The sequence below is a fragment of the Sorangium sp. So ce327 genome (assembly GCF_051530205.1).
GTDB lineage: Bacteria > Myxococcota_A > Polyangia > Polyangiales > Polyangiaceae > Sorangium > Sorangium cellulosum_B.
The window spans coordinates 2,651,203-2,708,873 of the sequence record NZ_CP150330.1 but is presented as its reverse complement, the minus strand read 5'-3'; the positions used below and the strand labels follow the sequence as shown (position 1 = coordinate 2,708,873).

Genomic DNA, 57,671 nt, shown 5'->3' with positions numbered 1-57,671 from the left:
CCCAGAACCCGGCCATCTGCAGGGTCGCGATCGTGCCGCGGGTCGAGGAGGGCGTGCTCCGGTTCTCGGACTCGGCCGCCGCTGCCGCCGGCTCGTCCTGCGATGATGCCCTCAACGCCGTCGACGCGGCCCACCGCGGCGCCGCGCCTGAAAGCCGTGCGGCATGGCAATCGGCGCGCGACGTGTACCGGCGCGTCTGCAGCGGCCGCGGTCGTTATACCTGGCAAGGCCGTGCCCTCCGGCGCGCCCCCTGAGAGGCGCATTCAGCGCACTCAAGGGACCATGAACAGCGATTCCTTGAGGAACCGTAGCAGGAACGTCAGCGCGAACGGTCCGGGCAGGGCTATGTAGCCGCCGAAAATCGCAAATTGATGCCGTGTATCGGGATGGCTTCGCAGGTCCTCCCGCTCCTTGAGGACGTGATCCCAGAGCGGGTTGCCCCTGGGCGCATACCCCTCGTTGCTCTCGGGGATCGCTGTCACGTGCGTGAGCGGCCCCGTCACCCCGTTCGTAGTTTGAATCGTTCGGTAGATGGCTTGGTGCTTCGCGACGTTGTACGCGCCACCCACCATCCGGAGCCGCGCTTCGGGACGACTATTGTACCATTGCACGATCGTTCCGGCGCTCGTGTCCGTGCCGACACAATCGAAGGCGTACACCTCATCGACCCGACCAATGTTAGAGGCCAGCGCGGGCCACAGGCTACCGCCACCCCGGCTGAAGCCGGAGATACCGAGACGGCCGAGTCGAACATTGGCTGTCCCCCGGAAGATGTGCTGATCGGCCCAGAGCAGGCGAAGCGCGCCAGAGCAGAGAGCTGGCAGCTCGCTGCCCGCTGCGCCGCCGAAAGCCGTGCCGCTCGGCCAGGGGTGAAGCATCACCACAGCGCGCTGGCTCCGTGCGAGCGCATCCTCGAACCCGCAGCGGATGAGGTTGTATCCGTCGCCGGCGATGTAGTCGCGTTCCCACGACTGGGCCGTTGCATCGTCCGCCTCCTTGGGTTTAAGGAGATACCGGGCCAGTGCGGCCATCTGGTGTGGCTGGTTCACCTGGGTATAGATATAGTTTTCCGGGCGGAAGAATATGAGGCACGAGGCGAAGCCGTTGGTGCAATGAAGGCAGGCGTCCGGGATGCTCGCGAACCAGATGATCGGTGTCGCGCCCGTCGCGCCGAGCACCAGGAGCGTGGTACCCGGCTTATGCTCGGCCTCGTAATAGCTCCAGACCGCCGCGTAGACTTTCCAGAACGGCGTGATGTCGACGAACTCCGTGCGAAGCTTGATGGAGACAGCGGCATGAAGATTGGCCGCTCCGACCATGTGAACGAGCGGATGCGGGCCTGCGTACGCCGGTTGATCCACCGGTCGTAGCCGCGTTCCGCCGTCGACTACATCGAACTCCTGCTCGGCTCGGAGCACGACATGGGTCATCGCTCCGACGTCGATCAGCACATCCGGGTTCTTGGCCGTACCCTTGACCGGACCGAACGCAACCGAAAAACTCGCCTTCAGCGAGAGCTTCGCCGCACCGTCCGGGATCTCGTACTCCCGCCGCCCCGGCGCAGCCTGCTTTGGCGTGAGCGGTGTGCCTCCGGCTTCCAGTCTCACGTCAGCGAGGTTGTCCGGGAGAAGCGGGCTGTTTGCGTTTGGCCAGGTGACCGCGATGCGCAGGGTCATCCCTCCTCCGACGCCGAGTAGGGCGAATCGACCTGCCCCTCGAAGGCCAGGTGGGTCAAGTGAGCTCGAAAAATGAGCTCTTCGAGGATGGGCGCTGGTGCCTGCGCTGGGGGCGGCGAGGGCTCGATGGGCAGGCTCTCCAGGAGGGAGATGACCGTGTCGAAGTCCTTGTCAAACAGCGCTTCATGAATCCAGTCCACGGCGACGCTGAGCCATTCCGGCGCCGTCAGGTCGCCGGCGGGCTGTGGGGGCGCATCGATTGAGGCAGCGCGCAACCAGGGGGGAAGGGCATCATCAGGCATGACGAAGCGGTCGCCCGGATAGATGAGGTCGGGGGTTCGACCCTCGTACGATGCTCGATTCCGTGCCCAGATTTCACCCCAGCGATCCACGGCGCCAAGATGGCGCGCGGCGATGAGACTCAGTGTATCTCCCGGCTGGACGATATAGATATTTGGTGATTCCCAGCGCTCCGCTTCGCCTGGTAGAGGATCGTTCTTCGGGGGCAGGAACTCGGGTAGGGAGAACGGTTGGCCAAGGACTTGAACCTTTCGCTCCGCCGAATCGGCATGCAGGCGCAGCACCGTCTCGGTGCCCCCATGGAAGGTCCAGGGGCCTGCCGCATCGGCAAGTGATAGCCTTTCCCAACCTGCGACAAGCGCAAACACGTCGGTTCGTGTCACCAGCATGAGGTGCTGTCGCTCGCCGCTGGGCACCGTGATCGGATCAAGCGCTCGCGCGAGCGTGCGAATGTGCCACGCGTCCCCGTCGGGTGGTGGAGCCGTGCGGCGTGGCTTGCGCTCGCGCTCCTTCAAGCTCTCCCGCAGCTCGGCCAAGTCGACCACGGACGCGTTACCGATGCCAGGCGGTAGGTCATCGACGCGGGCGACGCCGCCAGCATCGGTCGTCCTCGTGAACGTGCCGGCCGGCGTGCGCATGGAGAAGCGCACGCCCGCAATGGGAGCATCGAGTTCATCGAGCAGGATGATCTCGTAGAACGAAAGCGTGGCCGGCGCCTCCAGAGGCGGCTGTGGCGGCTCCGGTGTTTTCGCACCCACGCCTCGCGGCACGAACGGTGCCGGCGTGCGAGCCTCGCGAAAGGCGACGAGCTCTCCCCTCTGCAGGGCTTGCCGCAGGCGAACGCCGATCAGCTCGCGGGCCACTCGCTGGTCATAGGCGTGCAAGCTCGACAAGCTGCTGAGTGTGAGTTCGCAGAACATGTCCTGCAGGACGCGAACATTGTCGTCCCGCCAGTCATCGACGGCTAACGAAGCGAACATGGCAGGAACAGGCTCGAGATGGGCCCCAGCCGGCTCGGCCGGTGCATCACGTGCTCGCAGCACATAGGTCCTCTCACCGCCGAAGCCGTGGAGCCTCCACGCTCTAAATAACCAGTAATCCCTCACCTCGAGGAGGTGACTACCACCAGGGTGTAGGAAGCGCAAGCGCGCAGGCAAATCAAGCCGGATCCATATCCACCGCGACAGTCCCGTCCGCAAAGGCGCGCTTGAGCGAGAGCCGCAGCAGGCAGTCCTGCTGCGGCTCGACGCGCTCCTTTGCGATCGTGGGTCGCAGCACGTAACGCAGCAGCGCCTCGCTCGCCGCGGCATGGTGCGCACCGGCGCGCGTCGCTGCGTGTCGACCCGCCGCGATGACCCCTGGTCGAGCTTCCGTGACGAGGCGGTCGCCCCCTCTCGGCGCGCCTGTCACGCACCGACGGTCCTCCACCACCTTCGGACAAGCCCGCCCGGCTTCCACGGCGGTGCTCGACCCCCTCCGGGGTCGCCACGCTCACGCTCGGACCGGACCCACGCGGGCGTAGACGTCGCCCGAGCCCGAGCCGGGGGTCAGCGACGCAAGGAAGCGGCGGATGCCGCCCGCGTCGAGCCACGCCGCTTCGCCGAGGACGAGGCTCTCTCCGCGGGACCAGTTATAGCGGTACTCTCCGAGCGAGGAGAGCCGCTCGACGCACTCGAGCGCGATCTCCCGCGCGGCGGGCAGGTACTCGAAGGAGAGCGCGGGCAGCGGCCTCGAGAGGCCCGAGAGGACCTCGGCCTCGAAGCCTTCGACGTCGATCTTCACGAAGGCGGGGACGCCGAACTCGTCGATCAGCGCGTCGAGCGTGCGTACCTCGACCTCTGCGCCCTCGGCCCATCTCACGCCCCGGAACGACGGATCTCTCCGTACCTTATCGATCCAGGAGCGCGACAGCGTCGTGACCGTCGGTGCTCGCTCGCTGACGAAGAGGCGCGCTCGTCCCGGTGCCCGACCGAGCGCGGCGTGCAGGACGACGACGTCCCGGTCACGCCCATAGAAGCCGTGGAGCAGGCGAACGAACGCGGTTTGAGGCTCGACGGCGACGACGCACGCCCCGAGACGGCGAAACGTGCGGATGCGATTCCCCGCGTGGGCGCCGACGTCGAAGCAGAGCGAGCCCGGCGTCACGAACTGCCCGTAAAGGCGAGCCATCCGGCCGGCGCGGAGCGGCACGCCGTAATACATCGCGAGCGAACGCGCGATGCCGAACCAGCTCTCCACGCGCGTCATCGCGCTCCTCGCTGCCTCGCGGGTCGAACCCGGAGCATGGCAACCCCCTCCCAGCGCCCCCGTGTGCCTCGTGCCGTCATTCCACGGCCCGCGGCGCGGCTCCGATCGCGAGCCGCCGCGAGCGACGGTAGCACGGCGCGCGCTCACCCGCCGCGAGCCCGCCGTTCCATGGCGAGCTTCTACGTCCCACGCCGCCGAGCGGTCTTTACGCTAAGGAATCCCCTGATTCAGCAGACCCTTTTCAGCGAAAATTGAACGAGAGGCGAAAGCCAGGGAGCAATTGAAAATTTCGTAAGCGTTCATGACCTGGATTGCGTCCCCCGTCTCCCGTGCGCGTGCGCGCTCCATCTCGATCTCTTGCTCGTGCGCACTGGAGCCGCCCCTTTTCACGCGACTGCGCCCCCTTCCGCGACTATCGGAGCACACGACGCTACCACGAACCCGCGTGGCGGCTCCGAACGGCGGAATCATCGACGTGGGCCTGGTCGCGCCCGTGAGCTTCTGATAACCAGACAGGCATCGTCCTGGGTCTTCCCATCCCCCCGACACCGTCCGGAGAAACGCGCATGAATCGATTCGTGGGCTGCCGCAGCCTGACCGTTCGAGACCCGATGAACGACCTCTCGTTCCCGGTCCTCGTGATGTACCCGACGCACGTCCCTGCCGAGGTCGTATCGATGGGGCCTTACTCGCTGGAGGTCGCCAGGAACGCGCCCGTGCACGGCGGCCCTCTCCCCTTCGTGCTCATCTCGCATGGCGGCGGCGGGACGCCCCTCGCGTATCGGACGCTCGCGTCCCACCTCGCACAGAGCGGCTATGTCGTCGCGATGCCCGAGCACCCCGGGGACAATCGCAACGATCGGTCCCTGACCGAGGCGGTCGAGAACCTGGAGCGCCGGCCCCGGCACGCCCGGCTGGCCGTGGACGCTGTCTGCTCCGACGCGGAGCTCGGGCCTCGCCTGCAGGGCGACGACATCGCCGTCATCGGGCACTCGATGGGTGGCTACACCGCGCTCGCCCTCGCGGGCGGGCAGCCCTGGACGGGGCCGGGGCAGAGGGTCGCTGTCACGAAGGACCCGCGCGTCAAGGCGCTCGTCTTGATGGCCCCCGCGGCGTGCTGGTTCGTGCCCAACGACGCCTTGAAGGACGTCGAGGCGCCCATCCTCCTGCTCGTGGCGGAGCACGACCGCATCGCGCCGAGATGGCAGGGGCAGCTCGTCCTCGACCTCGTCCCCGACCCGGCCCAGGTCACGTTCAAGGTCGTCGAGAACGCGAACCATCACGCGTTCCTGAGCCCGTTTCCTCCCCAGATGCGGCGCCCGGACTTCCTGCCCGCGATCGATCGCGCCGGGTTCGATCGCGAGGCGTTCCACCGTCGGCTCGAGCACGACGTGCGCGAGTTCCTCGACACAGCGCTGCGGCGGAGCCCTTCGTCGCCGCCGGGTCGACAGCCCGTCCCGGAGAGAGCAGGCGACGCGCCGGCGGCCGTGGAATCACCTCAGCCCGGATCGAGCCGGTAGACGCGCCCCGTGTTGAACATCACCACGTAGACCTCCCCGGCCGCGTCCTCGCCGAACGAGGACGGGAGTCCGTTCGGGTTCAACGCCGAGGTCAGCTCGACGGGATCGGTCGCTGCCTTGCCGTCCCACACGAACGAGAAGAAGCGGCCCGTCACGTAGTCGGCGTACAGGTAACGGCCGCGCAGGCACGGGATCTTCGCCCCGCGGTAGACATAGCCGCCGACGATGGAGCCCGCCTCGCTCCGCGGGTGCTCGACCGCGGGCGGGAGGCCGCGCGGCTTGCACGTCGTGCCGGGAGGGTAGCAATGGGCGCCCTCCATCGCTTCCCAGCCGTAATCGTTCCTGCCCTGGCCAGGGCGCTCCACCAGGATCTCCTCCCAGCTCTTCTGGCCGACGTCGCCGATGTACATGTCCCCGGTGAGCCGGTCGAAGCTGAACCGCCACGGGTTCCGGAGCCCGTAGTCCCAGATCATCGGGTCGCCGCTCGTCATGTTGCCCGCCGGCGCCTTGCCCGGCTGATCGACGTCGATGCGGAGGATCTTGCCGAGCTTCGAGGTGAGATCGGCCGCGGGGCTCGGCGATCGCGCGGAGTCGCCGATCGCGGCGTAGAGATGGCCGTCCTTGCCGAAGGCGAGCATCCCGCCGACGTGGTTCCAGGCGCCGTGCTTCACGTCGACCAGCGACCTGACCGGCTCGGGATGGGCGGCGTCGCCGCCCTGCGCCGCGCGCTTCCACTCCTCGATCACCACGTTGCCGCGCGGGGCCGACGAGTAGTGGAGCCAGAAGCGCCCGTTGTTCGCGTAGTCCGGGTGGAACGCGAGCCCGAGCAGGCCGCCCTCCGCGTTCGGCGCCGGGAAGAACACTCGCGATCGCACGTCGAGGAACGGCGCCTGCTGGACGGCGCCGCCCTTGATGAGCCGGACGACCCCCGTCTTTTCGAGCACGAGGAGGCGCGACGGATCGCCGGGCGGCCCGGCGACATACGTCGGCTGCTCGAGCCCGCTCGCCACCAGGGTGAGCTTCAGCTGCGGGACGCCCCCGCACTTCGCCGGGCGAGCGAGATCCGAGGCGCTCGCGGGCGCCGCCTGCGCCGCGGGGGCGCCTTGCGCGGCGGGCGCCCCCTGCGTGGCCGGCGTGTCTTGCGCGGCGAGCGCCGCGCCAGGCGCCCCCGTGCCCCCCTGAGCCGCCTGGACCGGGCTCCCCGCCGCGGCCTGGCCGGGAGGGCCGCCCTCGCGAGGCTCCTCGGGCGGCCCCGCGACCTGCACGCGCCTGTCGCAGGCGGCTACACTGCCAGCCAGCAGGAGGCACCAGGCGGTCCGATGGCACGCTCTCGTCACATAGGCAGCGCGCCCCACGACGCGCCGGTGGCTCGGTCTCTCGGGCAAGCGGGCACCTCCCTCTCCACCTTCACCACGAGAGGCCGCGCCTGGCAAGCCGTGGCCGCGTCGCTGCTGCTGGCCGGCTGCGGCGGCTGCGGCGCGCAGGAGGCGCCCCGGCCCGAACCTCTCCCCACCCCACCGGACCAGGCCGGCCCGGCGGCCGCGACCACCACGCGCGCACCCGGCACAGGCGATCGCCCCGGCCAGGGCGCGGCCCAGGCGCCCGGAGGCCTGCCGCCTTGCAAGGACGGCGACACCGATCCTCACGATCTCCGCTGCACCGGGCTTTACAGCGACCCCGGCGCGCGCACGATCGCGGCGGGTGTCCGCGAGTTCAAGCCGGCCTTCGAGCTCTGGAGCGACGGCGCCGAGAAGACGCGGTGGATCTACCTCCCTCTGGGCGCGACCATCGATGTCTCCCGGATGAACGACTGGACCTTTCCTGTCGGCACAAAGCTGTGGAAGGAGTTCCGTCTGCCCGTCACCGGCGCGAGCCGCCGTATCGAGACGAGGTTCCTGTGGAAGACCGCGGAGGATCGCTGGACGCGCGCCACCTACGCCTGGTCGGAGGACGGAGCGAGCGCGATGCAGGTGAAGGCCGGCGTCCCCCACGTCCCCGGCGCCCCCGACTATGCGATCCCGGCGCAGGTCGACTGCATCCGTTGCCACGCTGGCAAGACCGACAACCCGCTTGGATTCGAGGCGATCCAGCTCGCCGCGCGGGGCGCCGGCGGCCTGACGTATGCCGAGCTCGTCGAGCGCGGCCTCCTGTCGACGACCTCCGGCGGCCCGCTCCCCGACGCGGCCGCGCTCGAGGTGCCCGGGACCGCGACGGAGCGGCGCGCCCTCGGCCTGCTGCACGTCAACTGCGGCGTCTCGTGCCACCACCCGCGCGGCGTCGCGACGCACTTCGAGATGCGCCTCGACATCGACGCCGCCGGCCGGGTGGGCGACGTGCGCGGCACGCGCGTCTACCAGACGGCGATCAACCAGCCCGCGAAGGTCCGCCCGCCCGGAGCGCCGCCGGGAGCCCGCTATGACCGGCTGAGGCCCCTCGATCCGGATCGCAGCGCCGTGCTCCGCAGCATGTCCCGGCGCGACGTGCCCGGCGCGCCGCCCGAGCAGATGCCGCCGCTCGCGACCCGGCGCGTCGACGAGGAGGCCGTCGCCGCGATCCGCGCCTGGATCGAGGCGATGACCCCCGCCGCCGGCTACCCGCGCCCCTCCCCTTGATCGTGATCGCCCGCCGGGGTTGCCCGGCGCGTCGCGAACATGCCCTCTCGTGGCAGCACCTCATGCCGCCGTCCGAGGCGCCGGGAGGAAGGGAGCGCCGGAAACGCGCGAAGGGCGCCCGCGGGAAACGCCACCGCGCGCGCGCCGGGCCCGTGGTGATCGCGGCCCTCGAGCTTCATGCTCCCGGCGGGTCGCAGCGCCGCGCGGCCTCGACCGACCTCGCGCTCGCCGTGCCCACGGCGCCGGCAGATCCCGCCCTCGCCCGGCGAGCGCCCACGACCACGGGGGGAACACGTCACGTGAAGCAGCCGAAAGAGATCAAGACCGCGGAGGGCAAGCTCGGGGTCCTGCTGCCGGGGCTGGGCGCCGTCTCCACGACGACCATCGCGGGCGCCCTGCTCGCGCGGCGCGGGCTCGCGGCGCCCATCGGGTCGCTCACCCAGATGGGCACGATCCGGCTCGGCCGGCGCACCGACGAACGCGCGCCGAGGATCAAGGATTTCCTGCCGATCGCGGCGCTCGATCAGCTGGTGTTCGGCGCGTGGGACATCTTCCCCGACAACGCCTACGAGTCGGCGCGGCACGCGGACGTGCTCGAGCACCGCCACCTCGACGCCGTCCGCGAGGAGCTCGAGCGGATCCGCCCGATGCCCGCGGTGTTCTACCCGCAGTACGTCCGGCGGCTCCACGGCAACCACGTGAAGAAGGGCGCGAGCAAGGCCGCGATGGTCGAGCAGGTCCGGGAGGATATCCGCGCCTTCCTGCGCGACAGCGGCGCTGCGCGCGCCGTCGCCGTCTGGTGCGGATCGACCGAGGTCTATATCGCGCCCGCGGAGGTCCACTCCTCCGTCGCGCGCTTCGAGGCGGGCCTCGCCGAGGACCACCCGGCGATCTCGAGCTCCCAGATCTACGCGTGGGCCTGCCTGAAGGAGCGCGTCCCGTTCGCGAACGGCGCCCCGAACCTGACGGTCGATTTCCCGGCCGCGTGGGAGCTCGCGAGCAAGCAGGAGGTCCCCATCGCCGGCAAGGACTTCAAGACCGGCCAGACCCTGATGAAGACGGTGATCGCCCCGGGGCTCAAGGCGAGGATGCTCGGCGTCGCGGGGTGGTTCTCGACGAACATCCTCGGCAACCGCGACGGCGAGGTGCTCGACGACCCGGACTCGTTCCGATCGAAGGAGGTCTCGAAGCTCGGGGTGCTCGAGCACATCCTCCAGCCGCACGTCCACGGCGAGCTCTATGGCAAGCTCTTCCACAAGGTGCGAATCGAGTACTACCCCCCTCGGGGCGACGCCAAGGAGGGGTGGGACAACATCGATCTCGTCGGCTGGCTCGGCTACCCGATGCAGGTGAAGTTAAACTTCCTCTGCCGCGACTCGATCCTCGCCGCGCCCCTCGTGCTCGACCTGGCGCTCCTCCTCGATCTCGCGCAGCGCGCCGGGCTGCGCGGCACGCAGGAGTGGCTCAGCTTCTACTTCAAGAGCCCCATGACCGCGCCGGCCCTGTACCCGGAGCACGATCTCTTCATCCAGTCGATGAAGCTCAAGAACACGATGCGCTGGCTCATGGGGGAGGACCTCATCACCCACCTGGGCAACGAGTACTACGACTGATCGCCCGCAGCTCCGCGCCGCCCCGCGGCGGCGTCACTGCCAGCGCAGGTGCACGTCGACGACCGCGCCCGTCCGCGTCGAGGCGCCCTCCGAGAACGTGAACGAGGCCCGCTCGATCTCGCAGTTGCCGCGCGCGTCACAGCGCCGCTCGCGCCCGTACGAGAGCTCGATCGCGACGAGCCCGCGCGACGCGATCGGCTCGAGCTCGCCGGCGCTCGACGCGCGGTTCGCGTCGCGGTCGCTCCAGAGCACGAGCCGCGACCACGCCTCGTCCCGCGCCGTGATCCGGCCGTCTCCGTCGGTGTCGAGCTCGCGGAGCGCGGTGAACCCGTTGTCCGCGCGGGCGCCGCTCGAGAGCACCGTCGCCGAGCCGAACAGCTCCTCGCCGCCGTCGATCGCCCCGTTGCCGTCCCGATCGAGCGCGAGCCACGGCGTCGCCGCGGTCGGCCAGTCGGTGGCGATCGTGGCCCCGAGCCCGCTCAGATCGAAGGCGCCGCTCATCGCGGTCACGTACTCGACCGGCCGTTGCTCGAACGAGAGCACGAGCGGCGTGCTGGCGGCGCCGCCGCCCGCCTGGCACCCGGTCCAGGTCGCCACCCCGTCGATGTTCTCGCACTGCTCGAAGCCCTCCGTCCCGTTGGCGGTGCAGCTCCGGGACTCGCCGATCTCACATGCCGCCTCGGCCTCCTCCCCTTCGAGCTCCTCGCCTTCGAGCGCGCCCTCGTCGGTGCCCTCACCGCTTTCCCCTTCCGTCACCTGCGCGGCGCATCCAGCGCCGATCGACGCCACGCCGAGGAGGAGCGCAAGCGAGGCAATTCCCATCGAACCGGAGCGAAGAATGGTCAGCTTGATGTTCATGGCACAGACCCAGAGCAAGCGTTGCGCCAGCCCCTCGCCGCCCGCTCATCCCGCGAAATCCCCGGGGATCTGGCACCAGGAGCCCCTGAAGCGCCCTGACGTGCCACCCTGCGCCAGGAGCACGACGCGAGTCGTGCCACTTTGGTCCAATCCGTGTCGTCTCACGCCCTGCCGGACGGGTGAGCCTTATCCGCGCGGCGGCGCGTAGAAATCGACGATCCGGATCGGCTCGGTCAGGCGCACGCGCACCCGTGATCGCTCCCCGCGGACGTCGCCGCCGATCTGGAAGCTCGTCACCGGGTCCATCTCGATCGTGACCTCGTCCACGAAGTAATCGAACACCGTCTCCAGGTCGTCGTACTCGCCGCTCCAGATGCTCGAGAAGTTCCGCACGAACGTGAACGGCGAGACGACCGACACGCGCAGCTGCATCCGGTCCTGGCGATCGTCCGCATAGGGGAACATCCGGAAGCCGAAGCCGTAATAGGGGATCGTCGACAGCGCCGCGATCTTCGCCGGCCCCTCGTAGATGACGCCGCCCTTCTTGATGGGCGCCCCCAGCATCGCCCCCTTCTCGCCGACGCGGATCGCGTCGTTGCCCTCGTTGATGATGCGGCAGTGCGGTGTTCGCCGCACGAGGTAGCTCGGGATCGTCCGCGTCGTCGCGGCGACGGCGTACGCCACCGGCCCCGGCGCGAGCCGCTTCAGCGGGCCCCGCGCGAGCGCCGACTTCACCGCGTTGTAGTCGCGGAGCATCACCGCATCGATCCCGAAGCCGCAGAACGGCGACAGGATGTCCTCGGCCTCCACGAGCCGCAGGTTCCGGCTCCCGGCCTCGGCGCGGAGCCGCTGGAGGTCGACCGCGAGCCCGGGCTTCGCGCCCGCGCCGCCGGACGCGCCGAGCACCCACGCCAGCGAGTTGCCCGTCCCCAGGCGGAGCAGCCCGAACCGCGGCAACGGCAGCCCGCGCCGCTTCGCCTCGTTCACCACGGCCGTCACCACCACCGTGAACGTCCCGTCGCCGCCGCCCGTGAGGATCGTGCCGTAACCCCGGTCGACCAGGATCCGCGCGATGCCCTCGCTCTCCTCCACCCGCCGCGAGACGAACAGATCCCCCGTGTCAAGGATCTGATCGAGCGTCTCGATCACCTCCGCAGTCACGCTCTTGGCGTTGCCGTTCACCACCACGGCAATCCGGCTGCTCGCCGCGCCTCGCGGTATCTCGCTCGCACGACGCGGCGCATCAGCGACCGCGGCCTTGGGGACGTCATCGGCGGGGCCGCGACCGGCGGGCGGAGAGGTCATGCACCGCGATCTACCACGACCCACCCCTTCGCTTGGAGCGCGGGATGACGCGGGATCGCGCGGGATGCGCTGGATGGCTGCTGGATGACCAACCGCCCGGCCGGCGGCCTGCGCGCGGCAGGCGCCGCGGGCGTGGCCTTCGCCGGATCGCAGCGCCGAGCCCGCCGGGGCCGGCGATCGTGGACCGATGTGACCGGCGCGACCCAGCGGTCCGCCCGACGACCGACTTTCCGCGAGGCCCGATAGCGTGCGATGCTCGCTGGTTTTGGCTCCCGGACCGATCTTGGGTCATGCTGCCCTTCGGGAAAGCGAAAAGCCTCCCCGAAACTTAGTGGACGGGGTGGTCGATTTTTTGGTAAGGCGACGACCTGGTGAGCCAATTGGGCTTGACAGCCGTGCGGGTCTTTACCGCCGCGCGGGCGGCGCGCGCTTGAGGCGAAGGGCCGCGACGATCTCGTACCCAGCGGGGGACGCAGCGACATGCCGAAGATCACAAAGCAGGGCAGCTCCGAGAAGGCGACGGGTATGAAGAAGAAGGCCTCTTCGAGCAGCAAGGGGGGCGCAGAAGCTCAGCTTGCCAAGCCCGTGAATCCGGTAATCAAGGAAGATTCGAAATCGGCGTCGAGCGCGTCGAAGCGTAAGCTCGGCCTCCGTGGCGCTGCGCCATGGGCTGCGCGGCACGCCGCGAAGCACGCCGCCGAGGCGCGGGCCCGGGCCGCGGAGCCGGCGCCCCCTGGCAGCGCCCGGGCGACCATCCGCGTGCCGAGCGGCGCCGAGGAGATCAAGGCGAAGATCGCCGAGCTCCACAACCAGACCCAGAAGATCCGCACGCTCCGCAAGCGGCTCGACAAGGGGTTCTTCGATATCGGGGTGGTGCTCGCCGAGATCCAGCAGCAGGAGCTGTATCAGGCGAAGGGCTACGGCTCGTTCGAGGCGTTCCTCGAGCGCGAGATCGACCTCGGCAAGCAGACGTCGTTGCGCCTCATCAAGGTCGCCCACGTCTTCCAGCGCGAGGTGGCCCTCGACTACGGCATGGACCGGCTGTTCGTCGCGCTCGCCGCCCTCGAAGGCGAGGTGCCCAAGCCCGCCCCCTCCGCGATCCCCTCCGCCCCCGGCTCCAAGCCTCCCCTTCCCCTGAAGCCCCCGATGCGCATCGTCGGCTGATCGGAGCTCACCCACCCCGTCAGGCGCCAGCGCCACGGGGTGGGGTTGAACCCGCCGGTCGCTCGACGGGCTCGGGGACGAAGCGGGGGAGCCTCACCCGGACCGTCGTGCCGTCGGCGGCGTGCGCGTCGACATCCACACGGCCCGCGTGCTGGTCGACGATCTTCCGGACGATCGCGAGCCCGAGCCCCGTGCCCGCCGCCTTCGTGGTGAAGAACGGATCGAAGATCTCGGCGAGGATCGTCGGCGCGATCCCTGGCCCCGTGTCCCCGATCGACAGCCACACCTCGTGCGCGTCCCCCGACGCGCACGCCCGCAAGACCCCGCCGTCGGGCATCACGTCGAGCGCGTTGACGACGAGGTTCAAGACCACCTGCTTGAGCTTCTCGACGTCGCCCAGCGCGAAGCAGTCGTCCGCCAGATCGCGGACGACCTCGACGTGGTGGCTCGCGAACGCCTCCTCCTCGAGGTCGAGCACGTCGCGCACGACGCGGGCCAGATCGACGGGCTCCCGGTGGGGCGCGCGCGGCCGGGCGAGCTCGAGGAACTCGCCGAGGAGCCGGCCCAGGCGGGCGATCTCCGCCTCGACGATGCCGACGCGCCGCTTCATGGGCTCGCGGATCGCCTCGTCGGAGAGGCGGTCGATGCCGCGGCTGAGCAGGTGGAGCTCCAGGACCGCGGCGTTCAGCGGGTTCCTGATCTCGTGGGCGAGCCCGAGGGCGAGCGGGGCCATGGCGTTCAGGGCCTCGGCGTCGGCGGCCCGCCGCTCGAGGGCGCGCCGCTCGGTCACGTCGATGCCGATGCCGTAGACGAGGTCGGTCCTGCCGCCGCGCCCGCCGCCGCGGACGCCGGAGAGGTGCCAGCGCACGCGGCGGACGGCGCCCACCGCGTCCCTGACGCCGACCTCGACCTCGGCGGCGGCGTCGCCCTCGACAACGCTCAGGAACGACTGGTTGAACCGGCGCTGATCGGGCTCGTCGACGAGCGCCTCGCAGAACGCCATGCCGAGCGCGGCGTCGCAGGACACGCCGGTCAGCGCGGACAGGCGCGGGTTGAAGAGCGCGACGCTGCCGCCGGCGTTCAGGCCGAGGATGAGCACGTCCGCCGCGTCGATGATCGCCCGGTACCGGCGCTCGAGCTCTTCCCGCTCCCGCTTCAGCGAGATCTTCTCGATCGCCTGGGCCACGGTGGAGATGAGCTCCTCGGGGCGGAACGACTTGAGGATGAAGGCGAAGGCGCCGGCGCGGAGCGCGGCCATGGCGGCGTCGACGGTCGCGAAGCCGGTCACGAGGACGATCTCGCCGTGGGGGGCGGCGGCGCGGAGCGGGGCGATGAGCTCGAGGCCGCTCGCGTCCGGCAGCTTGACGTCGACGACCGCGACGTCGAACCCGTCGCGCCGGGCGGCCGCGAGCCCCTGCTTGCCGTTGGGCGCGAGGGCGACCTCCACGTCGAGCTCGCGCGCGCCCTCGAGGACCTCGCGGAGGTTTCCGGCGAGGCTCGTGTTGTCGTCCACGATCAGGATTCGAGCGGGCACCTGGGGTCTCCTGGGCGAGCGGTCCGGCGGGCGGCCCGATGCGCGGGGCGCCCTTCCGCTTTGGGGTCTTTCCTAAATTGTATGCTATGAGCCGCCGTCATGCGGTTCGTCGATCGGTGCCGTCTGAAGGTGATCGCCGGGGATGGCGGCAATGGAGCGATCGCATTCCGTCGTGAGAAGTACATCCCGTTCGGGGGCCCCGCGGGTGGAGACGGCGGCCGCGGCGGGGACGTCGTTTTCGTGGGCGACGGAGGCCTGTCCACGCTACTCGACTTCACCTACGCGCGCACGATCGAGGCCGACCGGGGCGAGCACGGGATGGGGAGCGACTGCCACGGGCGCGCCGGCGCCGACCGGGTCGAGAAGCTCCCCGTGGGGACGCAGATCTTCGACGCGGAGAGCGGCGAGCTGATCGCCGACGTGACCGAGCAAGGCCAGCGGGTCATCGTCGCCCGCGGCGGCAAGGGGGGCCGCGGCAACCTGCACTTCAAGTCGCCGCACGACAGGGCCCCGCGGCGCGCCGAGCCGGGCGAGCCGGGCGAGGCCCGCGAGCTCCGCCTCGAGCTGAAGGTGCTCGCCGACATCGGCCTGCTCGGCTTCCCCAACGCCGGCAAGAGCACCTTCGTCGCGGCCGTCTCGGCGGCCCGGCCCAAGATCGGCGACTACCCGTTCACGACGCTCACCCCGATCCTGGGCATGGTCGAGATCGGGGGCGGCGTCCGGGCGGGCGGGTCGAGCTTCGTCATCGCGGACATCCCCGGGCTGGTCCCGGGCGCGAGCGAGGGGGTCGGGCTCGGCATCCAGTTCCTGAAGCACGTGGAGCGGACGCGGGCGCTCCTCCACCTCGTGACGCTCGACCCGGGCGAGGGCCGCGAGCCGCTCGCCGACTACCGGGCGCTCCGCAAGGAGCTCAAGAAGTTCAGCCCGGAGATCGCGGAGCGCCCGGAGATCGTCGTCCTGACGAAGGCCGATCTGACCGAGGTGCGCGAGGCCTACCCGAAGCTCAAGGCGCGGTTCGCGAAGGCGAAGGTGAAGCTCCACCTCATCAGCGCCGCGACGGGCGAGGGGGTGCCGGAGCTCGTCCGCGAGCTCGCGGCGCTCGCGCGCAGGCGGGAAGAGCCGGCAGAGCAGGAAGGCTGAGCGCCTCGGCCCGGACGGCGGGCGCGGCGCGCACCGACGGCGCGGCGTGAGCGCCGCCGCCGTCGGCGCATCGTGAGACGGCTGGGCCCGCTGGCTCGAACGGACACCGGCTCACGGAACGCGTGAAGAACGCTGACGGCGGCGCAGAGCCGGCGCCGTGCGCCCCCTCGTCATCACATCACCCGTCATCCGGCGCACTGGAAAAAGGGGTTCACCCGCCCTCGTGCGCACAGGCACGAAGTGCTCTCACGTGGGCTGGTCCTCCACATCCGTCGTTCTCGGGTTCGAGCGGGCGCGCCGCACCTGGACAGGAGAGCGAAACTCGAGTCCAATTTACGATCCCGACTCACGTGTCCTGTCGGAAGGAGAAGCCCTATGCGCTGGTCGACCCCCAACAAACCGTCTTCTCTCGCGTGGCGTGTCGCCCTCTTCGTGGCGCTCGTCACGGGCGGGACGGCGCGCGCGGATGTGGTGCAGCCGAACGGCACAGTCGTCCCCGCGGTCACGAGCCGATTGAGCGATCTGCTGAACGGCTCGACGAAGAACGACATGCTCGACGAGATGATCGACGTCGTGGCCGACGCCGCGGTGGAGCCCCAGGTGTTCTCGCCGCTCTGCGAGTTCAGCGGCAAGTACATCGAGAAGGGGGGCGGCGCCAACTTCGCGGTCGGCTGGTACAACGTCGACGATGGCCGCGACAGCGGTGACCCGCCGCGGTACGTCCCCGTCGACACCGGAGCCAACCTCAGCACGCCGGCGCCGGAGAGCGATATCCAGATCCTCTTTCCGTTCTCTGGCTCCCTGCCGCCCGCCGCGCAGCGCGAGCTGACGGCCGTCTCGATCCGGGAGAACCCCGCCTACGCGGGCGGCCTCATCGGCTTCGTGCTGATCCCCAACCCGAACGGCACCGGCAACGGCAACGCCACGCAGTACCATTACACCGAGCACCGGTTCAACGTGGAGTGTACGGTGTGCGAGACCCCGGGGCCCTGGTACTCCGATCTCATCTACAGGTCGAACCAGCTCGCCAACACGTTCTACCTGGGGTTCGAGGATCTCGATTTCCAGAACGCCGCCGGCAGCGCCGGCGTCAACGGCAATGATCTCGATTACGAGGACTTCCTGTTCCGCTTCTCCGGCATCACGTGCTCCGCGGCCGGCCAGCCGTGCGAGATCGAGGAGAACGTGGGCGCGTGCCGCGCGGGCATCTCCGACTGCGACGCGCAGGGACAGGCGATCTGCACGCCGATCGTCGAGCCTGGCAGCCAGGCCGAGCAGTGCGACGGCATCGACAACGACTGCGACGACATCGTCGACGAGGAGGCGCCCTGTCCGGAGGACCAGGTGTGCAGCCGCGGCCGCTGCGTGAACCGCTGCGGCTCGGCCGAGTTCCCGTGCGAGCCGGGGCTCGTGTGCCTGGAGGGCCTGTGCGTCGAGCAGGCGTGCGTCGACGCGAACTGCGATGTCGGCGAGGTGTGCCATGACGGCGTGTGCCGCGCCCCGTGCCACGGCGTTGTGTGCCCGCACGGCCAGACCTGTCGCGGCGACCGTTGCCTGGATCCGTGCGACGGCGTGACGTGCGGCGCGGGCGAGGTGTGCGAGAGCGGCGTCTGCGTGGTCCAGTGCGGCTGCCGGGGCTGTCCCTCGGACGACCGCTGCGCCGCGGACACCGGGCGGTGCGTCGAGGCCGCGTGCGCCGACGTCGCGTGCGGCGCGGGCACCACGTGCCGTGGCGGGGCGTGCGTCGACCTCTGCGACGGCGTCGTGTGCCCCGCGGGCGAGCGGTGCGTGACCGGCATGTGCGCCGAGGAGCCGCCGGCTCCTGCCAGCACGACGGCGGCGGGTCCGACGCTCGACGTGGCCGCCTCGGTCGGCGCGGGCGACGCCGGCTCGGGCGCGGACGCCGCTTCAGGCTCGGGTGGGGCTCCCGCCACCGGCGCGGGCGGGGACGCGAGCGGGAGCGGGGAGTCGGCGGGCTGCAGCTGCAGCCTCGGCGGCGACGCGCCGTCCGCCGGCGGCGTCGCCGCGTTGCTCCTCGCCGTGAGCCTCGGGCTCCGCCGCAGGAGGGGCGGAGACCCGGAGCGCTCGGCCCCGGGCCTCCGTATCCGTCGTTCAGGGTGATCCGGACGTCGGCCCGAAGAACTCGACGTCGTCGATCTCGATGGTGCCCGAGTCGGCCTTGTCCTTGCCGAGGAAGCCGTTCGCGCGGACGCCGTTCATCTCCGCGCTGAAGGAGAGGCCGACGATCGACCGGAGCACGTCGTTCACGTCGTCGCCCGGGTCGCGCCCCTGATCGATGGCCCAGCCCGGGAGCGCCATGTCGGCGAACCTGAGCTCGATCAGCGTCGGCTCCGCGGTGAGCCGCACGTCCCATCCGTGGCGAACGCCCGTGAGCCCTTCGCTCTGCGCCGGGCTCTCGACGTCGAAGCGCATCCCGCGCGCCGCCTCCGCCCGCGCCCAGAAGCGGACCCCCTCGAGCGCCGTCGCGTCGATCATGCCCTCGGCGAGAGGCACCCCGAAGTACACGTACTGCCCCCAGGGAGACGCCTCGTCGCGGAAGTCGAAGCGGAGGAGCATGCTCTGCGCGCCGTTCAGCGGATCTTCCTGCGAGAGGCCCTGCACGGCGCTCGACGCGTTGTTGGTGGACAGCACCGTCCCGACGTACAGCCCGAGCGTGTCCGCGGCCTCGAAGTCGTTGATCCCCGTCGCGGTGAACGAGAACGGCGCGAGGGGCGTGCCGCCGGCGAAGCGGCCCAGGCGCTCTCGCAGGATCGGCAGCTCGTTCCTGAGGCGCTCGACCGCGGGCTCCCACCCGGCGAGCCCGGGCCCGAGCGGGTCCTCCTCGACGGCGGTGCGGATCAGCGCCGCGTACTTGTCGACCTGCTCCTCGAGCCGCCCCTCGCTGAACGGGCCCTCGTGGAGCGCCTGCAGCGCGGCCTTGTAGCCCGCTGCGTCCTGGTTCAAGGCGGCGAACAGCGCATCGCAGCCCGGCGGGCGCACGTGCTCGGAGCCCATGAACACCGGGACCACGGCGCTGCAGTCCGCCGGCGTCTCCGTCCATCGCGGCACGTGGCCGAAGTAGGTGCTGGGGCCGAGGGTCTGATCGAGATCCCACGGGATGAGGTGGAACTTGCCCGAGGACGGCTCGTCGTAGAAGTAGAAGTTGTGGTTGAACGCGGCGCCCGCCTCGTTGGCGTAGTAGGTCGTGACGCCGTCCCAGTTCACGATCGTCTCGTCGACGGCCATGTAGCGCTGCAGCTGCTCGATGTCCGTCCACTCCGACAGCGCGGTGAGCCTCTGCTCGCCCTCGGCGGACGCGAGGGCGGTCGAGAACGCGATGAATCGCTCGTGCGTGGCCACGTCTTCGTTCGTCTCGATCCGCTCCGCGTAGTAGCCGGCGTCGTCCGCGACCGGCCACGCTTCCTTGTAGAGGTCGCCGTCCGGGGCCTCGGAGAAGTGGTGTTCCAGGAAGCGGCCGTCCACGTCCTCGACCATCGAGAAGAGCCCTTGGGACTCGCCGTTCACGCGCAGCGTCGCCCACGCGCTCCGCGGGGCGGCGACGCCCATCTCCCGGAACAGGCCATAGGCGATCCGCTCGTGGAGCCGGGTGGGGTCCCAGATCATGGAGTGGAAGTTCAGGCGCTTCTGCGCGTAAAAGCGCTGTCCGTCGACGACCTCGTCGAACTTCACCTTCATGCTGAGCTTCGGACAGGTGAGGTTCCCCTCCCCGTCGAAGCACATGGCGAGGGTGCCGTAACCGCCCTTGAACCGCAGGCCGACCACGCCCAGGCTCTTGCCCTCGTAGCAGGCCTCGGCCTCGACATACTGCTCGTCGCGTGCGTTCTCCTTGAGCTCCGCCCAGCGCTCTTCCGGAAGGTAGAAGTCAAAGCGCGGGACCTCCTCCGCCGCGTACAGCTCGTCCGCGTCGCGGTCGGCCAGCGCGGGGTCGGACGGCTCGCACCGCGGCGTCGGGGGCTGCCCGCCGCTCCCGCCGTCGCTCGTGCCGCCCTCTCCGCCGGCGCCTCCGCCTCCAGCGCCTCCGCCTCCAGCGCCTCCGCCTCCAGCGCCAGCCCCGCCCGAGCCGCCTGGCCCGACGCCGCTGCTCGCGCCTTCGTCATCACCGCAACCTGCGCCCACCGAGGCAGCCGCAAGTGCAAGCACCATCCAATACCCAAGCTTCATCCAACGATCCTCCAAGAGCCTCGACCCTAGTCGTGGCCATCCCGTCCGTCGATGCCTGATTTTCACGACAGGCATGGACGCCTCGCTGGACATCGTGCGTCGCCGCGCCGCGTGACCCCGCGACCCCGCTCATGACCCGGCACGAGGCGCGCGGTGATGGTACTTTTCCAGGCGTGAGCCAGCGCCCGTATCCTGAGCCCCAGGCAGCCCGCCTCTTGTCCGTCGCGGAGTGGGCAGCGCTGCCGGAAGACGAAGCCGGTGAGCTCATCGATGGCCGCCTGGTCGAGGAAGAGATGCCCGATTGCGTCCACGAGCTGGCCGTCGCCTGGCTCATCCACACCCTGCGGGCCTGGCTCATCCCGCGCGGCGGCTTCGTCTTCGGCTCCGAGGTGAAGTACGCGCTCAAGCCGCGGCGCGGGCGCAAATCCGACGTGTCTGCGTTCCTCCCGACCTCGCGGAGGCCCCCGGCCCGTGGCGCCGTCGGCATCCCGCCGGACATCATGGTCGAGATCGTCTCCCCCTCACCGCGGGACAGCCGGCGCGATCGCGTCGAGAAGCTCGAGGAGTACGCCGCGTTCGGGGTGCGCTGGTACTGGCTGCTCGATCCGCAGCTCCGCACGCTGGAGATCCACGAGCTCGCGCGCGGCGGGCTCTACCAGCTTCGCCTCACCGCGCCCGGAGGGGTACTCCGGGAGGTTCCGGGCTGCGAGGGGCTGACGCTCGATCTGGACGCGCTCTTCCGCGAGCTCGACCGGCTCGACGCGACGGATCCGCAGGAGCCGCCGCAAGGCAGCGCGGACGACGAGGCGTAGCAGCGCAGGCGGCGAACGGCGCGGCCGCGCGGCGGTTCACCCGCGATGCCAGCGCGGCTCACCCGCGGTGCCGTGGGGCGCGCTCCCTCGCGGCAGGGGCCGGCGCCTCCGCCTCGACGGCCAGGCACGCCTCGAACCCCTCGATGTAGCTCGGGTAGAGCAGCGCCATCCCGAGGGTGCGCTTGATCTTCGCGTTGTCCACGGCGCGATCGTGGCGGAGCGTCTCGTGCAGATCCTCCCGCGGCGCCCCGGCCGGCAGCGCGAGGCCGAGCCGCGCGCAGAGCCAGCGGACGACCTCGATCTGCGGCACGGGCGCGTCGTCCGCGACCAGGAAGGCCTCGCCGGGGGCGGCGCGACCGGCGCGCTCCAGCGCCGCGAGCGCGAGGCGCGCGAGGTCCTCGACGTGGATGCGCGAGACGACGTTCCTGCCCTGCCGATCGCCCTCGCCGGTCATGCGGAAGTCGCCGCGCAAGAGCCGCTGGTGCAAGCCGCGGCCCGGGCCGTAGATGCCCGCGGCGCGCAGCACCACGGCGCCCCGCGCGCGGTACACGTCCTCGGCCGCGAGGCGCGCCGCCGCGCGGGGGCCGTCGGCCGACGTGGGCGTCGCCTCGTCGATGCGCCCCGTCGCGTCGCCGTACACGGCGGTCGACGAGACGTAGGCGATCGCGCGCGCGCGGCGGAGCGAAGGCGCGATCGCGGCGTCGGTCGCGCCGTCGGGCGGGAAGGCGACGAGCACGTCCGCGCCGTCCGTCACGAGCCGGTCGACGGCCTCGGCGGTGAGCGCCGGGAGGACGCTCACCTCGATGCCCGCCTGCGCGAGCTCCGCGGCGCGCTCCGGCGAGCGCGTCGTCGCGACGACGCGGCCGCCGGACGCCCTCCGCAGGCCGGCGACCACCGCGCCGGTGAAGCCGCAGCCGAGCACGATGAGCGGGGGGGAGGTGTTGAGCATGGGTGCTGGCGACGCTTCTACCAGCAAGCGCGAGAGGACGCCTCCGCGGCGCGAGAGCGCTGCCGGCCGCGCCCGAGGTGCACGGATGGGGGTCGCGACGTCGTCGTCTTCGTGCGGGTGGGTCGCCGGGTCTGCGCACCGCCGCCTAGGATGGTCATGGTAGGGCTGGCCGCCGCGCTGCGACCGCCGGCATGGCGGCGGAGCGGCGCACCGAAGGCAGGAAGGACTGGGAAATGGGTAATAGGGAGAGAGCGAAGAAGCTGCTGCTCGTGGTCGCGACGGCGGGGCTCACCGCGTGTGAGGACGACGATATCTCGATCAATCCCCCGCCTCCACCGCTCGTCTGCGACGAGCTCACCCACGACTCCTGGACAGGGCTCTTTGCGACGGCGAGGTTCAAGAACGATCCCCAGGATCCACAGGCTCTCCTCTTCATCGAGCTGCACATCAACAATGGCGGCGATTGGACCGCCCCCCCCGTCGTGACGGCCTTGTCCGGAATGACCATCAACGCCTACAACCAGTCGTCGAGGACCATCGTCGCCCGCGTGGACGACGGCGCCACGACCGCCAGTTTCCAGCTGCGCGGCCAGCTCGCTGACAGCGCGACGACGTGCGACGTGGACCGCACGTTCACCCTGACGATCGACGAAGAGAACAAGGTTGAGATCACGAGGCACGACGCGCTCCCGTTCCTGCCGCACAGGCGCGCCTCGCTCGATCCGGGCAGGCACGCCTCGTTCGACGTGATGCGGTGCGACGGCGGCGACGCCGGGCCGCGCGCGTCGGGCGGTGAAAACGAGCGCGCCTCACGGACGAAGGCCGCTGGCACCACCGAGGCGACGGCCGACGTGGCGCGGGGCGACGCTGGCCGGAGGGGCCGGGCAACGACCAGGCGAAGAGGCTGAGCGAGCGCGGCGAGCGCAGCCCCGCGCCGGCGTCGTGGCATCTCGACCTCACGGGTCGACGGCCCGCGCCCCGGGGACCCGCGCCGGCCGCTCCCACGGCCCGGACGACGCGGATCCAACGGATGGTCGAGGGCCCGCGCCGCGTCTGGTAGCCTTGTCGGCGGGGAGCGGGCGGCCGGGACGCAGCGTGCTCGCCGCAGCGACGCTCCTCTGCGCATGGCGGTCCACGTCTTCATCTCCTACGCCCCCGCGGATCGGTCGCACCTCGAAGCGCTCGAGGCGCACCTCGCCTCCCTCAAGCGGCAGGGCCTGGTGAGCACCTGGCACCGCGGCCGGATTGGCCCAGGCGCGATGCGCGACGAGTCGATCGCGGCGGAGCTCTCCTCCGCCGAGGTGGTGCTGCTGCTGGTGAGCGAGGCGTTCCTCGCCTCGGACAGCTGCTACGAGCGGGAGCTCGGGCGAGCGCTGGAGCGGCATCGCAGCGGGGCGGCGCGCGTGGTGCCCATCCTGGTGCGCGCGTGCGACCGGGAGGGCACCGCCCTTTCGGAGCTCCAAGCGCTGCCGCGGGACGGCGTGGCGGTGACGAGCTGGGCCAACCCGGATGAAGCGTGGAGGGAGGTCGTGCAGGGCATCCGCGCGGCGGTGGAGGAAGCCGCCGCGAGCGCGCGGCCAGAGGCGGCGCTCGCCGGCACAACCGCGCTGCCCGGCGCGCTCGGCGTGAGCCTGCGAGAAGCAGACGAGACGATCCGCGCCGTCGACAGGCAGATCGCCACCGCGCAGAAGCGGCGGGTGAGGCTGAGGGCCGCCGGCGCGAGCACCGAGGAGGTGGACCGGGAGATCGTCGACCTCCGGCGCAAGCGCCGGGAAGGCGGCCAGCTCCACGTCGGCGAGGAGCTCAGCGACGGCCGGTACCTGCTGCTGGAGCGGATCGGGCGCGGCGGGTTCGCGACCGTGTGGCGCGCGCTCGACGCGGGGCGGGGCGACCTGCCCGTGGCGATCAAGGTGCTGCACCCGAACCTCGCGGGCGACGAGGGCCGGCGGGAGCGGTTCTTCCGGGGAGCGCGCGCGATGGCGGAGCTCGACCACCCCGGGGTGGTGCGCATCCTCGATCCCAAGGGCGAGGACAGCGGCTGGCACTACTTCGTGATGGAGCTCGTCCATGGCGAGGACGTTCACAGCGCGGTCGTCGGGAAGCGACTGCCGGCAGAGCGGGTGATACCGATGCTCCTCAGCGCTGGAGAGGCGATCTCGTTCGCGCACGGGAAGGGGCTCGTGCACCGGGACGTGAAGCCGGCGAACATCCTGCTCGACGCGGCGGGGCTGCCGCGGATCACGGACTTCGATCTGGTGTGGGCGCGCGACACGACGGGGGGCACGAGGAGCGGCGCGATGGGGACGTTCCTCTATGCGGCACCGGAGCTGATGCACCGGCCGCAAGAGGCGGACACGCGCGCGGACGTGTACGGGCTCGGAATGACGGCGGTGTTCTGCCTGCACGGCGCGGAACTGCCGCCCGTCATGATACGGTATCCGGGGCGGGTGATCGAGCGGCTGCCGTGCAGCGACGCGGTGCGGAAGGTGCTCGAGAGGGCGATCGAGTTCGAGGCGTCCGAGCGATTCCCAGATATGGCGGCGTTCTGTGAGGCGCTGCGGGGCGCGGCGGGGAGCGGGGGTGAGGCGCCGCAGACCGCGACCGAGCATACGGCGACGCCCGAGAGCGGCGAGCCGATGGATCCGAGAGAGAACACAGCGTCGAGCGAGCGCGTGGCGCCGCTCAACCGGACGGAGGGCGTGCTAGGGCCACATGGCGGCCTCTCGCGCGCGGTGCTGCGAGACTTCGAGCAAGGCGGCCATGCGCACGCAGCGATCCAAGATGCCATCCTGGCCCCGCGAGCAGGGCGGGTCAGAGATTCGGTCGAGCTGACCGTCGTGGGGTTCGAGTTGAACGGGGCGCAGCTGGTCGTGTCGGGAGGCTGGAGCCTGCTATGGCCAAAGCACCCGGTCCCCGGATCGGCCGAGGTGCCATTCCAGGAGCACGGGACGTTCCGCTGCACCCTCATCGGGAAACCAGGCAGGAGCGGAGCCACGAAGGTGACCTACCGGAGCGACTTCTTCGAGTCGCTCTTGCCATGGGTGGACATCCCCGGTGGCACGTTCCTCATGGGCAACCCCGATGACGGCACGGAAGCCCACAGCGCCGAGAGACCCCAGCGCGAGGTGGACGTCACTGCATTCACCCTGGCCGCGACGCCGATCACGGTAGGGCAATACGCGGCGGTGATGGGCCGCGCCGTCTCCGGGGACGAGGCGTATCGGCCGGTCACGAAGGTCTCATGGGAGAATGCCGTCGCGTTCTGCAACGCGCTCTCCCGGCTCGCGGGGAGGCAACCCTGCTACATACTGACTCACGACAGGCTGGCATGGGTGCACGATGCAGATGGCTTCCGGCTGCCTCGAGAAGCGGAGTGGGAATTCGCATGCCGTGCCGGGACGACGACTCGGTACTTCTACGGCGACGACGAGCATCGCATAGGCGAATTTGCGTGGTACCGCGAGAACAGCGAAGACCGTGCTGCTCCGGTTGGGCTGAAGAAGCCCAACCCGTGGGGTCTGTACGACATGCATGGCAATGTCTGGGAATGGACCTGGGATAGATACGACGAGCTTCGCGACGAGACGCCCCTCGACAGCCCTGACAGAAGAGAGTTCGTCTTCATATCGACACTTCGTGAGAGCACGGGGACGGCGGGGTCCACGGTGGTTCACGATCCGGCCGGCACGACCCGGGTGCTGCGTGGCGGCACGTTCAACGACGAACCCAAGTGGCTATGTTCGGCGAGTCGGGCCGGGCTCAATGCCGGTCACCGGACGGTCATCGTCGGCTTTCGCTGCGCGGGCCCCGCCCGCCGCCGAGGCTGATCCTCGACCTCCGCCGCCATCACCCCCCGGCTTGCGCGTATACCGGTGCTTCACCCCGAGCGGGAAGTACTCCGGATCCCCCGCCGCCCTCAGCGTCACCCGCGGCGCCCGCTTCCCGGCCGGCACGTAGCTCCTGAACTCGCTGTTCAGCCGGACGAGGTGCTCCTCGATCGACCGCGCCGCCGCCTCACGCCGCGCCTCGCTCTCCCCCTCCCCCGGCGCGAGCTCGACCACCACCGACAGGACCACATCCCTGTCCGCGCCCTCGCGGACCTCCAGCACGAACTTCCCCGTCACCCACTCCTTCACGCCGGGCTGCTCGATGCCCACGACCACGTTCTCCGGATAGATGTTCGCCCCGAAGTACGACACCGTGAAATCCGAGCGCCCGAACACATGGACGAACGGGAGCTCCCGGGCCCCGCGCTCCCCGTCGAGCTCCCGCCGCGGGTCGAAGCCGAAGCCGGCCAGGGCCGCCATCATGTCCGCGTGTGAAGTGACGCCCCCGCTGTCGAGGATCGCATAACGAACGAGCGGGACGCCGTTGTCGCCCGAGAAGAGGAGCATCCCGTCGCGCTGCTCGAAGAACCGCTCCGCGGGGTCGTACTGCACCAGCGTGGGGAGCCGGTCCTGCCCGAACAGGGCGCGCGCGGCGTCCGGCCTCCCCGCGAGGAACCGGCGGATCGCGATGCTGAGCGGCGTCTCGTTGCCCAGCACGCCGGCGTCCGCCGTCCCGTACAGCGAAGCAGAGTCGTAGCAGGGCGACGTCGACCCGACGCGCTCGCCGACCAGGGTCCGCCACTCCTCGCTGAACACCTCCCCGGCCATCACGAGCTTGATCCGGAGAGGCGCCCAGTCGACGCCCCGGGCCCGCCCCGTGTCGATGACGTCCTTCAGGAACGGCGGATAGCCGAGCAGGACGACCTGCTCGAACGCCGGCCCCAGATCCTGCACGACGCGGAAGATCTCGTCCTTGTTGTTGCCCGGCGTGACGACCGTGATCGGATATCCCTTCGCCGCGAGGTGACGGCAGCACGCGGCGGTGTACATCCCGCCGACCCACGAGCCGAGCGCGAAGCACACGACCGCGAGCGTGCGGCGCGTGTCGGCCCGGAAGCCGTCGTGGAACACCTGCTCGAAGCGCCGGGCGACCGGGAGCTCGTCCGTGACGGAGCGCGGCCAGAACGTCGGCTTTCCGGTCGAGCCCGAGGAGACCGCGATCATGTCGCACGGCTCGACGCGCCCGCCCCGGCAGAGATCCGCGATGGGGTGCCGGAGCACGTAGTTCTGCTTCGTGATCACCGGCAGCGCCGCGAAATCCGCGGACGTCCGGATCGCTGCCGGGTCCACGCCGTGCTCCGCGAGGAAGCGGCGGTAAGCAGGGACAGCGGCGGCGACCTCGTGGAACAGCGCGAGCGCGCGGTCGGCCGGATCGGTCTCACGGTGTCGCGACAGCGCCGCGTCGAGCGGCGTGCTCAGGAAGGCGTCGATGGCCGCCAGGACCCGCTTGGGTTGCACATCCTGCATCGCGAGATCTCCCTCCGTTCGATGTTCGCAGGAACGCAGGAGCCGGTCCAACGCCCGCCTGCCTTCCTCCCCCTCGCCTCGCGGGCGAAAGCGCCCGCGCAGCGTCAGCGCCCTCCACCCCCGGCCGCGCCGGCGAGCTCCGCCGCGAGCGCGATCTCCTCGGCGCGCTTCTCGTAGCCGTCCGGCGGCTCGGGAAGCGGATTCGCGAGCCGCGACGTGATCACCGTCTCCAGCCAGCGCCGGAGCGGCGTGTGCTGGAAGCCGAGCTCCGCCCTCGCCTTCGCCGGATCCAGCATCGACATCCAGCGGTCGCTGAACGGCGACATCGCGACCGGATCGATCCCGCGGGCCCTGATCGCCGCCGACGGGATCGGCGCGAGCCGCGCCGGCGCGCCGAGCAGCGAGGCGATGAGCTCGAGCAACTCGGTGAGCGTCGGCGTCTCGTCCATGCAGAGGTTGTACGCCTCGCCGAAGGTCGACGGCACGAGGAGCAGCTTCACGATCGCCCTGACGACGTCACCGCTGTAGACGTGCCGAACCGCGTGTCCGCCGCCGTCCGGGACGAGCAGCGGACCGCCGTCGAGCATGCGGACGATGTACCGATCGAGGCGGCGGTAGGGATCGCGCTCCCCGTTCACCATCGGGATGCGCAGGACGGTCGCGGGGAAGCGGTCCCTCTGCCAGGCGGCGGCGATCTCCTCCTCGCAGCCGCGCTTGTTGACGCCGTAAGACCACGCCTCGCGGTCCTCTTCGCCCGCCGGCTCAGGGAGGAGCGGTCCGTGGTAGTCGCGCTCGCGCGACGGCCGCGGGCACGCCTCCCGGACGAGGTACACCGAGCCCGTGCTGATCATCACGTAGTGGCCGATGCGCCCGCCGCCGAGCGCCTGGGCTGCCGCGCGGCCGTCCGCGGCCGTGTACGCGGTGAAGTCCACCGCGGCGTCGAACTCGCGACCTCCGAGCGCCTGCGCGAGATCGCCGGCCGCGCGATCGCAGCGGACCCGCGCGACGCGATCGCCGAACGCGTCGGGCGTCGCGCCGCGGTTCAGGAGCGTGACCTGGTGGCCCGCCGCGAGCAGGCGATAGACCAGGAAATGACCCATGAATCGAGTGCCGCCGAGCACGAGGACGCGCATGCGCGGCAACCTATCACCGCCGCGCGCAATGACGATGACGAGGACGAGGACGCCACCACGCGCGGGACGGCGCGCGGGACGGCACGCGGGGAAGGAAGCCGCCGCCGGGCGGGCTCGCGCGCGGCGCGGACCGGGACCAGGTCGACCCCCGGTCGTGCTAGATAGCGGGCCGTGCCGTTCTCCCACATCCTCGGCCAGGACACCGCGGTCGGCACGCTCGCGCGCGCGCTCGAGGCGGGCCGCGTGCACCACGCCTACCGCTTCGAGGGCCCGCCGGGCGTCGGCAAGGAGCTCGCGGCCGTCGCCCTCTCCCAGGCGCTCGTCTGCACCGGGGGCGACCCTCTCGGCTGCGGGCGCTGCGACGCGTGCCGGCGCGCGGCCGCGCGCTCCGATGGGCGCCCCGCGGCGCCGCTCCACCCCGACGTGCAGATCGTCGCGAAGAACTTCTACCCCGCCGCCGTCATCGGCCGGAGCCGCGACGAGCTGACCGAGATCTCGGTCGACCAGGTCCGCGCCATCGTGCTCGCCCGCGCCGCCTACCCGCCCCACGAGGGGCGCGCTCGGGTGTTCATCGTCCGCGACGCCGAGGACCTCAGCGTCGGCGCCGCGAACGCGTTCCTCAAGACGCTCGAGGAGCCGCGGCCCGGCACCCACTTCATCCTCTTGACCTCGCGCGGCGATCGCCTGCTCAACACGATCCGCTCGCGCACCCTGCCGGTGCGCTTCGCCCCGCTCTCCGAGGCCCTCATCCGCCGCATCCTCCGCGATCGCGGCGTGCCCGAGGGGCGGCACGACCTCGCCGTCGAGCTCGCCGCCGGGAGCGCGTCCACGGCGCTCGATCTCGCGGACGAGGAGCAGACCGCCTCGCGCGACGCCTTTGTAAAGGGTGTCCTCGATGCCGCGGCCGCCCGGGACCTCGGGCCCGCCGTCGCGTTCGCCGAGTCGGTGGACCGCGACAAGGGCGCCCTCAAGGACGACCTCCGCGCGCTGAGCGCCGCGCTCGCCCGCGAGGCCCGCGCCGCTGTCACGTCCGATCCGCGCCACGCAGGCCTGTCGGCCCGTCGTTACGCGGCGGTCTCCCGCGCGGTGGCGCAGCTCGAGCGCAACGCCTCGCCGAGCCTCGCGATGGCGTCGCTGATCGCGGAGCTGCGCAGCGTCGTCGGCTGACAGGCGCCGCGCGCCCACGTGGCCGCGCGGGCCGGCGTCAGCCCTCGCCGCCTCCGCCCAGCCGCTCGTACCCGCCGTCCTCGATGCGCCGCCCGGCCCACGCGTGGATCCGCCCCTCGCTGGCGAGCACCACGGCCGCGTCGCGCCCGGCGCCGTCGTAGAGGGCGATGATCCCTGCCTCGCCCACGGAGGGCGCGCCCTGCCCGCACCGCTCGATCGCCGCCGGCAGCCGCGCCCGCCGCCGCATGGTCGCGCCCGCGATCTCGAGCGTCGCCGGCGGCTCGTCCGGCGAATCGGCCGCCGCGGGCGCGAGCCACAGGATCTCGCGCCGCGGCGCGGGGAAGGCCACGACCGCCACGTGCGCGCCGCCCTCGGGCGCGAGGAACACCGCGGCGACGATCTCGCCCCGCTCGCGCGCGACGATCGCGCCCGAGAGCCAGCGCTCCTCGCTCCCGGCGAGGACCACGTCGCCGAGCGCGAGCGGCAGCTCGTGCCACGGCGCGTCCCCCGGGGGCGCCGCCGGCGCGCCTCGCGCGCGCTCGCCGCCGTTTCCTCCCGGCGCCTCCCGCTCACGGCGCGACGCCATGTAGCCCACGGTCGCGGCCACCGCGGCGGCCGCCGCGAGCAGCGTGAGGCTCATCGCGCGCCCCTGTCCACCGGCGCCGCGCGCGCGCCCGCCAGCGCGAGCGCCTGCTGGAGCGCCCGCGCCCGCGCGCTCACCTCCTCGAGGGCGCGCGGCGCGGGCGTGTCGTGATCCGGCAGCAGCGCGGCGATGATCGCGGCGGCGGAGCAGCGCGCGCCGACCTCGGCCGCCCTCTCCAGGGAGATGCCGCCGATCGCAACGACCGGGAGCCCGGGACACACCCGCTCGACCAGGGCGCACAGCGACGCGAGCCCCTCGAGGCCGACCACGGCGTCGGGGCGCTCCTTGCTCGAGGTCGCGAAGATCGGCCCGATGGCGACGTAGTCGAGGCGCTCGAGGGACTCGCCGGAATCACCGGCATCGCGGCGCTCGCTCGACGCCCGCAACGCGGCCTCGATCTGCGCGGACGTGTGGGTCGAGAGCCCGACGCGCAGCGGGACGGAAGCGCGCTGCGCCAGCCTGCGAACCGCGGCCACCGGGAGGTCGTCCTGGCCGACGTGCACGCCGTCGCAGCGGGCGAGGATCGCGAGATCCGCCCTGTCGTTCGCGAACAGCGGCACCCCCGCGCGCGCGGCCAGGGGCTGGATCGCGCGGAGGAGCGAGAGCGTCTGGGCCGCCCCGCCCCGCTTGTCGCGCAGCTGGATGGCCGCGGGGCGCGCGTCGAGGACGGCCTCGGCGAACGCCGCAGGATCGAGCCCGCGGCGCGCGAGCGAGTCGGTGTCGACGATGGCGTACAGGCCGCGCATGACCACGCTTCGAGCGGTGGGAGAGCGCCCGGGCGCTCCGGAGGAGGCCAGGCTCGCTGGCTACGCTAAGGTTGACGCCCCCGGAAAGAAAGCGGAAGCGTTCGCTCCCGAACGGATCCTCCATGCGCACACGTCTCGTCCGGATCGCCTGTCTGTTCACCTCGATCGCTCCTGTTGCAGCGGCCGTGATGGGGCTCGCGTCGAGCCCTGCGCTCGCGGAGGAGAAGTCGAGCCCCGCGCAGCAGACCGAAGGGCCGGGCTCCGCCGTGCCCGCGGAGGGGCCGAAGGCTGCCGCCGCCCCGCCGCCTGCAGGGAGCAAGGTCGCCGCGCCCAAGGCGAGCGTCGGCGCGCCCAAGACGAGCGCGAAGAAGAAGGCGCCCGAGTCCCCGCCGCTGCCGCCTTCACCGGCGCGCCTGTGGCTCATCGCGCCGTCGCCTCACGGGCCCTGGACGTTGCGGATCGACAACGAAGGCGAGCGGCCGATGCGCATCCCGGCGGACGTGCGGCTGCTGCGCCTCGAGGTCGACACGCTGAACAAGCGCACGAAGAAGACGGTCCGCTGCGCCGCGCCCGCGGGGCTCAAGCCGAGCGGCTTCCCGGAGCGGCGCGCGCTGCTGCTGGCGCCCGGCCAGTCGTACATGGAGCATTTCGACCCGCGCCTGCTCTGCTTCGGCAAGGACGAGGCGGCGCTCGTCGGCGGCTCGGTGGTGAGGACCTGGTACGGCTGGGGTCCGCCGCCCAAGTGGTCGAAGAAGCCACCGGCGGCGCCGTTCGCTGCGGAGTCGACGGACGATCCGCCGGCGTTCGCCCCTGCGCCCGGCCTCGCGGCGCCCACCGTCGTGCTGAGCTACGGCCTGCCCCCCAAGGAGGCCGCCGCGGACGATGCGGGCGGCGCCGAGCCAGCCTCTCCGGCGGACGAGACGGCTCAGCCTCCGGGCGACAAGGCCACTCAATCCTCGGGCGACAAAGCCGCTCAATCCTCGGGCGACAAGGCCGCTCAGCCCGCGGACGACAAAGCGGCCCAGACGTCCGCGGACAGGCCAGCTGGCGAGTCCCCGGAAAAGCGCGTTCCGTCGGACAAAGGCCACAGCGCCGGTCCGCCCGGCAAGCCGATCGTGGACGCCAACGCGCCTCGCCTGGAGCTCACGAGCGAACCCTGGTCCGACGCGGCGAGCCCTCGCTCGATCGTCGTCCGGGTGAGCGCCAAGAACGCCGGCAGGCGCCCCATGACCGTCGCCATCCGGTCTCGGATGCTCGAGTTCCACGTCGCCGGCCCGAACGGCGAGACGGTATGCACGGCGGCCCCGCCGACGGGGGCGATCCCGCGCGATCTCTTCAGGACGCTGAAGCCCGGCGCATCGGCCGACGTCTCGCTCCTCCTCCGGGAGGTCTGCCCCGCCGACACGTTCAACCGCGAGGGCCTCTACGAGGTCACGGCCACGCTGCACGCGAACGAGCCGGGCACCGGGCTCGGCCTGGACGCGTACACCGCCGTCGTCCCCGCCAAGAACACGACGCTCCTTCGCGTGAAGAGCGCTCCCGAGCCGTTCTACGCAGCCGCGCCGCGAGCCGTGCCGACGCCCAAGCCGAAGCCCGAGGCCAGCCAGGCGCCGGAGCACGAGGAGCACGACCCGTAGCGCGAGGAACAGGAGCGCGCGTCAGTGCGGCTGGGCCCCCCGTCCCTCGCGCGACTTACACCGGAAGGATCCCCCGCTTCTTCTCCGGCCGCTCCACCCGCTTCTTCCGTGCGAGCTCCAGCCCCCACGCGATCGCCCTCCGGGTGTCCCGCGGATCGATCACGTCGTCGATGAGGCCCCAGCCGGCGACCTTCATCACGTCGATGTTCTTCTGGATCGCGTCGACCATCCCCTGCTTCACCTCCGGCGGCGGCGGCGCGTCGCCGAACATCTTCCTCGCCGCGATCCCGAGCATCCCCTCCGGCCCCATCACGCTGATCTCCGCGGTCGGCCAGCCGACGATGAGGTCCGGCTCGTACGCGCGCCCGCACATCACGTAGTAGCCCGCGCCATACGCCTTCCGCACGACCACCGTGATCTTGGGCACGGTGGCCGCCGCCATGACGTGCAGCATCTTCGCCCCGTGGCGGATGATCCCCTCGTGCTCGACCTTCGAGCCGATCATGAACCCCGGCACGTCCTGCAGGAACACGAGCGGGATGTTGAACGCGTCGCAGATCTGCATGAAGCGCGCGGCCTTGTCCGACGCGTCCACGTCGAGGATGCCGCCCATCTGGGTCGGCTGGTTGGCCACGACGCCGACCGGCTGGCCGCCGATGCGCGCGAGGCAGGTGATGATCGACCGCGCCCACCGCGGCTTCAGGTCGAACCGCTCGCCGTGATCGACGATGGCGTCGATCAGCTTCAGCATGTCGTAGGCGCGCCGCGGGCTCTCCGGCAGGAGGTCGAGCAGCGACTCCTCCCGCCGGTCGATCGGATCCGTGACCGGCAGGCGCGGCGGCTCCTCGTCGCAGCTCGAGGGGAAGAACGACAGGTACCGCTTCACCGCGGCGACGCACGCGGCGTCGCTCGGGTACTCCGCGTCCCCGACGCCGCTCTTCGTCGCGTGCACCTTGCTGCCGCCGAGCTCCTGCTCGGAGATGTCCTCGCCCGTCATCGCGCGCACGAGCGCGGGGCCGCCGAGCGCCATCGAGCCGACGTCCTTGACCATCGGCACGAAGTCCGCGAGCCCCGGGATGTACGCCGTGCCCGCGGCGCCGGGCCCCACCATGGCCGCGACCTGCGGCACGACGCCGCTCATGTGCACCTGCTCGCGGAACAGGTGCCCAGAGCCGGCGAACAGCGAGATGCTGTCCGGGTGCATCGAGCCGGGATCGATGCGCGCCCCGCCCGAGTCGATGAACCACACGATCGGCCAGCGGCCGCGGAGCGCCATCTGCCGCAGGCGGGTCACCTTCTCCTCGCCCGTCTGCCCGATGCTGCCGCCCTTCACGGTGAAGTCGTACGCCGCCGCGCAGACCATCCGCCCGTCGACCTTGCCGAACCCGCAGACCACCGCGTCCGCCGGCGGCCGGTCGCTCCCCTCCGGCCCGGCCGCGAGCCCCATCTGCGTGCCGTGCATCCCCACCTCGAAGTGCACCCCGTCGTCGAAGAACGCCGCGAGCCGCTCCCGCGCCGTCATCTTCCCGCGCGCGTGCTGCTTCGCCACGCGCTCCTCGCCGCCCATCCGCCGCACCAGCTCCCGGCGGGCCTCGAGGTCCTTCACGAGCTCTCGCATGTTCACGGGCCACCTCTCCCTGCGCGCCCCGGCGCGCCTACCTGCCCGACCAGCGGGGCTTTCGCTTCTCCAGAAAGGCCAAAAGCCCTTCCCGCGCGTCGTCCGTCGCGAGGCAGCCGGCGAGCCGCTCGCGCAGGAGCGGCAGCGCCGACTCGAGGTCGAGATCGTCCTGCGCCGCGAACGCCTCGAGGCCGAGCCGCACCGCGATCGGGCTCTTCGAGGCGATGGCGGAGGTCACCTCGTCGACCGCGGCGTCGAGCGCGCCCGGCTCGACCACCTTGTTGAGCAGGCCGCACTGCGCGGCCTCGTCGGCGTCGAGGCGCTGCCCGAGGAGCATCATCTCCAGCAGCTTGCGCCGGCTCACGTGCCGCTGGAGCACCGCCATGATCATCATCGGGAACAGTCCGACGTTGATCTCCGGCGTCCCGAGCTTGGCGCCGCGGGCGCCGATCGCGAAGTGCGACGCCGCGACGAGCCCGAGCCCGCCGCCCAGCGCGTGCCCGTTCACCCGCGCCACGATCGGCTTGCTCGAGTTCGCGAAGGCGAGCAGGAGGTCCGCGTAATCGCCCTTCATCTCGGGCGGCGGCGCCCCCTCGGCGCCCGCGATCTGCGCGAAGTCCCCGCCCGCGCAGAACGCGTCGCCCGCGCCGGTCAGGACCACGCAGCGCACCGCCTCGTCCGCCGCGCCCGCCGCGAGGGCGCCGAGGAGCTCGCTCACCATCGCCGGCCCGATCGCGTTCTTGCGCCACGGGTTGTTCAGCGTGAGCCGGAGGACGCCCCCCGCGGAGAAGGCCTGGATGACCGTATACACGCGCTCCGTCACGAGGCCGCTCCTCCTGCCGCTCCTGCCGCGCCGCCGTCATGAAGGCCCAGGATCTGACGGGCCTCCTCGACGGTCGCCGGCCTGCGGCCGACGTCGCGCACCATGCGCACGGCCACCTCGCAGAGCTCTCCGTTGCTGCGCGCCATCTCGCCGCTCGGCAGGTAGAAGTGGTCCTCGAGCCCGCACCGCACGTTGCCGCCGAGCACGAGCGCCGCCGCCAGCATCCTCCACTGCCCGTGGCTGATCCCGATCACCTCCCACTCCGAGCCGGGCGGCATGATCCTGGTCTGGAGCTGGAGCGACTCCACGTGCGCGGGGATGCCGCCCAGCACGTTGACGATGAACGAGAACTGGAGCGGGGGTTTGAGCAGCCCCATGTCGACGAGCGGCCAGGTGCCCTGGGTGTGCCCCGTATCGAAGCACTCGAGCTCTGGCTTCGTCCCGGCCTCGTTCATCGCGTCAAGGAGCTTGCAGATCTTCGCGTACGTGTTGGGAAACACCATATCGAAATCGAAGGTCTTCCGCGCGCGCGAGTACTTCGAGTAGTTCATGGTGCCCATGTTGAGCGCCGCGATCTCGGGGCGGCTCTCCCGGAGGGTCGCGCACTGCTCGCTCACGTCGTCGAGGAGGGTCCCCGTCGAGAAGTTCAGGATCACCGGGCAGCGCTTGCGCACCTCGTCCTTGATCCGCGCGAACACGGCCGGAGAGAAGGTCGGTGATCCGTCGTCGTTGCGCGCGTGGATGTGCACCGCCGCCGCCCCTGCGTCGTAGGCCCGCTTCGCCTCCTCGGCGATCTCGACCGGCGTATAGGGGATGGCGGGGCATTGCTTGCGGCCGGCGAGCACCCCTGACAGCGCGCAGGTCACCACGCAGATATCGGGATCTCGTCCGTTCGGATCCCTCGGTTCCCCGGTGAACGTCGGCTTCTCTCTCATGCCCCCTGCCTCCCTTTCGCGTCCTCAGCGCCGTCGCTCTTCTTCTGTCCGGCTCTGTCCGACCCGCGAGACCACCTGTTTCTGCAGCTTCGTCAGGATCCGGAGCAGATCGCGCAGGTCGGTCGAGCTCAAGCTGAGCAGCGCGCTCCGGAAGATCTCCATCGGTTCGACCTGGATCTCGCGGGCGAGCCGCGCCCCCTTCTCGCTGAGCCGGATGTGGACGACGCGCCGGTCGGCCTTCGAGCGTTCGCGGCGGACGAGCCCCTCTCGCTCCATGCGATCGACGATCCCGGTCACCGTGCTGTTCTGCGCCCGGATGCGCTCCGACAGCGTGGACAGCGAGAGATCCTGGAACGACTCGAGCAGCTTGAGGATGGTGAGCTGTGGCCCGGTGAGGCCGAATCCGCTCGCCATGCCCTTCGTGAGCCTGCGCGACTCCGTGTAGAGATAGATGATCATCTCCACGATGGCGTCGATCTCCGGCCTCTCGGGCGGCGGCAGGGTCGCTGTCACGATGCTTCGTGTACGAAATATTCGCTCCCCGGGGGAAGCGCAACCTGGATCTACCGCCGTCCCAGCCGCGGCTTCCCTGTCGCCCGGTCTGCCCGGAGCTCCCGGATGCACCACCTCAGCGCCTCCTGGAGGTCCCGATGCACCTGGACGGACGAGAGATCGACGCCGAGCGACGAGGCCGTCTGCGCCACCTGCGGCTGGACTCCGGCCACCACCCCTTGCGCGCCGAGCAGCTCGATCGTCTGGAGCATGTTGATGAGGTGCTGCGCCGTCGTGGAGTCGACCTCCTCGACCCCCGTCACCTCGACGATCGCGTAGCGCGACTTCGTCTCGACGATCGTGCGCAGCAGCTTCTCCGTGATCTCTGTCGCCCGGTGGCGATCGATGCTGCCGACGAGCGGCAGCACGAGCACGCTGTCCCAGACCTGGATGATCGGCGTCGACAGCGTCTCGATCGCGGACTCCTGCCGCGAGATCACCGCGCGCATCGACTCCTGCTGCTCGACCACCTCGCGCAGCGACTCCTCGGCGCGCATGCGCTCCAGCGTGATCGCGAACATCTCGCCGATGACCTGGAGCAGCGCCCGGACGCTCTTGTCCCACGCGCGGGTCGATCGCACCGCGTCGAGCCCCACGACGCCCACGAGCCGCCCCGCGTACGCTGCAGGCATCCGGACGAGCGAGGCGATCCCGAGCTCCGTGAAGGCCCGCCGCTCGCTCGCTGCCTCATCCGGCAGATCGGCCACGCGCGGCACGTCGCACACCTCGAGGCGGAACAGCCGCTCGACGAGCCACGGATACACGTCCCTGGACACGACTCCCCGCTCCGCGCGCAGCGACGGCACCCCGTCGGCGCACCACTCGTGCGTGTTCAGGAACCGCCGCCCGTCCTCCGCGAGGAGGAACAGGCTCGTCCTGTCGGCGCGCAGCGCCTTGCCGAGCTCCGCGAGCGCCGAGTGGAAGCCGCGGTCGACGTCCGAAAGCTTCACGTTGATGAAATGGGCCGAGATCGACGCGACAAGCATCTTCGTCTCGATCCGCTGCATCAGCGCCCGCTCGAGGCGCTTCTGCTTGCCCACGTTGCGCGCCCACCCGTACACGAGCCCCTCGCTCGGTACCGAGAGCATCGACCACGACAGCCAGACGTAGAGGCCGCTCCTGCTCCTGCACCGGTTCTCCAGCCCGAGCGTGACGGGCCCCTGGCGGAGCCGATCCATCTGCTCCCGGGTCGCGACGACGTCGTCCTGGTGCACGAGATCGAGGAGGCTCCGGCCGACGAGATCCTCGGTCCCCAGGCCGAGCGTCCGCTCCCAGGCGCCGCTCACGCGAAGGAACGATCCATCGCTCCGCAGAACACACAGCGGATCGGGACAGACAGCGAAGAACCTCTCTACGTCCGCTTCGTTCGCAGGTGTGCCCATCGCCGGTCGCCTTACCCAGCCCACACCCCCACGCTTAGGTCTCCTTGACGTCCTCGAACGTCGTCCGCGCGGCCACGTGCTCCTCGTTCAGGTTGAGCAGGATGGGCAGCGTCTCGTGCTGCCAGTCATCGTCGAGGATCCGCCGCACGGTCACCCGGCCGGGCACCAGGTTGTACACGGCGTCCACGATATCCATGATGACGTAGAAGCCGTTCGAGTTGCAGAACCGCATCTTCACGAAATCCATCACCGTGGACGTGATCGGGTGCTGCGGGAGGACTCGGGCGAGCTCGTCCAGGTAGCTCGACAGGTACCGGTACGGGTTGTCGATCCGGATAGCGCCCTCGAAGGTCAAGACGAGGCGGTTGTCGTCATCGAGCCGGGCGACCGACTGAAAGACGCTCAGCCCGCCATCCGTGATTTCTCCATAGCTGAGAGCCTTCATACGCGACCTTTCGTGGAAAACATACGCAGCCTTTTCAAGGGAAAGTAGCCTGGACGACGAGGATTCCATCGACGTACTGCGTCGAGAGATGGAACTTGTTCTCGGCGGTCAACCGAATGAGCCCTAGACCGCCCCTGCGTCGATCGTTGCGCCGCTCGCGCACCGTCCTGGCAAAGAGCTCTCTCGGGTCCTCCGCGGCGAAGATCTCGTCGAATACCGCCTTGACGGTCCGGTACTCTTCCGGCGTAACGCGGTTGGATACCTTGATGAGCAATCGATCCGGATCGATGCTCAGATCGAGCCGCACCTCGCTCTCACGCTCGGTCCCGTGCTGGAGCACGTTGGTGACCAGCTCCGTGACCACCACGTTGACCTTCTGGCAGATCCGTCTGGGGTAGAACCTCACCAGCAGCGCGTCCAAAAAGTTCGCAAGCAGGCCGGCCACGTCGCCCGTGATGTGATCGATCGGAGATATATATATCGATGCACCGACCGACGTCTGCGAATGATTCTTCTCGGGCTTCATCAGGCGCACCTTCGCAGGATGATCAGTGTGATGTCGTCGGCGTCCGCCACCCGGAACCGCGTGTAGTCCTCGATGCACCGGTCGAGGATCACCTGCACGGGTTCCTCGCTGTGCTTGACGACGATTTCGTTGAGACGTTGCACGGAATATATCTCCCCGCTCGCGTCCTGCGCCTCGAACATCCCGTCTGTGTACAAGCCGAGGACGTCATCCTCCTCGAACGGCAGCTCGAACTCGTGAAATGGCTTGATGCGCAGACCGATGAAGTTGCTCACCCGGTTGAACGAGCGAGGCGTACCGCGACGGACCAGGAGCCCGTACCCTCCGCCCGAGACGTAGCGGAGGAATCGGTCAGTAAACATGACGAAGTTCACCGTCGCGTAACGGCGAACCTCCCGGAGGAACGAGTAAGCGCTCCGGTTCACCCAGTCCACGATCGCCCCCGGGCTATCCAGCCGCTTGGTAGCGTGGGCGAACTGCGCCTTCAGAAACGCCATGATGAGCGCCGACGATACTCCGTGACCTGAGATATCGTAAACACCTATCGCGTGGCGCTCGCCGGGGAGGTAGAAGAAGTCGTAGTAGTCTCCTCCGACCTGGGCGAGCTGCTTGTGGAAGATGGCCATGTCGAACGACGAGGCGATGGCCCCGCTCGCCTCCGGAAGCAGGGCGCGCTGGACCTGCCGCGCCACCGCGAGGTCGTCGTCGATGGCCCGGTTGTACCCCTCGAGCTCGTTCTCGATGCTGGTCGCGTGTTCCAGGATCGCCTCGTGCACCAGGGAGAGGTCGTCGAAGTCGAGCTTCAGCTTGTCGACGTACTCCAGCAGCGCGCTGCAGCGCTCCATGAAATCGGTGAAGTTCCCCTCCTCGCGGAGCAAGGTGTTCCACGCTTGCCGCTCCTTCACGATCGCCCTGATGGCATCCAGATTGCTCTGCTTCTGCAGGAAGCCTCTGGAGTGTATCGAGCTGATGTCCTTGGGTGCAGTCATGGCTCGACCTGGACGCGATTCGGGTTGGACGGAAGAACCCATCCGATCTCAATCACAGAGTATCATCTCGAAGTTCTGATTGAACTTCTTGAGGTTGGGCAGCGACTTCCCTTGCCACGGGATGGACTTCGACCCGCGGACGATGAGCTGGAGCTCGCCCTTCTTCCTGGTGGCGATGGCGAACTTGTAGAGGACGTTGATCCCTGAGCTGTTCAGGAAGTTCAGCGCCCTGACGTCGAGTGTGATGGTGGGAGGGTTCGTGGCGAGGACCTTGTCGAGCAGCTCCTCGATAGGGGCGTACTCGGTGGTGCCGCCAAGGCGAAGGATTCCTTCCAGGTACACCACCACCTCAGAGGGATCGTACCAAACCCGATAGTTGCCACCCTTGATTTCCATTCTCGACCTTTCATTCAAAATAGGAATCCTGGCCATCGTCTTGATGCTGAAGCTGTTCACCGAGATCGGGTCCAGCTTCCACCCAAGACTGACACCGTAATCATTCATGATGATGAGATACCCGAGCCCCGACCCGGCGTTCTCCGCGTCTTCGGCGTTCGCCTCCGCCTGTCGACGCAGGAGCTCCCCAGGGTCCTCCTGTGTGAGCTCTAGGAGCTTCTCACGAAGCGAGGGGACGGCGGCGTTCGTGATCTGGTTGCTGACGAGGCACACCAGGTCCTCACGCCCGATACCCACGGTCACGGTGATGTCACCGTGCTGATTGAACTTGACGGCGTTCTCAACCAGTTCGTTCAGAACGTACCCGATGGCGCCTGAGACCTCGTCTCGGCTGATGAGCCTGTCCTCGCCGTCTATCTCCGGAAAGAGCTCGCCGAAGTACTCGGCCATGAAATTGGCCGTCAGGTTACAAAGGCTCCATCTCACCGCGAACGAGTCGGGGTACAACGTCAGCGACATGTGTTCGCTGAACGAATCGTCTAAAGAGTAGACGCCGATGATTTCGCTCATGGTAATGCCCAGTCTCCCCCTTGCTCATACCCTCTTAATGACAAGTACAGTGATGTCATCATGGATTTTGTTGTAGCCTACGTGCGCCAAGACGTCCTCGATGATAGCGTCCTTGATCTCCCGCGAGGTTCTTTCGTGGTTTCGCGAGATCACCTGACACAGACGGTCGATTCCGTACTGTTCCTCTGAAGAGTCCTCCGCCTCGGTGATACCGTCGCTGAAGAGCGTCACGACGTCCCCGGGCTCCAGCTTCACCTCGATGCTACCGATGAAGTCGCTGATATCCAGGTCGATGCCTATCGGCAACCCGAGCCCCATGGTCTCGACACGATCGAGGGTCCCGTCCTTCCGGACGATGATCAGATCCTCGTGCTGGCCGGTGAGCTGGAGCGCGCCGTCGCTGTAGTCGAGCAGGGTCAAGGACAGGTTCTTGTCCGACCGGATGCGCTGGATGTTCTGGTAGATGACCTTGTTGACGATGCTCAGGAACTTCTTCGGATCCCGCTCGTTGGCCGCCAGCAGCGTCCGGACGGCCGTCTGGACCATGAGCATCAGCACGCCGCTCTCCAGCCCGTGGCCGGTGACGTCGCCGATCCCGATCTTGACGAGCCCGTCGCTCCGGAGCACGTCGTAGTAGTCCCCGCCGACCTCGTCGGCAGGGGCCATGTAGCCCGCGATGTCGAGGCCCGGGATCTCCTGGAGCTCGCTCGGCGCGGGGAGCACCATGAGCTGGAGCTGCCGCGCGACGTTCAGCTCGGCGCCGAGCCGGATGTTCTCCTGGGCGAGCTTCGCGTTCAGCTCGCTGATCTCCTCGTTCGCCTTCTCGAGGGCCCTCGTCCGCTCGCCGACGAGCTCTTCGAGGTTGTTCGTGTAGGCCTCGATCTCGCTCGCCATCTCGTTGAACGCGACGCCGAGCTGCCCGATCTCGTCCGCGGAGTTCACGTCGATGCGAACGCCGTAATCGCCCTCGCGCATCCGCGTCGCGCCGGTCGAGAGCGCGACCAGGGCGCCCGTCATCTTGCGGGAGATCAGGTAGACGCCCAGCATGAGCACGAGGAACGAGGCGATCGTGATGAGGACCTGGGTCCCGACGATCACCGTCCTGCTCTTCTCGATGCTCTTCTGCGCCGCGAGGAGCGAGGCGTACATCTCCTTCTTCGGGACGACGAAGCCCATCGTCCACCGCTCCTTGGCCACGCGCGCGTCCGGCCCGGCCCAGCCGTTCACCGGCGCGAGCCGCTGGAGGGCGATGATGTACGTCTCGCCCGATATCACCATCTCCCGGTAGTCGACTTTATCATCGTTCGGAAGGACGATGCCAGACACCCCCGCGTCCTCGCTGTCCTTGAAGAAGCGCTGCAGCATGCCGACGCCGGAGTTCTGGCCGGCTCCCGCGTCCGTGCGCAGCCGCAGCGTCTTTGCGCCGAGCTCGTTGACCGCGAAGACGTTCCCGTCCGCCTGCGCCAGGAAGGCGAAGCCCGCCGTGGCCAGCTTGACGTCCTTGATCGACGCGATGAGCTGCGCGAGCGTGAGATCGAGCCCGACGGAGCCCACGAACGTCTTGCGGTCCTTCGCCCAGAGCGGGTGGAACGCCGTCATCACGATGCCGCCGCCCGCCGCGTCGTCGTACGGCGCCGTGACCGTGGTCTGATCCGGGTGCGCGCCCAGCCCGGCGGGGTCCTTCGCCCACTCGTTCCAGCTCTCGGCGATGCCGGGGAAGAAGAACTTGTACCACCCCTGGTCGTTGTGCCCCGGATACAGCTTGTCGAAGGTCGACGCCATGTCCGTGTACGGCGTCAGCCGCACATACGGCTTGTCCTCCGGACCGATGTAATAGATCTGAAGCTTGTCGGCGCCGTACTTGCCGAACGAGGGCAGGATCAGATCCAGAAACGCGGTCTCGTTGACGGCCCGCTGGACCTCGGGCAGGATCGTCCCGTCCTTCCCCAGGTAGCCCCAGACGCTGACGACGCTCGGCTCGCTAGGATCGTTCTGGTACCAGTTCCCTTTCGGGTTGTACTTCATCTGATCGCGGAAATACGGGAAGTCGGCGGCCGTCTGCAGGAACGGGGCGACGTCCTCCTCGCGATCGATCACGGTCTGCAAGACGCCGGCGAGGGTCTGGAGATCCCTGTACGCCTCGCCGAGCCGGAGGTTGACGTGAGTGGCCTTGTCCTCCAGGTGATTGGTGAGGTACTCGCGGTTCGCCGAGTTGAGGCCGGCCTCGATCTCCGCGGCGGCCTCGCTGCTCAGCCGGTGGATGCCTTGCCGCCCGACGACGACGTTCCACACGGCGCCGAGCAGGACGCTCACGCCCGTCACGAAGATGATCTTGGTGCTGAACTTCCTGAACCTGAAGAGCAGGCTTTGAGGCCGCTGTTCGCCAGAGTTCCGAGGTTGAACGCTCACGGCTGGCAATCTCCTAACGGCACGGCCCTGGGCCACTCGATCGGCATCACGACGCGGCGGAGCATGACGACCCGGCCTCCCCTCACATGACCCGCATCGGCTTGCGGCCCGAGCCGGCGTAGATCGGCCACGAGGCGAGGCCGTGCGGGTGCGTGATGGCCGCCATGTGAGCGCGCAGCCCGGTGCTCAGCTCGGCATGGTAGTCCGGCGGGGCGCCGGCGGTCCGGGCCATGTTGGCGGTCACCGAGATCCAGCACTCGACGACGCGCGCGAAGTCGAAGCAGTCCGTGTTCATGTTGTTGATGTCGATCAGGTTGACGCGGATGTCCTCGAGGCCGGCCTCCCCCATGATCTGCCGCGTCTTTATCCCCGTATCGAGATCCATCCCGATCGACCTGCCGAGCTCGACGAACCGCTTGTAGGTCGCGCGGATGAGGTCCTGCTCCGGATAGCCGTACGCGCACGACAGGAGCTCGTTCGTGATGTAGATCCGGCCGCCCGGCTTGCAGATGCGATAGAGCTCCTGCATGATGCGCTCGGGCTGCGGAAAGACCTGGAGAGACAGACGGCAAGACACGAAGTCGAACGAGTTGTCCGGCAGGAGCAGCGCCGCGGCGTCGCCGTACTGATACTCGACGTTCTCCAGCCCGAGCCGCCGCACGTGGTCCTGCGCGTAGCGGAGCGCGGGCCGGGAGTGATCGACCCCGACGACGTGCTCTGGCTTGAACTCCTTCTGGAGCAAGATCGCGAAGTCGCCGAAGCCGCACGCGATGTCGGCGATCTTCATCCCCGGGTAGAGGCCGTGGTTCGTCAGCCCCGTCTTCTCGTGCTCCCAGATGATGCGCTCCTGGAGGCGGAGGACGTCGATGAACTCGGCATCTTCGAGCATTCCCTGGCTCGGGTAGAACGCGACGTCGTAGATCTCGACGGAGACGCTCGAGTAGATCTCCGCGATGACCTGAAACTTGCGGATCGCCCAGGGGATGACGCTGGAGATGATCAGCCTGATCTTGAGGTTGGGACGCGCCTCGACGGCCCAACGGACAAACCTGTTGATCTCCAGGAATGCCACGTTGTTCATGTACTTGAGCCGCTTGAAGTCCAGGCAGAGCTCGCCGCTCGCGTTCTTGGCCGCGGTCTCCAGCGTGCCGCGGATGGCCCTCATCTGATCGGCACCGAACGGCCGCAGCATGCCCGAGAGCGCAACCTCCTGGTCGGTCTGGTCGACGCGCATGCTGAAGGTCACCTGCGAGCGCCACGAAGGGAGGCCGCTCGCAGACGAGGGCGGTACGGCGGATTCGCGACCGATCGGAGCTGTCATAGTTCTTCTACCTCAGTGAACGGGAACTGAATCGCCAGAAGGAGCCAGTCCCCGCTCGTGGGTTCGGAGATACTGAGCTTCGAGCCGTAGACGACCGCGAGTTCGAGCAGCCCGAGCGCTTGAGCGTCATCATCCGGAACGTCGTGCTCGAGCTGCTCTCGATACCACGCCATCGGGTCCGGCTGATTGGCCAGCTGGACGGCGTGGTTGTAGAACTTGGCGCTCTGCTCGTTGATCGGGACCTCCGCCTCGACGAGGATATGGTTCTGCTTCTTGCGGAACCGCATCTTGATCTCGCCGGTGGAGCCGTGATTCCGGTATATCGCTTCCAGCAATTCGTTGAAGAACGTCGAGAGCAAGGTCGCGTGGCGCTCGGGGTCATCCTCATTGGCGCTCGCGTACCTCGCGAGGAAATTGGCTAGCTGATGACAGTGGTTCCACCGTTTACTGAAGCCACCGACCGAGAAGTTCGCGGAAATGACCATGCCGTCCGCCGGTAACGCGGGCGGCGGTCGCAAGGTCGGAGCTATGTCGGCCTGCTTGGAAACGGACATCAAAGCCTCGGGGGTTGGTTGACAAGTGAGGCACGAACGAGGTTACCCGGGTTCGGGGTGCCCCGTCGAGTGCATCGCGAGGTTTCCAGCGAGCGCCATCCGGGCCTTCACGCGGCAGAAACGTCAGCGACCGCCCGGCCGGTTGCACCAGGCATGCCACCGCGCCGTAAAATTTCTGTAATACAGCTCGCATTTACCGAAGACCACTGGTCTCATGACCAGGTGAACTGATGTAGGGTGCCGCCTGCTGGCCGACGGCTCCGTTCGGTCGTTTCGCGCAGTTCCGGGTGAAACGGGCTCCGCTTGCCTCAGCAGGCGATGTTCGTGGGTCACCACGACAGGCAGACATTTTGTCCACAGAGCACCCGCGCCGGCGGCGCCATTTGTAGTTCTCTACACATGCGCTCCCGCTCGCCTCGGCGGGGCGCACAGTCGTTGACCATCAGACCATTTGGAGCAGCAGAAGAGAGGTAATCGAAAGTGCGTCGCTGCTGTCAACCCCTTCCTGCGCGCGGCCGAGGTACGCTCAGACATCGTGTGGTCCCGCGAGTCGCCGCGGGAGTGCGAGGAGATCCGTGCGCCCACCTACCACGCAGCCCAGCGCGCGCCGGAGCCGAGTGCGTCTCTCCGGCGCGGATTCGGTATGCGGCCCTCCCGCGCGGGAGTCGGCGTCTCGCGGCAGCGCCGCGACGAGTCCCGCGCCGGGCGAGCGCTCGCGGCTGGCGCCGGGTATCGTCAGGCGTCCGGAGCGCTTCACAACATCGATGGTCCCGCAGCCGTCGTCCTGCTGCCGGGCGCCGCTCGACGAGCGCCCTCACCTTCGCCGCGAGCGGCGCGAGCGGCGCGAGCGGCCAAAAGACGCGCGGGGTCGGACATGGCAACGATTGAGCTTGACAATCATCCATGCAGGCCGCGTGTGTTCACCGTCGCGCTGTCCGGCGCGGCAGCGCGCAGCCTCCCGAGCGCAGCGCGCAGCGCGCGCCTGACCGCGGGCTCGCGCCGCGCAGCGCCGCTGTGGCGCACGCGACCGGCGCCTCGGCGTCACCGCGGCGGAGCGCCGCGCCGCTCGATGGCGTCGAGCTCGTCCATCACCGCCTTCACGCGCGGATCCGTGGGATCGACGGCGCGCGCCTTCTCGTACGCTGCGCGCGCGTCCTTCAGCTGGCCCGACTGCGCGAGGGCGTTGCCCAGGTTGATCCAGGCGCTCCCGAGTTTGTCGTCGAGCTTGAGCGCCTCGCGGTAGAGCGCGGTCGCCTTCTGCAGGTCGCCGCGGAGGTGGTACGCATACCCGAGGTTCGATCGGTAGGTGGCGCGCGCCGGGTCGCGCGCCACAGCCGCCTCGAGGTGCGGAACGGCGCGCGCGGGATCGTTCGCGGCGAGGAGCGCCGTCCCGAGGTCGTTCTGCAGGCGCGCGTCCGCCGGCGAGAGCCTCGCGGCGCGCTCGTATGCGCGGATCGCGTCGGCCGTCCTCCCCGCGGCCAGGAGCGCTGTCCCGAGGTTCGCCTGCCGCTCCGCGTCCCCGGGGGCGAGCTCTGCGGCACGCGTCAGCTCGCGGACAGCGTCTTGCAGGTTGCCGAGCGCGAGGTGCGCGACGCCGAGCGCGGAGTGCGCCTCGGCGTCGCTCGGGGCGAGCTCCGCGGCACGTATCAGCTCACCGAGCGCGGCGTCGGCCCGGCCGAGGACGAGGAGTGTGCGGCCGAGCTCGAGGTGCGCGAGCGCGTGGTCAGGCTCGAGCGTCACCGCGCGCTTCAGCTCCGGGAGCGCGGCGAGCAGCGTCCTGTCCCCCGGCGCCCCGTTGTAGTCGGTGGACACGCCTGCCCTGGCGATCGCCGCGCGCTGGGCGCCGACGATCGCCGCCGCGTCCTTCTTGTCGAGCTGCGCGGCCGCGCGATAGGCCCTCTCGGCAGCGGCGAAATCGCCGCTCGCATAGGCGGCGTCGCCCTCTTCGAGCTTCCTGTCCGCCGGCGTGCCGGTGCCGCGCGCGACGCGCGGAGGAGGGCTCGCCGCGGCTGCCTCGCTGGTGGACGGCGCGTCGAGCGGGACGCCCGAGCCGACCGGCGGGCCCGCCGCGCCCTGGGCAGCGCCGCTCCCCGGAGGCGGCGCGGGCGCGGCGTTCGCCGTCGGATCGAGCCGGGCAGACGGCGCAGGGGCCTCCGCCGAGGGTCGCGGCGCCGGCGAGCGCGACGCTGGCGCCGCCGGGGCGCAGCCGGCGAGCGCGATCAGGACGCCGAGCCGGCGGATCGCTCCGCAGGCGCTCACAGCTTGTACGGGGTCATCGCGTGCTCCTTGCCGTCGTACCGGAGCAGCACAGGCTTGTTATCCATCTTCGTCGCCACGCCGACCGGCCGCTTCCAGCACCGGACGAGCGCCACGAGCGTCTCGCGCGCGTAGTCGGCCCGGAGGTCGAAGCCGCCGTGCACGTGCTCGAGCAGGAGCTCTCCCCGGTTGCCGTAGTTGGCGTCGACGACACGGATGTACGGGTCGCCGAAGTTCGTCAGCTGGAAGAGGAGCTTCTCCTTCACCTCCTTGAACTCGCGGCTCTCGATCTCGAACCTGTCGTTCCGCCCCGAGAAGCCGAACGTGTACATCTTCTGCTCGATCACGAACTCCGGCGTCAGGAACTCGTCGATGAAGGTCACGTCGTTGTAGAGCGCGCGCACCTGGAAGATCTTCTCGCGGCCGAGGCCGAGCCGCATGTCCCACGTGCGCTTCGCGTCGAGGTCCGCGCACTCCTCCCACTCGCGGCCGAAGCGGCCCTTGTTCCATCGCTCCTCGATGTAGCGATAGAGCTCCACGCCGACCTTGTAGGGGTTGAAGCGCCCCGGCGCCGTCGCCATGACACCGGCGTTGTTCTCGGCGTAGTCGATGATCTCCGACGCATCGAGGACCTTCTCGGTCATCATCTTCGAGTGCCAGTACGAGGCCCACCCCTCGTTCATGATCTTCGTCTGGCGCTGCGGGACGAAGTAGTAGGTCTCCTCGCGGATGATCTCGAGCACGTCGCGCTCCCACCGATCGAGCGGCGCGTGGTCGAGCAGGAACTTGAGCACGTCGCGCTCCGGGCGCTCGGGCACCTTGCGCTCCGGCTTCTTCTGGTCCTGCCGCTTCTTCCGCTGCGCCGCGAGGATCTCCTCCGGGTTGATGAAGGAGTCCATGTACTCCTTGGCCCGGAGCTTGTAGGTGTCCATCGGCTCCTCCGTGGGCTCCTCGTCCTCCCTGGCCACAGGACGGCCGGAGAAGGGGGCCCACGGGTCGATCAGGTTCTCGAGCGAGAGGCAGTGGTCGACGAACGCCTCGACCTTGTTGATGCCGTAGCGCTCGATGTGGCGCGACACGCGCGCGCCGTGGTTCGCCATCTTGTCGATCCACTTGCGGTCCGGATCGTAGGCGTCGCTCTTCCGCACCGGGTCGAGGATCGGGCCGCGATGGTCGAGATCGGTGGACCGAAAGCAGAAGTTGTTCTTGAAGAAGTCGACGTGCGCATACACGTGCGCCATGACGAGCTTCTGGTCGGTGAGCGAGTTGCCCTCGAGGAGGTAGGCGTACGAAGGGTTGTTGTTGATGACCATCTCGTAGATCTTCGAGAGGCCATACTCGTAGCTCTTCGAGAGCTGCTCGTACTCCATGCCGAACCGCCAGTGCGGGTAGCGGCTCGGGAAGCCGCCGTACGCGGCGATCTCGTTCATCTGGTCGTACGTCAGCATCTCGAAGATGACGGGGAAGAAGTCGAGCCCGTAGTCCCGGGCGATCTTCTCGATGCGCTCCTTCTCGGTGCGCAGGTAGCGGGGAAGCGCGGTGTTCAGGGCGAACTTGCTCATACCGCTCTACTTCCCCTTCCCCAGGAAATCCTTGATGCTGCCCACGATGGCGTCCTTGTCCCTGATCTCGCTCACCACCACCCGATCGTCCTGCGAGAAGTGTTCTTTCAGATCCTTGATGAACTGGCCCGAGCCGTACGGGCTCTCGACCTGACCGTAGGCGAACATGTTGACCCGCGGCAGGATCTGGGTCTTGAGCACGTCCACGCAGGAGAGCGTGTCGTCCATCGACCAGTTGTCGCCGTCGGAGAAATGGAACGGATAGATGTTCCACTCGTCCGGCGGGTAGTCGTTGTCGATGATCTGCGAGCACAGCTTGTAGGCGCTCGAGATCATCGTGCCGCCGGACTCGCGCGTGTGGAAGAACGTGTCCCGGTCGACCTCGCGGGCGATCGCGTCGTGGATGATGAAGCGCGACTCGAGGCCCTTGTACTGGCGGGTCAGCCACGCATCGATCCAGAACGACTCGATGCGCACGATCTCCTTCTGCTCGTCGCCCATCGAACCGGAGACGTCCATCATGTAGATGATGACCGCGTTCGCGACGGGCTCGGTGATCGTCTTCCACGAGCGGTACCGCTTGTCGTCCGGGACGGGGACGACGACGGGCGCCGACGGGCGGAACGTCCCGCTCGAGATCATCCGCTTCAGCGCCTCGCGGTACGTCCGCTTGAAGTGGCGCAGCGACTCGGGGCCCACCCTGCGGATGCCGGAGTAGCGATCGTGGGCGTTCGAGATCTTGCTCTTGCCCTTGTCCTGGATGTCGGGCAGCTCGAGCTCCTCGCCGAGGATGCCGGCGAGCTCCTCGAGCGTGACGTCGACCTCGAGGAGGTGGTCCCCCTCGCCGCTGCCCGCCTGCCCCTGGCCGGGCTGCTTGTCGTCCGAGCCCCCCACGGGATCGCCGGGGTTGCCGTCGCCCTGCCCCACGCCGCCGCGTTGCTTGTCGCCGAAGCGGAAGCGCGGGATGTCGATCTGAGGGATGGGAATCGAGACGAGGTCCTTCCCCTTTCGTCCGATGAGCTCGCCCTGCGAGATGTACTTGCGCAGGTTCTCGCGGATGCGGCCGCGAACGATCTGACGGAAGCGCCCGTGATCCTGGTCGATCTTCAACGACACGCTCGCGAGTGTAGCATCGGAAGCCGCCTCGGGTCCGCACGTTCGGCGGGCCGCCGAGGTCTCCCGCCCCGGCGGCGCCGCCTCCCCGCTTCCGTTCGACATCTCCATCTCCACTTCCCCACGTCCCCGCCGTTGCCCCACCGCCACGCCCGCCCGTCATGAACTGCCCCCCGTGTTAGCCTCCGCGCCGTGCTTTTCCGAGCGCGCTGCCTCCTCGTGTTCCTCGTGCTCGTGGTCCTCGCGGCGCTGGCCCTCGGGTGCGGCTCCCGAGAGCAGCTCGTCGGGCTGCCCGATCCCGCGGGCGCAGGGGGCGCCCCCGACGCGCCGCCCCCGGACCCGCCGGTGTGCCGGGAGGACGGGCTCCCCTGCCAGGGCGCGGCGGACTGTTGCAGCGCCGCGTGCGCGCAGGGGATCTGCGGCGGCGACAGCTGCGCGCGGGACGGCGCGCCGTGCGCCGCCCCGGGCGACTGCTGCGCCGGCCTGTGCACCGGCGGGCTCTGCGGGCAGGGCTGCTCGGCCGACGGGGCGCCGTGCCAGAGCGCGGCGGCGTGCTGCGCCGGGGTCTGCATGGGCGGAGCCTGCGGGCGGGGCTGCTTCCGGGACGGGAGCGCGTGCGGGTCCGCGGGACAGTGCTGCTCGCTGAGCTGCGTGGAGGGCGCGTGCCGCGCGCCGTGCATCCCGAACGGCGCGCGCTGCAGCGCGGGCGACGCGTGCTGCAGCGGCGCCTGCGTCGCGGGCGCCTGCGCCGAGGCGTGCGCGCCCGACGGCTCCGTGTGCGGCCAGAGCGCGGACTGCTGCACCGGGCGCTGCAACGCGGGCATCTGCGGCGGGTGCAGCTCGGACGGGGTCGCGTGCGGCTCGGCCGATGCGTGCTGCTCCGGCGTCTGCGCGCAGGGCGTGTGCGGGGGCGCGGCGTGCTCGCACGCGCCCTGCGAGATCGGCGCGCCGCTCGCCGCGGACTGCGGCGGGGGCGCGGCCGAGCTCTGCCGGTTCGACCCGTTCTGCTGCACCACCAGCTGGGACGAGATCTGCGTCGGCGAGGTCCCCAGGCTCTGCGGGCTGGTCTGCGTCGAGTGCGCCGCAGACGGCAGCCGCTGCGCGTCCGGCGAGGCGTGCTGCAGCGGCGCGTGCGAGGACGGCGTCTGCCGGCCCCCGTGCGCGCGCGACGGCCAGCCGTGCGCGGACTCCGGCGAGTGCTGCAACGGCAGCTGCCAGAACGGCCTCTGCGGCGGCCCCGCTTGCCCGTCGGACGGGACGGGCTGCGGAGGATGCGTGGCCGAGCGCTGCTGCGCGCAGCTGAGCCAGTGCCTGCTCAGCCCCACCTGTGCGGACGACGTCGCGTGCTTCTTCGGCTGCCTCGACGAGGGGAGCGGCCCCGCCGTCTGCGGGTTCCAGTGCATCCACAGCCCGGAGACGTTGCAGCTGCTGCGCTGCGTGGGCAGGAGCTGCGGCGGCGGCACCTGCTTCTGACGCGCGGCGCGCGGCGCGGGGCGCGATGGGGCGCGAGGGGAGCGGGTCTCGCGCGGGCGTGGGGCTCGCCGCGCCCGCGGCTCCACCGCGCGGGTCTCGGGCGCCGATTTGCCGAGCGCCTGACGCGCAATAGGCGCTTCCGCCGGGGTTGGCTACAGCGGATCCTGATTTCGATTCCGGTGCTTCCCGCCGACTTTCCGACCGGGAAAGAGGGAAGGCTGTGGCACCATGAGTCCACGAGCGAGCTCATGTCGAGAGAGCTCGGGGGGAGGGCTCAATGCCGAGAGGCGAGACATCGAAGGATACGTCCAAGCAGAGGAAGCGGGTCCAGAGCGGCGAGCGCGAGCAAGCTGCGCCCGCGAACTCCCAGGGCGAGGCGGGTCGGAAGGCTCCGCGCAGGCGGACGAAGTCCGCTGCCGGCGCACGGATGACCGCTGTGTCGACCCGGCGGGTGACCCGGGCGAAGAAGGGAGCGAGCAAGGCAGGAGCGAGCGCCGCGGCGCGGCCGGGCACGGCGCGGAGCACCGCGGCGGCGGAGAAGAAGAAGACCAGCAGCGCGCCGAGGAAGGCGACCGCCGGACAGACGAGCCGGCAGCAGAGCGGCGCGGCCAAGAGGGCGGCCACGACGAGGAAGCGGACCGCCACCGGTAGCGCGGCGGGGCGCGGCCGGAGCGCGGCGGGCGCGACGCCGGCGGGCGGGCGCAAGACGACGCGCGCGGCGGGCACGACGCCGGCTGGCGGGCGCAAGACGACGCGCGCGGCGGGCGCGAAGCGCGCGGCGCCGCAGCGCGCAGCAGCGATGAGGAAGCCGTCGGCCAGCGCCCGCGTCGGGCGCGGAGCCGCGCGGCGAACGAAGGCGGCGCAGTCGGGCGCGCAGAGGGCGGGGCAGAAGCGCGCGACCGCCGGCAAGCGGTCGGCGGCCAGCTGAGCTGCAGCGTCGGGCGCGCCGCTCGCCGCGGAGCGCCCAACCGCACCTTTCCCGTCACATCCCATCTCAAGCATCCCAAGAGGCCGCCGGCAGATCTCGGCCGTCGCGCCTCCGCGCGAGGCCCTCACCTCCGGGCGCAGCGGCACGCCGGCCACCTTCGCGGCCAGCGTGAGGGGTTGGCGCGCGCCCGCTCCGCCGCGCTGGCGACGAACGCGCCCGGAGCGCAGCGTCGTGCGCGTCAGAGCGGCTGACGCGCACGACGCCGCGCCCGGGCGCGGCAGCGCGGCTGACGCGCACGACGCCGCGCCCGGGCGCGATCAGGGCGGTGACGGCAAGGGCTCGCCGACCATGAGGACCACCCAGGTGGCGGCCAGGAAGGGATACGGCGCCCCGCCGAGGCCTGGCATCGTCGACCGCGCGCGCCGCGCGCAGAGCGGGCAGCCCGCGTCGCCGCGCCGGCTGAACAGGTACCGGCGCGAGGACGGCGGCGGCGCAGGACAGACCTGAACTTCATCGCCCTCCATCACTCCGCGCATCCCCCCCATCTCGCCCTGCAGCGGAAGCGCCTCCGTGCGCCCGGTCTCCTGCGACGCCCCGCGCAACCGCGGAGCACGACCGCCCTCGCGAAGCCAACGCTCGATGGCCCGACATGCAGCCGCTGGCTTAGGGCGATGCTGGACCATCGTAGGAATGTCCCTTCTGCCGAGCCGAAGACCAGCGACCAGGCTCCGGATGTAACCCCGCACTGCGGGCGAGATTCATCCTAGCAGGATCCCCGGACCATGCATGGATGACATTCCGTATCTGCGTGGTGCTTCCCACCGCGACAGCCTCTTGTCTCGGCTGTCGTCATGATTGTCGTCTTCGTACGTCTTCGTACGCCTCCGTCTGCTCAATCGATATCTCCGAGGCGCACGCGGAGCGCGGCGCGGCGAAATGGCTGCGCAGCGCGGCAGCGTGTCCCGCCGCCGCGCGCAATGGAGCACAGATGCTCCGCGGCTCGTGGTCTCCAGCGCTCAGGCGAGGCGGATAGCAACAGGATATCCCGGAGAGGAACGAAGGCGACCCCCGATGGCGCGCGGCGCTCGCCGGATCGAGCGGAGAGGACGCTCTCCGCCCATCATCAAGGATCGTTTGCGGGGCAGCTCGGGATGGAGACGACGTAGTTCAGGAGAATACCGACATGGGTCCTTCAGCCCCGGCGGCGCTCCGGGGCCGGCGCACGGGCGCCGGCGGCGCGGCGGACGCCAGGGACGCGGGAGAGGCAGGTCACTGCGGGATGGGGATCGGCGGCGGCTCGTCGTCGGGCACGATGCAGGACGACAGGTCGAACAGCATGAAGAGCAGCGCCTTCTCCTGCGCGCTCAGCTCCTCCGCGGAGCACCCCTCCGGGAAGGGCGGGCCCGTGAGGTCCGCCGCAGAGACATGGATGTCCGTGAACACGAGACGCCCGCACTGCTGATCTTCTGGGGCATCGACGGGCGTGTTGAATGTGAAGTACTGGACCCCGGCCGGCTCGGGCTCGTCGTAATAGATCCACCGGGTCGAGACGTCCTCGGTCACGTCGCTCACCGTATGCTGCGCGCCGTTGATCACGATCTCGCCGGGCACGTCCGACGCGCCGACATTGACGAGCCACTCCGCGAGGGCTTGCCCCTTCGGGAGCGTGGTGTCCACGAGCGCCGTGAGAGGGCTCTCCGGGTCCGTGACGTCGTTGTCCCAGACCGCCGTGTCCGGGAACGGCGCCGGCCCCCGCTTCAGCCAGACGTTGTGCCAGTGGGACGCGAACACCCGCCCGCCGAGCGAGGTATAGTCGAACATGGCCTGGCGCGCGGGCCCGGGTTTGTCTTCCACGTGCGGGTCGCCCTCGCAGGCGAGGATCACCATGTCGTACTGGCTCAGGGCGTCCACGGTCCCCCAGAGGCTCGTGGCCGGCGTGAACTCCGCGCCTTGATTCAGGCGCTCCGCATAGCGCGTCGTCACCTCGTGATCGACGTCCCCGCGGCCGGCGAACAGGTTGATCCGCCCGGTCCCGGTCTCCGGCGTGAACTCGCTCTCATCAATCCCGAGTTTGTGCAGCAAGCACTCGAGCGGATCGGCGCCGCCCGTCGTGAGCGCGATCTTCGGGATGTGCCCCTCCGATTGGTTGCGCGGCAACCGGATGATCCCGGCGTCCGTCGCGGTGTCCTTGCATCGGTCGACCACGGGGAGCGTCATCTCGCGGCGCCATTTGCCCACCTGCACGACGAGCGGGATGTTCTCGCCGACCGGCACGTCCTCCAGGACGAACTTTCCTTCCGTATCGGTCAGCGCCGTCACGAGCGGTGAGCCGGAGAGCGTCGCGCTGCACTGATCGCAGGTCGCGCCGTCGGGGATGGGTTCAAGCGGCGCATTGGGGACGTAGACGATCACGTTGTAGAGCGGCAGTTTGCCCGAGGGGTCGTACACGGTGCCGCTCACCGTGGTCTTCGCCCCGTTCTCGCATTCGACCTGCTGGCATTCGAGGCCCTCGCAGTCGCCTTCGCCTCCGACGCCGCCCCCGCTGGCGATCGCCGGGAAGCCGCCGAAGCCACCGCCAATTCCACCGCCAATTCCACCCCCACCGCCAGGCCCCGCGCCGCCGGATGCTACAGGCGCCGTGCCCCCGGTATCTCCGCAGGAGCAGCCAGCCATGACGCCCGGTGCTACAGCGATCGCAGCCATCAAGACTCCCGCCTTGCCCGACCAAGTCACCATTTCGAGCCTCCCGGCGACGCGAGCAAAGGTGCTCTGCTGCCGCCCAGTCTCTATCGTATGCCAGACTGTAGAAATCGGGAAGTATGTCCAGCAAAGAGCAGGAATGGAGCGATGGGTTATTAGGGCGAGCCCTGATACCTCTGACTACCGCGTCCGCGAAGGACATGCGTGTCGCGCGGTCGGACGGCCTGGACAGTGACTATTCGTGCGTCCGACATGGTGCGTGACGCAATGACAAGAAGGATTGACGGATCGATGATTCGTGACGAGCGCGTTGTTCTTTCGCACCGCGCGCCGCGCGCCCCGTGCAATTGCTCCGCGAGCGAGGTCCCGCGACGAGCGCCGCTCGCGCCTCCGGCTCGCCTGAGCCCGCTTCGGGCCCGTCCGGCGGATTACTGCGGATCGACGCGGGTCAGCCCGAACCAGAGCACGGCGTGCCACCGCTCGTGCCACTTCAGCAGCATCGGCCCGATCGCGAGCCCGGCCTCCACGGTCCGCAGCTCGTCCTTGACCGCGCTCACCGGCCAGGGATTGCCGAACGCCTTCTCGCCATACGTCAGCGCGAGCGTCGGCTTGCCGTCGAGCTCCGAAGCGATCAGCTGCGCCTTGAAGCGACAGATCCGGCTCCCGAAGACCACGTTCGTGCCGGAGTTGCCGCCATGGTCGAACTCGTTCCCTTTCCAGGGCATCCAGCGCGACGCGAGCGCCGTGATCAGCGGGCGCGTCGCCAGGTGGATCCCGGCCGTCGGCTGCAGGGCGAGCAGGCGCCCTCGCGGCAGATCGCCGAGCTCCGCCGGATCCGCCGGCTTCCCTGCCTCGTAGAACTGCCTCAGCGTACCCGGGTGCGCGCCGACGAGGCTATCGAGGGAGGTCGTCCCGGTGACATGACGGTGCCCGACGGACGGGCGTGCGCTCTGCTCGCTCTGGGTGGTCATCGGAACGCCTGGCATTCCACCGCGTCCGACTAGGGTCAACGGCAACCGTCAGCGCTCGTCTTCGCGCGGTTCCCCCGGTTCCGCAGGTTCCCCCGGTTCCGCCGGTTCCCCCGCGCTCGCCGTGCTCGCCGCTCGCGCCTCGCTCGCCTCACCGAGAGACGCCGCGCCGCCCGCGACGATGGCCTCGTACGCCCGGCGCACGCGCTCGGTGATCGCGCCGTAGCGCGCGAGCAGCTCGCGCGCGGCCTCGGCCGCGGTGCGGCCCCGGATGCCCGTCCGACGCGCGAGGGTCGGGACCCCGGGCGCGTCTTCCTCGAGGAGCTGCGACGCGTCCGCGTGCACGATGCGGATCCGCTGCTCCAGCTTGCGCAGGAACGCGTGGCCGTCCCGGAACGTCTCGGCGTGCTCGGCCGAGAGGTGTCCAGCCGCGGCGAGCGCGTCGATCGCCGCGAGCGTCTCGGTGGTCCTGACGCGCGGATCGGCGCCGTGCCGGATCTGCAGGAGCTGCACCGCGAACTCGATGTCCGCGAGGCCGCCCCGCCCGAGCTTGAAGTCGCGGCGGCCGCGGCGCTCGTGCGAGAGCTCGCTCTCCATGCGCAGCCGGAGCCGGTGGATCTCCTCGGCGATCCGATCGAAGTCGTCCGCCTGGAGGTACGCGGCCTCGTGCACGATGGCGATCGCCTCCGCCCCGAGCGCGGGATCGCCGGCCGAGGCGCGCGCCCGGATGAGCGCGAGCCGCTCCCAGATCGCCGCGCGCATGTGCCGCGCGCCGGGCGACGACTCCGGCTCCGCGGGCGCCGGGGAGGCCGCGTCGGCGCGGCGGATGCCGTGGTAGCGAGCGAACGAGTCGATGGACGTGACGAGCAGCCCCTGGCTGCCCGACGGGCGCAGGCGCGTGTCGAGCTCATAGCCTGGGCCCGCCGCGTGCGACATGGAGATGAGCCGGATGATCTGCCGCGCGCGCCGCGCGTAGTACGTGCCGGGGTCGGACGCGGCCCCTTGCTCGCCGGGCGGCGCGCACGCCGGGTCGAACAGGAAGAAGACGTCCAGATCCGAGCCGTAGCCGATCTCGCGGCCGCCGAGCTTGCCCATCGCGATCACGGCGAGCCCTCGCACGGGCTCGCCCGGCGGCGTCCCCAGCGCGAAGCGCGTCGCGGCCTCGAGCGACGCGTCGGCCAGATCCGAGAGCGCGAGGGTCGCCTCGCGCGTGCCGACCTCGCCGCTCAGGTCGGCGAGGCCGACCTCGATGGTGACGCGCGCCTTGGCGCGCCGGAGCGCCCCGATGAGCGCCTCCTCCGGATCCTCGTCCGGCGACGCCTCGCTGAGGCTGGCCTCGATCGTGTGTCGGATCAGCTCGGCGCTCGGCGCGCCGCGCGCGAACAGGACGGCGTCGACGAGCTCGGGGTACCTCACCATGGCGTCGCCGATGAACGCGCTCGACCCGAGCGCCTCGACGAGCCTGCGGAGCGCGCGCGGCTCGTCGCCGAGCATGCGCGCGTAGACGGAGGAGTGCCTGATGCGGGAGAAGCACAGCCGGAGGAAGCGCGCGGCCTGCT

46 protein-coding genes (2 of these 46 only partly in view) are annotated in these 57,671 nt (G+C 70.0%); 14 read left to right on the top strand and 32 right to left on the bottom strand.

Translation table 11 applies throughout. The features are described 5' to 3' along the window. Nucleotides 1–254, top strand: partial view of a hypothetical protein gene (locus WME95_RS10245; protein WP_437908216.1) — the end only. It extends 322 nt beyond the left edge of the window; only the last 254 of its 576 coding nucleotides appear in the window; the start codon falls outside the window, past its left edge; its stop codon occupies nt 252–254. Nucleotides 255–272: 18 nt separating this feature from the next. Here the strand turns inward: WME95_RS10245 and WME95_RS10240 are convergent, their stop codons facing one another. The 3 genes from WME95_RS10240 to WME95_RS10230 all read right to left on the bottom strand — a co-directional run bounded on the left by WME95_RS10240 (nt 273) and on the right by WME95_RS10230 (nt 4,223). Further along, nucleotides 273–1,676, bottom strand: coding sequence for a hypothetical protein (locus WME95_RS10240; protein ID WP_437908215.1), 1,404 nt, complete (start codon nt 1,674–1,676; stop codon nt 273–275). Beyond that, on the bottom strand, nt 1,673–2,956 hold the full coding sequence (locus tag WME95_RS10235; RefSeq protein WP_437908214.1) for a LysM peptidoglycan-binding domain-containing protein: 1,284 nt from the start codon (nt 2,954–2,956) through the stop codon (nt 1,673–1,675). Before WME95_RS10235 ends, WME95_RS10240 begins: the two co-directional genes overlap by 4 nt. 511 nt (nt 2,957–3,467) lie before the next feature. Beyond that, entirely contained in the window at nt 3,468–4,223 is a 756-nt protein-coding gene (locus tag WME95_RS10230; RefSeq protein WP_437908213.1) for an FkbM family methyltransferase, read from the bottom strand. Nucleotides 4,224–4,789: 566 nt separating this feature from the next. On the opposite strand from WME95_RS10230, the gene WME95_RS10225 reads away from it, so the two are divergent. Then, nucleotides 4,790–5,743 (top strand): alpha/beta hydrolase family protein, encoded by a 954-nt coding sequence (locus tag WME95_RS10225; protein ID WP_437908212.1) that lies wholly within the window; start codon nt 4,790–4,792, stop codon nt 5,741–5,743. Here the strand turns inward: WME95_RS10225 and WME95_RS10220 are convergent. After that, the gene (locus WME95_RS10220) at nt 5,722–7,128 is read right to left on the bottom strand and encodes a PQQ-dependent sugar dehydrogenase (RefSeq protein ID WP_437908211.1); all 1,407 of its coding nucleotides are present in this window, start codon (nt 7,126–7,128) and stop codon (nt 5,722–5,724) included. The two genes, WME95_RS10225 and WME95_RS10220, sit on opposite strands and share 22 nt — an antisense overlap. On the opposite strand from WME95_RS10220, the gene WME95_RS10215 reads away from it, so the two are divergent. Both WME95_RS10215 and WME95_RS10210 read left to right on the top strand, forming a co-directional pair. Continuing rightward, nucleotides 7,108–8,355 carry a hypothetical protein gene (locus tag WME95_RS10215; protein ID WP_437908210.1) on the top strand — a complete coding sequence of 416 codons (1,248 nt, stop codon included), beginning with the start codon at nt 7,108–7,110 and terminating at the stop codon, nt 8,353–8,355. The two genes, WME95_RS10220 and WME95_RS10215, sit on opposite strands and share 21 nt — an antisense overlap. A gap of 299 nt (nt 8,356–8,654) precedes the next feature. Continuing rightward, complete coding sequence (locus WME95_RS10210) at nt 8,655–9,968, top strand: inositol-3-phosphate synthase (protein ID WP_437910969.1); 1,314 nt, start codon at nt 8,655–8,657, stop codon at nt 9,966–9,968. A 33-nt stretch (nt 9,969–10,001) separates the two neighbouring features. Here WME95_RS10210 and WME95_RS10205 read toward each other — a convergent pair whose 3' ends face one another. Both WME95_RS10205 and WME95_RS10200 read right to left on the bottom strand, forming a co-directional pair. After that, the gene (locus WME95_RS10205) at nt 10,002–10,826 is read right to left on the bottom strand and encodes a calcium-binding protein (RefSeq protein WP_437908209.1); all 825 of its coding nucleotides are present in this window, start codon (nt 10,824–10,826) and stop codon (nt 10,002–10,004) included. 186 nt (nt 10,827–11,012) lie between these two features. Next, nucleotides 11,013–12,131, bottom strand: a complete 1,119-nt coding sequence (locus WME95_RS10200; protein ID WP_437551343.1) for a diacylglycerol/lipid kinase family protein — start codon at nt 12,129–12,131, stop codon at nt 11,013–11,015. 480 nt (nt 12,132–12,611) lie between these two features. On the opposite strand from WME95_RS10200, the gene WME95_RS10195 reads away from it, so the two are divergent. After that, the gene (locus WME95_RS10195) at nt 12,612–13,295 is read left to right on the top strand and encodes a hypothetical protein (protein ID WP_012234436.1); all 684 of its coding nucleotides are present in this window, start codon (nt 12,612–12,614) and stop codon (nt 13,293–13,295) included. A 19-nt stretch (nt 13,296–13,314) separates the two neighbouring features. On the opposite strand, the gene WME95_RS10190 is transcribed toward WME95_RS10195, so the two are convergent. Next, a complete protein-coding gene (locus tag WME95_RS10190; protein WP_437908208.1) occupies nt 13,315–14,829 on the bottom strand; it encodes an ATP-binding protein in 1,515 nt (504 codons plus the stop codon). A gap of 99 nt (nt 14,830–14,928) precedes the next feature. Between WME95_RS10190 and obgE the strand changes: the two genes are divergently transcribed. Together obgE and WME95_RS10180 are read left to right on the top strand one after the other, a co-directional pair. Further along, on the top strand, nt 14,929–15,969 hold the full coding sequence (obgE, locus tag WME95_RS10185; protein WP_437908207.1) for a GTPase ObgE: 1,041 nt from the start codon (nt 14,929–14,931) through the stop codon (nt 15,967–15,969). A 375-nt stretch (nt 15,970–16,344) separates the two neighbouring features. Continuing rightward, the gene (locus WME95_RS10180; RefSeq protein WP_437908206.1) at nt 16,345–18,090 is read left to right on the top strand and encodes a hypothetical protein; all 1,746 of its coding nucleotides are present in this window, start codon (nt 16,345–16,347) and stop codon (nt 18,088–18,090) included. Here the strand turns inward: WME95_RS10180 and WME95_RS10175 are convergent. Then, the gene (locus tag WME95_RS10175; RefSeq protein ID WP_437908205.1) at nt 18,082–20,151 is read right to left on the bottom strand and encodes a CotH kinase family protein; all 2,070 of its coding nucleotides are present in this window, start codon (nt 20,149–20,151) and stop codon (nt 18,082–18,084) included. The two genes, WME95_RS10180 and WME95_RS10175, sit on opposite strands and share 9 nt — an antisense overlap. A 173-nt stretch (nt 20,152–20,324) precedes the next feature. Here WME95_RS10175 and WME95_RS10170 point away from each other — a divergent pair, with 173 nt between their 5' ends. Then, complete coding sequence (locus WME95_RS10170; RefSeq protein ID WP_437908204.1) at nt 20,325–20,963, top strand: Uma2 family endonuclease; 639 nt, start codon at nt 20,325–20,327, stop codon at nt 20,961–20,963. Nucleotides 20,964–21,021: 58 nt separating this feature from the next. On the opposite strand, the gene WME95_RS10165 is transcribed toward WME95_RS10170, so the two are convergent. Beyond that, on the bottom strand, nt 21,022–21,912 hold the full coding sequence (locus WME95_RS10165; protein ID WP_437908203.1) for an NAD-dependent epimerase/dehydratase family protein: 891 nt from the start codon (nt 21,910–21,912) through the stop codon (nt 21,022–21,024). Between the two features lie 191 nt (nt 21,913–22,103). Between WME95_RS10165 and WME95_RS10160 the strand changes: the two genes are divergently transcribed. Together WME95_RS10160 and WME95_RS10155 are read left to right on the top strand one after the other, a co-directional pair. Further along, nucleotides 22,104–22,820: a hypothetical protein gene (locus WME95_RS10160; protein ID WP_437908202.1), complete on the top strand. Its 717-nt coding sequence runs from the start codon at nt 22,104–22,106 to the stop codon at nt 22,818–22,820. A gap of 216 nt (nt 22,821–23,036) precedes the next feature. Continuing rightward, on the top strand, nt 23,037–25,739 hold the full coding sequence (locus WME95_RS10155; protein WP_437908201.1) for an SUMF1/EgtB/PvdO family nonheme iron enzyme: 2,703 nt from the start codon (nt 23,037–23,039) through the stop codon (nt 25,737–25,739). Here the strand turns inward: WME95_RS10155 and WME95_RS10150 are convergent. Further along, nucleotides 25,647–27,266 (bottom strand): phenylacetate--CoA ligase family protein, encoded by a 1,620-nt coding sequence (locus WME95_RS10150; RefSeq protein WP_437908200.1) that lies wholly within the window; start codon nt 27,264–27,266, stop codon nt 25,647–25,649. The two genes, WME95_RS10155 and WME95_RS10150, sit on opposite strands and share 93 nt — an antisense overlap. A gap of 104 nt (nt 27,267–27,370) precedes the next feature. Next, entirely contained in the window at nt 27,371–28,399 is a 1,029-nt protein-coding gene (locus WME95_RS10145; RefSeq protein WP_437908199.1) for an NAD-dependent epimerase/dehydratase family protein, read from the bottom strand. A gap of 171 nt (nt 28,400–28,570) precedes the next feature. Here WME95_RS10145 and WME95_RS10140 point away from each other — a divergent pair, with 171 nt between their 5' ends. Beyond that, nucleotides 28,571–29,566 (top strand): ATP-binding protein, encoded by a 996-nt coding sequence (locus WME95_RS10140; RefSeq protein ID WP_437908198.1) that lies wholly within the window; start codon nt 28,571–28,573, stop codon nt 29,564–29,566. A gap of 37 nt (nt 29,567–29,603) precedes the next feature. Here WME95_RS10140 and WME95_RS10135 read toward each other — a convergent pair whose 3' ends face one another. Together WME95_RS10135 and WME95_RS10130 are read right to left on the bottom strand one after the other, a co-directional pair. Next, nucleotides 29,604–30,206, bottom strand: a complete 603-nt coding sequence (locus tag WME95_RS10135) for a hypothetical protein (protein ID WP_437908197.1) — start codon at nt 30,204–30,206, stop codon at nt 29,604–29,606. Further along, nucleotides 30,203–30,955 (bottom strand): thiamine phosphate synthase, encoded by a 753-nt coding sequence (locus tag WME95_RS10130; protein WP_437908196.1) that lies wholly within the window; start codon nt 30,953–30,955, stop codon nt 30,203–30,205. The genes WME95_RS10135 and WME95_RS10130 overlap by 4 nt, the downstream gene beginning before the upstream one ends. A 122-nt stretch (nt 30,956–31,077) precedes the next feature. On the opposite strand from WME95_RS10130, the gene WME95_RS10125 reads away from it, so the two are divergent. Continuing rightward, nucleotides 31,078–32,592 carry a hypothetical protein gene (locus WME95_RS10125; protein ID WP_437908195.1) on the top strand — a complete coding sequence of 505 codons (1,515 nt, stop codon included), beginning with the start codon at nt 31,078–31,080 and terminating at the stop codon, nt 32,590–32,592. Between the two features lie 55 nt (nt 32,593–32,647). Here the strand turns inward: WME95_RS10125 and WME95_RS10120 are convergent, their stop codons facing one another. The 15 genes from WME95_RS10120 to WME95_RS10050 form a co-directional block, all read right to left on the bottom strand. Further along, nucleotides 32,648–34,210 (bottom strand): acyl-CoA carboxylase subunit beta, encoded by a 1,563-nt coding sequence (locus tag WME95_RS10120; RefSeq protein WP_437910968.1) that lies wholly within the window; start codon nt 34,208–34,210, stop codon nt 32,648–32,650. 37 nt (nt 34,211–34,247) lie between these two features. Continuing rightward, nucleotides 34,248–35,033, bottom strand: coding sequence for an enoyl-CoA hydratase/isomerase family protein (locus WME95_RS10115; protein ID WP_437908194.1), 786 nt, complete (start codon nt 35,031–35,033; stop codon nt 34,248–34,250). Beyond that, entirely contained in the window at nt 35,030–35,968 is a 939-nt protein-coding gene (locus WME95_RS10110) for a 3-keto-5-aminohexanoate cleavage protein (protein WP_437908193.1), read from the bottom strand. Before WME95_RS10110 ends, WME95_RS10115 begins: the two co-directional genes overlap by 4 nt. A 24-nt stretch (nt 35,969–35,992) precedes the next feature. Continuing rightward, nucleotides 35,993–36,481: a MarR family winged helix-turn-helix transcriptional regulator gene (locus WME95_RS10105; RefSeq protein ID WP_437551312.1), complete on the bottom strand. Its 489-nt coding sequence runs from the start codon at nt 36,479–36,481 to the stop codon at nt 35,993–35,995. A 50-nt stretch (nt 36,482–36,531) separates the two neighbouring features. After that, nucleotides 36,532–37,902 (bottom strand): STAS domain-containing protein, encoded by a 1,371-nt coding sequence (locus tag WME95_RS10100; RefSeq protein WP_437908192.1) that lies wholly within the window; start codon nt 37,900–37,902, stop codon nt 36,532–36,534. A gap of 34 nt (nt 37,903–37,936) precedes the next feature. Next, the gene (locus tag WME95_RS10095) at nt 37,937–38,347 is read right to left on the bottom strand and encodes a hypothetical protein (protein ID WP_012234416.1); all 411 of its coding nucleotides are present in this window, start codon (nt 38,345–38,347) and stop codon (nt 37,937–37,939) included. Nucleotides 38,348–38,381: 34 nt separating this feature from the next. Next, a complete protein-coding gene (locus WME95_RS10090) occupies nt 38,382–38,873 on the bottom strand; it encodes an ATP-binding protein (RefSeq protein ID WP_231864758.1) in 492 nt (163 codons plus the stop codon). Then, the gene (locus tag WME95_RS10085; RefSeq protein WP_437908191.1) at nt 38,873–39,862 is read right to left on the bottom strand and encodes a PP2C family protein-serine/threonine phosphatase; all 990 of its coding nucleotides are present in this window, start codon (nt 39,860–39,862) and stop codon (nt 38,873–38,875) included. The genes WME95_RS10090 and WME95_RS10085 overlap by 1 nt, the downstream gene beginning before the upstream one ends. A gap of 48 nt (nt 39,863–39,910) precedes the next feature. After that, complete coding sequence (locus WME95_RS10080; RefSeq protein WP_012234413.1) at nt 39,911–40,828, bottom strand: slr1658 superfamily regulator; 918 nt, start codon at nt 40,826–40,828, stop codon at nt 39,911–39,913. A 24-nt stretch (nt 40,829–40,852) separates the two neighbouring features. After that, on the bottom strand, nt 40,853–43,237 hold the full coding sequence (locus tag WME95_RS10075; RefSeq protein ID WP_437908190.1) for a PP2C family protein-serine/threonine phosphatase: 2,385 nt from the start codon (nt 43,235–43,237) through the stop codon (nt 40,853–40,855). 82 nt (nt 43,238–43,319) lie between these two features. After that, nucleotides 43,320–44,483, bottom strand: a complete 1,164-nt coding sequence (locus WME95_RS10070) for a methyltransferase domain-containing protein (RefSeq protein WP_437298817.1) — start codon at nt 44,481–44,483, stop codon at nt 43,320–43,322. 71 nt (nt 44,484–44,554) lie between these two features. Continuing rightward, nucleotides 44,555–45,112 (bottom strand): hypothetical protein, encoded by a 558-nt coding sequence (locus WME95_RS10065; protein WP_437534412.1) that lies wholly within the window; start codon nt 45,110–45,112, stop codon nt 44,555–44,557. 1,041 nt (nt 45,113–46,153) lie between these two features. Next, a complete protein-coding gene (locus WME95_RS10060) occupies nt 46,154–47,371 on the bottom strand; it encodes a tetratricopeptide repeat protein (RefSeq protein ID WP_437908189.1) in 1,218 nt (405 codons plus the stop codon). Next, complete coding sequence (locus WME95_RS10055) at nt 47,368–48,930, bottom strand: SpoVR family protein (RefSeq protein WP_437908188.1); 1,563 nt, start codon at nt 48,928–48,930, stop codon at nt 47,368–47,370. Before WME95_RS10055 ends, WME95_RS10060 begins: the two co-directional genes overlap by 4 nt. A 6-nt stretch (nt 48,931–48,936) precedes the next feature. Continuing rightward, on the bottom strand, nt 48,937–50,046 hold the full coding sequence (locus WME95_RS10050) for a DUF444 family protein (protein WP_044964401.1): 1,110 nt from the start codon (nt 50,044–50,046) through the stop codon (nt 48,937–48,939). Between the two features lie 189 nt (nt 50,047–50,235). Between WME95_RS10050 and WME95_RS10045 the strand changes: the two genes are divergently transcribed. After that, the gene (locus WME95_RS10045; protein WP_437908187.1) at nt 50,236–51,516 is read left to right on the top strand and encodes a hypothetical protein; all 1,281 of its coding nucleotides are present in this window, start codon (nt 50,236–50,238) and stop codon (nt 51,514–51,516) included. A 246-nt stretch (nt 51,517–51,762) separates the two neighbouring features. Here WME95_RS10045 and WME95_RS10040 read toward each other — a convergent pair whose 3' ends face one another. Then, nucleotides 51,763–52,509 carry a hypothetical protein gene (locus WME95_RS10040; RefSeq protein WP_437908186.1) on the bottom strand — a complete coding sequence of 249 codons (747 nt, stop codon included), beginning with the start codon at nt 52,507–52,509 and terminating at the stop codon, nt 51,763–51,765. Between the two features lie 166 nt (nt 52,510–52,675). Here WME95_RS10040 and WME95_RS10035 point away from each other — a divergent pair, with 166 nt between their 5' ends. After that, nucleotides 52,676–52,951, top strand: a complete 276-nt coding sequence (locus WME95_RS10035; RefSeq protein ID WP_437908185.1) for a hypothetical protein — start codon at nt 52,676–52,678, stop codon at nt 52,949–52,951. Nucleotides 52,952–53,713: 762 nt separating this feature from the next. Here WME95_RS10035 and WME95_RS10030 read toward each other — a convergent pair. The 3 genes from WME95_RS10030 to glnE form a co-directional block, all read right to left on the bottom strand. Beyond that, a complete protein-coding gene (locus WME95_RS10030; protein WP_437908184.1) occupies nt 53,714–55,117 on the bottom strand; it encodes a carboxypeptidase-like regulatory domain-containing protein in 1,404 nt (467 codons plus the stop codon). A gap of 455 nt (nt 55,118–55,572) precedes the next feature. Beyond that, nucleotides 55,573–56,115, bottom strand: a complete 543-nt coding sequence (locus tag WME95_RS10025) for a hypothetical protein (protein WP_437908183.1) — start codon at nt 56,113–56,115, stop codon at nt 55,573–55,575. A 48-nt stretch (nt 56,116–56,163) separates the two neighbouring features. Continuing rightward, nucleotides 56,164–57,671: the 3' end of a bifunctional [glutamate--ammonia ligase]-adenylyl-L-tyrosine phosphorylase/[glutamate--ammonia-ligase] adenylyltransferase gene (glnE, locus tag WME95_RS10020; protein ID WP_437908182.1), read on the bottom strand. It continues 1,681 nt past the right edge of the window; 1,508 of the gene's 3,189 nt are visible here — the last part of the coding sequence; its start codon lies beyond the right edge, outside the window — the gene reads right to left on this strand; its stop codon occupies nt 56,164–56,166.

What these genes read in the sequence shown, in the direction of transcription:
- WME95_RS10240 (WP_437908215.1), bottom strand. Translation starts at nt 1,676, where the DNA reads ATGACCCTGCGCATCGCGGTCACCTGGCCAAACGCAAACAGCCCGCTT.
- WME95_RS10235 (WP_437908214.1), bottom strand. Translation starts at nt 2,956, where the DNA reads ATGTTCGCTTCGTTAGCCGTCGATGACTGGCGGGACGACAATGTTCGC.
- WME95_RS10230 (WP_437908213.1), bottom strand. Translation starts at nt 4,223, where the DNA reads ATGACGCGCGTGGAGAGCTGGTTCGGCATCGCGCGTTCGCTCGCGATG.
- WME95_RS10225 (WP_437908212.1), top strand. Translation starts at nt 4,790, where the DNA reads ATGAATCGATTCGTGGGCTGCCGCAGCCTGACCGTTCGAGACCCGATG.
- WME95_RS10205 (WP_437908209.1), bottom strand. Translation starts at nt 10,826, where the DNA reads ATGAACATCAAGCTGACCATTCTTCGCTCCGGTTCGATGGGAATTGCC.
- WME95_RS10200 (WP_437551343.1), bottom strand. Translation starts at nt 12,131, where the DNA reads ATGACCTCTCCGCCCGCCGGTCGCGGCCCCGCCGATGACGTCCCCAAG.
- WME95_RS10195 (WP_012234436.1), top strand. Translation starts at nt 12,612, where the DNA reads ATGCCGAAGATCACAAAGCAGGGCAGCTCCGAGAAGGCGACGGGTATG.
- obgE (WP_437908207.1), top strand. Translation starts at nt 14,929, where the DNA reads ATGCGGTTCGTCGATCGGTGCCGTCTGAAGGTGATCGCCGGGGATGGC.
- WME95_RS10180 (WP_437908206.1), top strand. Translation starts at nt 16,345, where the DNA reads ATGCGCTGGTCGACCCCCAACAAACCGTCTTCTCTCGCGTGGCGTGTC.
- WME95_RS10175 (WP_437908205.1), bottom strand. Translation starts at nt 20,151, where the DNA reads ATGAAGCTTGGGTATTGGATGGTGCTTGCACTTGCGGCTGCCTCGGTG.
- WME95_RS10165 (WP_437908203.1), bottom strand. Translation starts at nt 21,912, where the DNA reads ATGCTCAACACCTCCCCCCCGCTCATCGTGCTCGGCTGCGGCTTCACC.
- WME95_RS10160 (WP_437908202.1), top strand. Translation starts at nt 22,104, where the DNA reads ATGGCGGCGGAGCGGCGCACCGAAGGCAGGAAGGACTGGGAAATGGGT.
- WME95_RS10155 (WP_437908201.1), top strand. Translation starts at nt 23,037, where the DNA reads ATGGCGGTCCACGTCTTCATCTCCTACGCCCCCGCGGATCGGTCGCAC.
- WME95_RS10150 (WP_437908200.1), bottom strand. Translation starts at nt 27,266, where the DNA reads ATGCAGGATGTGCAACCCAAGCGGGTCCTGGCGGCCATCGACGCCTTC.
- WME95_RS10145 (WP_437908199.1), bottom strand. Translation starts at nt 28,399, where the DNA reads ATGCGCGTCCTCGTGCTCGGCGGCACTCGATTCATGGGTCATTTCCTG.
- WME95_RS10135 (WP_437908197.1), bottom strand. Translation starts at nt 30,206, where the DNA reads ATGAGCCTCACGCTGCTCGCGGCGGCCGCCGCGGTGGCCGCGACCGTG.
- WME95_RS10130 (WP_437908196.1), bottom strand. Translation starts at nt 30,955, where the DNA reads ATGCGCGGCCTGTACGCCATCGTCGACACCGACTCGCTCGCGCGCCGC.
- WME95_RS10125 (WP_437908195.1), top strand. Translation starts at nt 31,078, where the DNA reads ATGCGCACACGTCTCGTCCGGATCGCCTGTCTGTTCACCTCGATCGCT.
- WME95_RS10120 (WP_437910968.1), bottom strand. Translation starts at nt 34,210, where the DNA reads ATGCGAGAGCTCGTGAAGGACCTCGAGGCCCGCCGGGAGCTGGTGCGG.
- WME95_RS10110 (WP_437908193.1), bottom strand. Translation starts at nt 35,968, where the DNA reads ATGAGAGAGAAGCCGACGTTCACCGGGGAACCGAGGGATCCGAACGGA.
- WME95_RS10100 (WP_437908192.1), bottom strand. Translation starts at nt 37,902, where the DNA reads ATGGGCACACCTGCGAACGAAGCGGACGTAGAGAGGTTCTTCGCTGTC.
- WME95_RS10095 (WP_012234416.1), bottom strand. Translation starts at nt 38,347, where the DNA reads ATGAAGGCTCTCAGCTATGGAGAAATCACGGATGGCGGGCTGAGCGTC.
- WME95_RS10090 (WP_231864758.1), bottom strand. Translation starts at nt 38,873, where the DNA reads ATGAAGCCCGAGAAGAATCATTCGCAGACGTCGGTCGGTGCATCGATA.
- WME95_RS10085 (WP_437908191.1), bottom strand. Translation starts at nt 39,862, where the DNA reads ATGACTGCACCCAAGGACATCAGCTCGATACACTCCAGAGGCTTCCTG.
- WME95_RS10080 (WP_012234413.1), bottom strand. Translation starts at nt 40,828, where the DNA reads ATGAGCGAAATCATCGGCGTCTACTCTTTAGACGATTCGTTCAGCGAA.
- WME95_RS10065 (WP_437534412.1), bottom strand. Translation starts at nt 45,112, where the DNA reads ATGTCCGTTTCCAAGCAGGCCGACATAGCTCCGACCTTGCGACCGCCG.
- WME95_RS10055 (WP_437908188.1), bottom strand. Translation starts at nt 48,930, where the DNA reads ATGAGCAAGTTCGCCCTGAACACCGCGCTTCCCCGCTACCTGCGCACC.
- WME95_RS10040 (WP_437908186.1), bottom strand. Translation starts at nt 52,509, where the DNA reads ATGGGATGTGACGGGAAAGGTGCGGTTGGGCGCTCCGCGGCGAGCGGC.
- WME95_RS10030 (WP_437908184.1), bottom strand. Translation starts at nt 55,117, where the DNA reads ATGGCTGGCTGCTCCTGCGGAGATACCGGGGGCACGGCGCCTGTAGCA.
- WME95_RS10025 (WP_437908183.1), bottom strand. Translation starts at nt 56,115, where the DNA reads ATGACCACCCAGAGCGAGCAGAGCGCACGCCCGTCCGTCGGGCACCGT.